This is a genomic window from Pseudomonas sp. NPDC078416, from assembly GCF_050268485.1.
In the GTDB taxonomy this organism is placed as follows: Bacteria; Pseudomonadota; Gammaproteobacteria; order Pseudomonadales; family Pseudomonadaceae; genus Aquipseudomonas.
In genome coordinates this window covers 57,672-113,491 of sequence record NZ_JBNNGV010000016.1, presented here as the reverse complement: position 1 = coordinate 113,491, position 55,820 = coordinate 57,672, and the positions used below count along the sequence as shown (strand labels likewise).

At 62.9% G+C, this 55,820-nt stretch carries 51 protein-coding genes (1 of these 51 only partly in view); 28 read left to right on the top strand and 23 right to left on the bottom strand.

Annotated elements, in window-relative coordinates:
• A protein-coding gene (locus ACQKEN_RS15660; RefSeq protein ID WP_427686792.1) for an alpha/beta hydrolase crosses the window boundary here: on the top strand, positions 1 to 717 show its 3' portion. 312 nt of this gene lie to the left of the window's left edge; the window shows 717 of its 1,029 coding nt (coding positions 313-1,029); its start codon lies off the left edge, out of view; it ends in the stop codon at positions 715 to 717.
• 204 nt (positions 718 to 921) lie between these two features.
• Here the strand turns inward: ACQKEN_RS15660 and ACQKEN_RS15655 are convergent, their stop codons facing one another.
• Positions 922 to 1,791: an isocitrate lyase/PEP mutase family protein gene (locus tag ACQKEN_RS15655; RefSeq protein ID WP_265389386.1), complete on the bottom strand. Its 870-nt coding sequence runs from the start codon at positions 1,789 to 1,791 to the stop codon at positions 922 to 924.
• Positions 1,792 to 2,457: 666 nt separating this feature from the next.
• Here ACQKEN_RS15655 and ACQKEN_RS15650 point away from each other — a divergent pair.
• The 5 genes from ACQKEN_RS15650 to xylB all read left to right on the top strand — a co-directional run bounded on the left by ACQKEN_RS15650 (position 2,458) and on the right by xylB (position 8,704).
• Complete coding sequence (locus tag ACQKEN_RS15650; protein WP_427686790.1) at positions 2,458 to 4,008, top strand: sugar ABC transporter ATP-binding protein; 1,551 nt, start codon at positions 2,458 to 2,460, stop codon at positions 4,006 to 4,008.
• A 160-nt stretch (positions 4,009 to 4,168) separates the two neighbouring features.
• Positions 4,169 to 5,161: an ABC transporter permease subunit gene (locus tag ACQKEN_RS15645; protein WP_369307668.1), complete on the top strand. Its 993-nt coding sequence runs from the start codon at positions 4,169 to 4,171 to the stop codon at positions 5,159 to 5,161.
• Between the two features lie 64 nt (positions 5,162 to 5,225).
• The gene (locus tag ACQKEN_RS15640) at positions 5,226 to 6,167 is read left to right on the top strand and encodes an ABC transporter substrate-binding protein (RefSeq protein ID WP_427686787.1); all 942 of its coding nucleotides are present in this window, start codon (positions 5,226 to 5,228) and stop codon (positions 6,165 to 6,167) included.
• A 26-nt stretch (positions 6,168 to 6,193) separates the two neighbouring features.
• On the top strand, positions 6,194 to 7,192 hold the full coding sequence (locus ACQKEN_RS15635; protein ID WP_427686785.1) for a LacI family DNA-binding transcriptional regulator: 999 nt from the start codon (positions 6,194 to 6,196) through the stop codon (positions 7,190 to 7,192).
• A 27-nt stretch (positions 7,193 to 7,219) separates the two neighbouring features.
• Entirely contained in the window at positions 7,220 to 8,704 is a 1,485-nt protein-coding gene (gene xylB / locus ACQKEN_RS15630; protein WP_427686783.1) for a xylulokinase, read from the top strand.
• 290 nt (positions 8,705 to 8,994) lie between these two features.
• On the opposite strand, the gene ACQKEN_RS15625 is transcribed toward xylB, so the two are convergent.
• From ACQKEN_RS15625 to ACQKEN_RS15610, 4 genes are all read right to left on the bottom strand, one after another.
• A complete protein-coding gene (locus ACQKEN_RS15625) occupies positions 8,995 to 11,226 on the bottom strand; it encodes a xanthine dehydrogenase family protein molybdopterin-binding subunit (protein WP_427686781.1) in 2,232 nt (743 codons plus the stop codon).
• A gap of 14 nt (positions 11,227 to 11,240) precedes the next feature.
• Positions 11,241 to 12,224, bottom strand: a complete 984-nt coding sequence (locus ACQKEN_RS15620) for an FAD binding domain-containing protein (RefSeq protein ID WP_427686779.1) — start codon at positions 12,222 to 12,224, stop codon at positions 11,241 to 11,243.
• Complete coding sequence (locus ACQKEN_RS15615) at positions 12,224 to 12,895, bottom strand: 2Fe-2S iron-sulfur cluster-binding protein (protein WP_427686777.1); 672 nt, start codon at positions 12,893 to 12,895, stop codon at positions 12,224 to 12,226. The genes ACQKEN_RS15620 and ACQKEN_RS15615 overlap by 1 nt, the downstream gene beginning before the upstream one ends.
• 377 nt (positions 12,896 to 13,272) lie before the next feature.
• A complete protein-coding gene (locus ACQKEN_RS15610; RefSeq protein ID WP_133771504.1) occupies positions 13,273 to 14,337 on the bottom strand; it encodes an NAD(P)-dependent alcohol dehydrogenase in 1,065 nt (354 codons plus the stop codon).
• Between the two features lie 309 nt (positions 14,338 to 14,646).
• On the opposite strand from ACQKEN_RS15610, the gene ACQKEN_RS15605 reads away from it, so the two are divergent.
• On the top strand, positions 14,647 to 17,532 hold the full coding sequence (locus ACQKEN_RS15605; protein WP_427686775.1) for a sensor domain-containing phosphodiesterase: 2,886 nt from the start codon (positions 14,647 to 14,649) through the stop codon (positions 17,530 to 17,532).
• Between the two features lie 21 nt (positions 17,533 to 17,553).
• On the opposite strand, the gene ACQKEN_RS15600 is transcribed toward ACQKEN_RS15605, so the two are convergent.
• From ACQKEN_RS15600 to ACQKEN_RS15580, 5 genes are all read right to left on the bottom strand, one after another.
• Positions 17,554 to 18,498 carry an alpha/beta hydrolase gene (locus ACQKEN_RS15600; protein WP_427686772.1) on the bottom strand — a complete coding sequence of 315 codons (945 nt, stop codon included), beginning with the start codon at positions 18,496 to 18,498 and terminating at the stop codon, positions 17,554 to 17,556.
• A 55-nt stretch (positions 18,499 to 18,553) separates the two neighbouring features.
• Entirely contained in the window at positions 18,554 to 19,561 is a 1,008-nt protein-coding gene (locus ACQKEN_RS15595; RefSeq protein ID WP_074884811.1) for a transketolase family protein, read from the bottom strand.
• Positions 19,558 to 20,406: a transketolase gene (locus ACQKEN_RS15590; protein WP_427686770.1), complete on the bottom strand. Its 849-nt coding sequence runs from the start codon at positions 20,404 to 20,406 to the stop codon at positions 19,558 to 19,560. The genes ACQKEN_RS15595 and ACQKEN_RS15590 overlap by 4 nt, the downstream gene beginning before the upstream one ends.
• Before the next feature lie 17 nt (positions 20,407 to 20,423).
• Positions 20,424 to 21,722: an MFS transporter gene (locus tag ACQKEN_RS15585; RefSeq protein ID WP_178086367.1), complete on the bottom strand. Its 1,299-nt coding sequence runs from the start codon at positions 21,720 to 21,722 to the stop codon at positions 20,424 to 20,426.
• 88 nt (positions 21,723 to 21,810) lie between these two features.
• A complete protein-coding gene (locus ACQKEN_RS15580; RefSeq protein WP_108121780.1) occupies positions 21,811 to 22,560 on the bottom strand; it encodes an SDR family oxidoreductase in 750 nt (249 codons plus the stop codon).
• Positions 22,561 to 22,781: 221 nt separating this feature from the next.
• Between ACQKEN_RS15580 and ACQKEN_RS15575 the strand changes: the two genes are divergently transcribed.
• From ACQKEN_RS15575 to ACQKEN_RS15560, 4 genes are all read left to right on the top strand, one after another.
• Positions 22,782 to 23,699 (top strand): LysR substrate-binding domain-containing protein, encoded by a 918-nt coding sequence (locus ACQKEN_RS15575; protein ID WP_427686767.1) that lies wholly within the window; start codon positions 22,782 to 22,784, stop codon positions 23,697 to 23,699.
• A gap of 122 nt (positions 23,700 to 23,821) precedes the next feature.
• Positions 23,822 to 25,006: a DUF2252 domain-containing protein gene (locus ACQKEN_RS15570; protein WP_427686766.1), complete on the top strand. Its 1,185-nt coding sequence runs from the start codon at positions 23,822 to 23,824 to the stop codon at positions 25,004 to 25,006.
• Between the two features lie 95 nt (positions 25,007 to 25,101).
• A complete protein-coding gene (locus ACQKEN_RS15565; RefSeq protein WP_427686765.1) occupies positions 25,102 to 25,533 on the top strand; it encodes a RidA family protein in 432 nt (143 codons plus the stop codon).
• Positions 25,534 to 26,143: 610 nt separating this feature from the next.
• Positions 26,144 to 26,620 (top strand): hypothetical protein, encoded by a 477-nt coding sequence (locus ACQKEN_RS15560; protein ID WP_427686763.1) that lies wholly within the window; start codon positions 26,144 to 26,146, stop codon positions 26,618 to 26,620.
• Here ACQKEN_RS15560 and ACQKEN_RS15555 read toward each other — a convergent pair.
• The gene (locus tag ACQKEN_RS15555; RefSeq protein ID WP_427686761.1) at positions 26,610 to 27,539 is read right to left on the bottom strand and encodes a polyprenyl synthetase family protein; all 930 of its coding nucleotides are present in this window, start codon (positions 27,537 to 27,539) and stop codon (positions 26,610 to 26,612) included. The two genes, ACQKEN_RS15560 and ACQKEN_RS15555, sit on opposite strands and share 11 nt — an antisense overlap.
• A 199-nt stretch (positions 27,540 to 27,738) precedes the next feature.
• Between ACQKEN_RS15555 and fni the strand changes: the two genes are divergently transcribed.
• From fni to crtB, 5 genes are read left to right on the top strand one after another with little or no spacing between them, the layout of a single operon-like run.
• Positions 27,739 to 28,794: a type 2 isopentenyl-diphosphate Delta-isomerase gene (gene fni / locus ACQKEN_RS15550; RefSeq protein WP_427686759.1), complete on the top strand. Its 1,056-nt coding sequence runs from the start codon at positions 27,739 to 27,741 to the stop codon at positions 28,792 to 28,794.
• Entirely contained in the window at positions 28,791 to 30,065 is a 1,275-nt protein-coding gene (locus ACQKEN_RS15545; protein WP_427686757.1) for a glycosyltransferase, read from the top strand. The genes fni and ACQKEN_RS15545 overlap by 4 nt, the downstream gene beginning before the upstream one ends.
• A complete protein-coding gene (crtY, locus tag ACQKEN_RS15540) occupies positions 30,062 to 31,252 on the top strand; it encodes a lycopene beta-cyclase CrtY (RefSeq protein WP_427686755.1) in 1,191 nt (396 codons plus the stop codon). The genes ACQKEN_RS15545 and crtY overlap by 4 nt, the downstream gene beginning before the upstream one ends.
• Before the next feature lies 1 nt (position 31,253).
• Positions 31,254 to 32,744: a phytoene desaturase gene (locus tag ACQKEN_RS15535; RefSeq protein WP_427686753.1), complete on the top strand. Its 1,491-nt coding sequence runs from the start codon at positions 31,254 to 31,256 to the stop codon at positions 32,742 to 32,744.
• Positions 32,741 to 33,730 (top strand): 15-cis-phytoene synthase CrtB, encoded by a 990-nt coding sequence (gene crtB / locus ACQKEN_RS15530; RefSeq protein ID WP_427686752.1) that lies wholly within the window; start codon positions 32,741 to 32,743, stop codon positions 33,728 to 33,730. The genes ACQKEN_RS15535 and crtB overlap by 4 nt, the downstream gene beginning before the upstream one ends.
• Here crtB and ACQKEN_RS15525 read toward each other — a convergent pair.
• Positions 33,612 to 34,157, bottom strand: a complete 546-nt coding sequence (locus tag ACQKEN_RS15525; RefSeq protein ID WP_427686751.1) for a sterol desaturase family protein — start codon at positions 34,155 to 34,157, stop codon at positions 33,612 to 33,614. The genes crtB and ACQKEN_RS15525 overlap by 119 nt on opposite strands.
• 393 nt (positions 34,158 to 34,550) lie before the next feature.
• Here ACQKEN_RS15525 and ACQKEN_RS15520 point away from each other — a divergent pair, with 393 nt between their 5' ends.
• Both ACQKEN_RS15520 and ACQKEN_RS15515 read left to right on the top strand, forming a co-directional pair.
• Positions 34,551 to 35,372, top strand: a complete 822-nt coding sequence (locus ACQKEN_RS15520; protein ID WP_427686749.1) for a hypothetical protein — start codon at positions 34,551 to 34,553, stop codon at positions 35,370 to 35,372.
• Positions 35,373 to 35,475: 103 nt separating this feature from the next.
• Entirely contained in the window at positions 35,476 to 35,724 is a 249-nt protein-coding gene (locus ACQKEN_RS15515) for a hypothetical protein (RefSeq protein ID WP_427686747.1), read from the top strand.
• Positions 35,725 to 35,894: 170 nt separating this feature from the next.
• Here the strand turns inward: ACQKEN_RS15515 and ACQKEN_RS15510 are convergent, their stop codons facing one another.
• Both ACQKEN_RS15510 and ACQKEN_RS15505 read right to left on the bottom strand, forming a co-directional pair.
• Complete coding sequence (locus ACQKEN_RS15510; RefSeq protein ID WP_427686806.1) at positions 35,895 to 36,656, bottom strand: SDR family NAD(P)-dependent oxidoreductase; 762 nt, start codon at positions 36,654 to 36,656, stop codon at positions 35,895 to 35,897.
• A gap of 123 nt (positions 36,657 to 36,779) precedes the next feature.
• On the bottom strand, positions 36,780 to 39,182 hold the full coding sequence (locus tag ACQKEN_RS15505; RefSeq protein WP_427686746.1) for a glucose/quinate/shikimate family membrane-bound PQQ-dependent dehydrogenase: 2,403 nt from the start codon (positions 39,180 to 39,182) through the stop codon (positions 36,780 to 36,782).
• A 548-nt stretch (positions 39,183 to 39,730) separates the two neighbouring features.
• On the opposite strand from ACQKEN_RS15505, the gene ACQKEN_RS15500 reads away from it, so the two are divergent.
• The gene (locus tag ACQKEN_RS15500) at positions 39,731 to 40,078 is read left to right on the top strand and encodes a hypothetical protein (protein WP_427686744.1); all 348 of its coding nucleotides are present in this window, start codon (positions 39,731 to 39,733) and stop codon (positions 40,076 to 40,078) included.
• Between the two features lie 82 nt (positions 40,079 to 40,160).
• On the top strand, positions 40,161 to 40,892 hold the full coding sequence (locus tag ACQKEN_RS15495) for a GNAT family N-acetyltransferase (RefSeq protein ID WP_427686743.1): 732 nt from the start codon (positions 40,161 to 40,163) through the stop codon (positions 40,890 to 40,892).
• Between the two features lie 8 nt (positions 40,893 to 40,900).
• Here the strand turns inward: ACQKEN_RS15495 and ACQKEN_RS15490 are convergent, their stop codons facing one another.
• The 3 genes from ACQKEN_RS15490 to ACQKEN_RS15480 are packed head-to-tail and all read right to left on the bottom strand — an operon-like array spanning position 40,901 to position 43,301.
• Positions 40,901 to 41,500 (bottom strand): methyltransferase domain-containing protein, encoded by a 600-nt coding sequence (locus tag ACQKEN_RS15490; RefSeq protein ID WP_427686742.1) that lies wholly within the window; start codon positions 41,498 to 41,500, stop codon positions 40,901 to 40,903.
• A complete protein-coding gene (locus ACQKEN_RS15485) occupies positions 41,497 to 42,258 on the bottom strand; it encodes a PIG-L deacetylase family protein (RefSeq protein ID WP_427686740.1) in 762 nt (253 codons plus the stop codon). The genes ACQKEN_RS15490 and ACQKEN_RS15485 overlap by 4 nt, the downstream gene beginning before the upstream one ends.
• Positions 42,255 to 43,301 (bottom strand): acyl-CoA dehydrogenase family protein, encoded by a 1,047-nt coding sequence (locus tag ACQKEN_RS15480; protein ID WP_427686739.1) that lies wholly within the window; start codon positions 43,299 to 43,301, stop codon positions 42,255 to 42,257. Before ACQKEN_RS15480 ends, ACQKEN_RS15485 begins: the two co-directional genes overlap by 4 nt.
• A 440-nt stretch (positions 43,302 to 43,741) precedes the next feature.
• Between ACQKEN_RS15480 and ACQKEN_RS15475 the strand changes: the two genes are divergently transcribed.
• Both ACQKEN_RS15475 and ACQKEN_RS15470 read left to right on the top strand, forming a co-directional pair.
• The gene (locus ACQKEN_RS15475) at positions 43,742 to 44,350 is read left to right on the top strand and encodes an SCO family protein (protein ID WP_427686737.1); all 609 of its coding nucleotides are present in this window, start codon (positions 43,742 to 43,744) and stop codon (positions 44,348 to 44,350) included.
• Entirely contained in the window at positions 44,350 to 44,841 is a 492-nt protein-coding gene (locus ACQKEN_RS15470; RefSeq protein WP_427686735.1) for a copper chaperone PCu(A)C, read from the top strand. Before ACQKEN_RS15475 ends, ACQKEN_RS15470 begins: the two co-directional genes overlap by 1 nt.
• A gap of 431 nt (positions 44,842 to 45,272) precedes the next feature.
• On the opposite strand, the gene ACQKEN_RS15465 is transcribed toward ACQKEN_RS15470, so the two are convergent.
• The 4 genes from ACQKEN_RS15465 to ACQKEN_RS15450 all read right to left on the bottom strand — a co-directional run bounded on the left by ACQKEN_RS15465 (position 45,273) and on the right by ACQKEN_RS15450 (position 48,685).
• Positions 45,273 to 46,547: an Nramp family divalent metal transporter gene (locus ACQKEN_RS15465; protein WP_427686805.1), complete on the bottom strand. Its 1,275-nt coding sequence runs from the start codon at positions 46,545 to 46,547 to the stop codon at positions 45,273 to 45,275.
• A gap of 150 nt (positions 46,548 to 46,697) precedes the next feature.
• The gene (locus ACQKEN_RS15460; protein ID WP_427686733.1) at positions 46,698 to 47,363 is read right to left on the bottom strand and encodes a glycosyltransferase; all 666 of its coding nucleotides are present in this window, start codon (positions 47,361 to 47,363) and stop codon (positions 46,698 to 46,700) included.
• 197 nt (positions 47,364 to 47,560) lie between these two features.
• Positions 47,561 to 48,124, bottom strand: coding sequence for a type 1 glutamine amidotransferase domain-containing protein (locus tag ACQKEN_RS15455; protein WP_427686731.1), 564 nt, complete (start codon positions 48,122 to 48,124; stop codon positions 47,561 to 47,563).
• 213 nt (positions 48,125 to 48,337) lie between these two features.
• Positions 48,338 to 48,685 (bottom strand): hypothetical protein, encoded by a 348-nt coding sequence (locus ACQKEN_RS15450; RefSeq protein WP_427686729.1) that lies wholly within the window; start codon positions 48,683 to 48,685, stop codon positions 48,338 to 48,340.
• A gap of 299 nt (positions 48,686 to 48,984) precedes the next feature.
• Between ACQKEN_RS15450 and ACQKEN_RS15445 the strand changes: the two genes are divergently transcribed.
• The 6 genes from ACQKEN_RS15445 (at position 48,985) to adhP (ending at position 53,941) form a co-directional block, all read left to right on the top strand.
• Positions 48,985 to 50,070 (top strand): glycoside hydrolase family 3 N-terminal domain-containing protein, encoded by a 1,086-nt coding sequence (locus ACQKEN_RS15445; RefSeq protein ID WP_427686727.1) that lies wholly within the window; start codon positions 48,985 to 48,987, stop codon positions 50,068 to 50,070.
• A 109-nt stretch (positions 50,071 to 50,179) separates the two neighbouring features.
• Positions 50,180 to 50,944: a trans-aconitate 2-methyltransferase gene (gene tam / locus ACQKEN_RS15440; protein WP_427686725.1), complete on the top strand. Its 765-nt coding sequence runs from the start codon at positions 50,180 to 50,182 to the stop codon at positions 50,942 to 50,944.
• 82 nt (positions 50,945 to 51,026) lie between these two features.
• Positions 51,027 to 51,530 (top strand): cupin domain-containing protein, encoded by a 504-nt coding sequence (locus tag ACQKEN_RS15435; protein WP_427686723.1) that lies wholly within the window; start codon positions 51,027 to 51,029, stop codon positions 51,528 to 51,530.
• 146 nt (positions 51,531 to 51,676) lie between these two features.
• Positions 51,677 to 52,462, top strand: a complete 786-nt coding sequence (locus ACQKEN_RS15430; protein ID WP_427686721.1) for a sulfite exporter TauE/SafE family protein — start codon at positions 51,677 to 51,679, stop codon at positions 52,460 to 52,462.
• Positions 52,463 to 52,730: 268 nt separating this feature from the next.
• Positions 52,731 to 52,913: a hypothetical protein gene (locus tag ACQKEN_RS15425; RefSeq protein ID WP_427686720.1), complete on the top strand. Its 183-nt coding sequence runs from the start codon at positions 52,731 to 52,733 to the stop codon at positions 52,911 to 52,913.
• Positions 52,910 to 53,941, top strand: coding sequence for an alcohol dehydrogenase AdhP (gene adhP / locus ACQKEN_RS15420; protein ID WP_427686718.1), 1,032 nt, complete (start codon positions 52,910 to 52,912; stop codon positions 53,939 to 53,941). Before ACQKEN_RS15425 ends, adhP begins: the two co-directional genes overlap by 4 nt.
• A gap of 449 nt (positions 53,942 to 54,390) precedes the next feature.
• Here the strand turns inward: adhP and ACQKEN_RS15415 are convergent, their stop codons facing one another.
• Entirely contained in the window at positions 54,391 to 54,696 is a 306-nt protein-coding gene (locus ACQKEN_RS15415; RefSeq protein WP_427686716.1) for a DUF6482 family protein, read from the bottom strand.
• 255 nt (positions 54,697 to 54,951) lie between these two features.
• Positions 54,952 to 55,281, bottom strand: coding sequence for a hypothetical protein (locus ACQKEN_RS15410; protein ID WP_074885710.1), 330 nt, complete (start codon positions 55,279 to 55,281; stop codon positions 54,952 to 54,954).
• Positions 55,282 to 55,820: the final 539 nt, after the last annotated feature.

Below are 55,820 nucleotides of genomic sequence, written 5' to 3'. Positions count from 1 at the left end.
TGGGGGGAAAGCGAAGGTCGGCCGCGCAATCTGGTGTCCCCTGAGATCTACGCCGAAGACTTCAGCGCCGCCGTCGACTACCTCGGCAGCCAAGGCTTCGTCGATCGCGACCGCATCGGTGTTCTGGGTATCTGCGGCAGCGGCAGTTTCGCCATCAGCGCTGCGAAGATAGACCCACGCATGAAGGCCGTCGCGACCGTGAGCATGTATGACATGGGCGGCGTCAATCGCAACGGCCTGCAGCATTCGGTCAGTGTCGAGCAACGCAAAGAAGCCATGGCGGCCGCCGCTGTACAACGTGATGTCGAGTTTGCCGGCGGCAAAACCCAGTACACCAGCGGCACCGTGGACAGACTCACCGAACACTCCAACCCGATCGAGCGTGAGTTTTACGACTTCTACCGGACCCCACGGGGCGAGTTCACGCCGAAGGGCCAGTCGCCTGAATTGACCACGCACCCCACACTGAGCAGCAACGTGAAGTTCATGAACTTCTACCCGTTCGCTGACATCGAGACGATTTCACCGCGGCCGATGCTATTCATCGCCGGCGAGAACGCCCATTCCCGCGAGTTCAGCGAGGAGGCTTATCGCCTGGCCGGTGAGCCCAAAGAGCTGGTGATCATTCCGGGTGCCGGGCACGTGGACCTGTATGACCGGGTGGATCTGATCCCTTTCGGCAGGCTGACATCGTTCTTTCAGACCCATCTGAAGTAAGCCCCAAGAGGCTCGATCCGGTCACGCGCCGGATCCTGCCGGAACGGTCCTTTTTGCTGCACGTTCCGTTTTGCGCGACGTTTATCGCGAGCGGTGTGTTTTTGCTCGCCGCCGCGCTGGTGGCGTGGAAGATGTCGCAGACCGCAGCGGTCGCTGGATGAAGCAGGTAACGGGCGTGACGCACAAAGGCGCCACGCCGCAGGCTTACTCCTTCACGTCCATGAAGTCCTTGGCCCAGGCCACGTAATTTTCCGGGAACGTGTAGGTGTGGGTCAGTTCGGTGGCGCTGTGGTTCGAGGTGCTGTGGGTGACCTGACGCTGGGCGCGGAGGCTGTCGTAGGTGGCCTTGATCGCGGCGAAGTACGCCGCGTGGCCCGCGACCACCACCCGCACGCCCAGATCGGCCAGGCGCTGACGGTCATTGAGTTCCGGGTTGCCGTAGGTCACCAGCATCAACGGCACGCTGAGCTTTTCCGAAATCTGCTCCAGGTGCTCGAAGTCCTTGATCCCGACGATGCAGATGCCGTCGGCGCCGGCCTTTTCGTAGGCCAGGGTGCGTTCGATGATGTCCTGGACCGGCAGCACGCCGGCATTGGTCCGGGCGACGATCGTCAGTTCCGGGTCGACTCGGGCTTCAAGCGCCGCCTTGACCTTGCCGATGCCTTCTTCGATGGACACCAGATCCGTGGATTTGCGCCCGAATTGCGCAGGCAGCAAGGTGTCTTCGATGGTCAGCGCCGCCACACCGGCGCGCTCCAGTTCTTCAACGGTGCGCATGACGTTTAATGCGTTGCCATAGCCATGGTCAGCGTCGGCAATGAACGGCAGCTGCGCGACGCGACCGATCCGGGTCGCCTGCTCGACGAACTCGCTCAAGGTAATCAACGCAAAATCCGGTGCTGCCAGCACCTGCAGCGACGCCACCGACCCCCCCAGAATGCCGACCTCGAAGCCCAGATCCGCCGCAATGCGCGCCGACATGGGATCGAACACTGAAGCCGTCTCGACGCAGTGCTGCGAAGCCAGCTGCTCACGGAATTTGCGACGCAAAGCGGAGTGGGAAATTCTGGACATAAGGCTTCCTGATTCAGGCCGTCATCGAAATGCCAGCAATGCTACCGCAAATTCAGGCTGAAACGTCTCACCTCGACGAGCGACGTGCATTGATGTGGGTTTGTGGCCGCGCAGGGCTGACCTCCGCAGCACTTGGCAGGACCCGCTTCAGCAGGGAAGGCGTCAACATCACACCGCAGAATTGAGGGTGACCTCGCCGGCCTCTTCCCGGCTGAAGCCGGTCCCACTGAAACACCGCCGATCGTTCCCACGCTCTGCGTGGTAACGCCGCCCCGGACGCTCCGCGTCCACAAGAGGACCCGCATTGGAGAGCGGGAGTTGACGCGGAGCGTCACAGGATGCATCCCCACGCGCAGCGAGGGGAAGCCAATACCAATGAAACACCGCGCGCGTTTGGTAGGACCGGCTTCAGCCGGGAAGACGCCAAACCTCGCGCCGCATAACTCAAACCGTAAAAAAAGAAGCAAGCGCTTGCGTGAATCGATTCAGCTGTTCTAGGATCAAGCAGTTCCGAAATATTTCAAGGCAATACCCGAGCGCCACCCGCAAAGAGGTGGCCCAGGCATAAAAACAAGAAACCTCGGAGATTCACATGATCAGCTCGTTTGCTCGATTGCCGCGTGTGCTGTCCGCGCTCGTCACCTCTGCTTCATCGGCCGCTCGGTTATGAGCGCCGCCGTCCTCTCCGTTTCTCCTCAGCCCGTGCTGGAAATGACCGCCATTTCCAAGACCTTTAACGGCCTGCGCGTGCTGAAAAATGTCGCTCTCAAGGTCTACGCCGGTGAAGTTCATGCCCTGATGGGCGAGAACGGCGCGGGCAAGTCGACGCTGATGAAGATTCTGTCCGGCGCCTATCAGGCCGATGCCGGTGGCGAAATCCGCATCGACGGCCAGACCCTGAACGCGTTCGACCCGTTGTCTGCCAAAGCGCGCGGCATCGCCGTGATCTATCAGGAACTGAGCCTCTGCCCGAACCTCAGCGTCGCCGAGAACATTTACCTGGGCCGCGAATTGCGCCGTGGCTGGAGCATCGACCGCAAGGCGATGGAAGCCGGTTGCGTTGAGGTACTGGTGCGACTGGGCGCCGATTTCAAACCCTCCACCAAGGTCAGTGTGCTGTCCATTGCCGAGCGGCAACTGGTGGAAATCGCCCGGGCGCTGCACGCTAACGCGAAAATCCTGGTAATGGACGAGCCGACCACGCCGCTGTCGTCCCGGGAAACCGACCGCCTGTTTGCGCTGATCAAACAGCTGCGTGACCAGGGCCTGGCGATCATCTACATCAGCCATCGCATGGCAGAAATCTACGAGCTGTCCGACCGGGTGTCGGTGCTGCGCGACGGCGAATACGTCGGCATGCTGGAGCGCGATGCGCTGTCGGCCGAGGCGCTGGTGAAGATGATGGTCGGCCGCGATCTGTCCGGTTTCTACAAGAAAGAACACGCCGCCTACGACCCCGGCGCGGTGGTCATGCGCGTGCGCGACATGGCCGACGGCAAGCGCGTCAAGCCGTGCAGTTTCGACCTGCACGCCGGCGAAGTGCTGGGCATCGCCGGGCTGGTCGGGGCAGGGCGCACGGAACTGGCGCGACTGATCTTCGCCGCCGATTCACGTATCTCCGGCAGCCTTGAAGTGGCCGGCAAAGCGATCACCGAGCTGCGCAGCCCCACCGATGCGATTCGTGCGGGGGTGGTTTACCTGACTGAAGACCGCAAGGCCCAGGGGCTGTTTCTGGACATGAGCGTGCGCGACAACATCAACGTCTGCGCCTGCGTCCCCGACGCCCACACCGGCGGCGTGCTGGATCGCGGCCGTGGCGCGAAACGGGCGATCGAGGCGATTCGTTCGCTGTCGATTCGCGTGGCGTCGGGCAAGGTCAACGTCGGCGCGCTGTCCGGCGGCAATCAACAGAAGGTTCTGTTGGCGCGGCTGCTGGAGGTCAAACCCCATGTGTTGATTCTCGACGAGCCCACCCGCGGCGTGGACATCGGCTCCAAGTCCGAGATCTACCGAATCATCAACGAACTGGCCAAGGCCGGCGTCGGCATTGTGGTGATCTCCAGCGAGCTGCCGGAAATCATCGGCACCTGCGACCGCGTGCTGATCATGCGCGAAGGGGAGCTGGTGGCCGAAGTGGGTGGCCACTCCGGGCAGGAGATCTCCCAGGAGCGGATCATCGATCTGGCAACGGGGAGTGCGCAGGTGGCCCATGTCTAGACCCACCTCTCAGGCGCGACCCTTACCCTGTAGGAGCGCGCTTGCCCGCGAATGCGTTGTATCAGTCAGCGCATTTGGCGCTGACAGATCCCGTTCGCGGGCAAGCGCGCTCCTACAGAAACGTGTCTCCCACCCACAACAATAAAAAGGAAACCAGGCCATGAGTCTGCCCCTGGAAAACTCGCCCACCGTTGCCGCCATCAGCAAGCGTGAACGTGTGCGCGAACTGATGCGTACCGTTGGCATGCTGCCGGTGCTGATTCTGTTGCTGATCGGCTTCTCGCTGATGACCGACACCTTCATGAGCTGGCAGAACCTGTCGATCATTACCCAGCAAGCCTCGGTCAACGTGGTGTTGGCGGCGGGCATGACCTTCGTGATTCTGACCGCCGGCATCGACCTTTCGGTGGGCGCGATTCTCGCGGCTTCGGCTGTGGTCGCCCTGCAAGCCTCGATGTCACCGCAGTTCGGCATGCTCGGCATCGCCGCCGGTGTCGGTTTCGGGCTGTTGCTGGGGCTGGTCAACGGTGGCCTGATTGCTTTTATGCGTCTGCCGCCGTTCATCGTCACCCTCGGTGCGCTCACCGCCATGCGCGGCCTGGCGCGTTTGCTGGCCGACGACAAAACCGTCTTCAACCCCGACCTGCCGTTCGCCTTCATCGGCAATGATTCAGTGCTCGGCGTGCCGTGGCTGGTGATCATCGCCGTGGCGGTCATCGTGGTTTCCTGGTTCATCCTGCGCCGCACAGTCATGGGCGTGCAGATCTACTCGGTGGGCGGCAATCCCGAAGCGGCGCGCCTGTCCGGGATCAAGGTGTGGAAGGTGTTGCTGTTCGTCTATGCGGTCTCCGGCGCGCTGGCCGGGCTCGGCGCAGTGATGAGCGCTTCGCGCCTGTTCGCCGCCAACGGCCTGCAGTTGGGACAGTCCTACGAGCTGGACGCCATCGCGGCGGTGATCCTCGGCGGCACCAGTTTCACCGGCGGCGTCGGCACCATCGGCGGCACCCTGATCGGCGCGCTGATCATTGCGGTGTTGACCAACGGCCTGGTGCTGTTGGGCGTCTCCGACATCTGGCAATACATCATCAAAGGCATCGTCATCATTGGTGCGGTGGCGCTGGATCGCTATCGCCAGTCCGGTGCGCGAACCTGATCAACTGCTGTTTGGCTCCACGCGTTTCAACGAAGACTCCGACAATAATCACAAGAGAGAACCCATGAACTTCAAACGCAAATTCCCCGCTGTCATGTCCCTGTGCCTGGCCGCGTTGCTGTCCCAGGGCGTCGAAGCCCGTGAGCTGAAATCCGTCGGCATCACCCTGGGTTCCCTGGGCAACCCATATTTCGTCACCCTGGCCGACGGCGCCAAGGCCAAGGCCATGGAGCTCAACCCCAACGTCAAAGTCACCTCCGTCTCCGCCGATTACGACCTCAGCAAGCAGTTCTCGCAGATCGACAACTTCATCGCGTCGGGCGTCGACCTGATCCTGATCAATGCCGTGGACCCGAAGGCCATTGCTTCGGCAATCAAGAAGGCCCAGGCCGCCGGCATCAAGGTCGTGGCCGTCGACGTCAGCGCCGCCGGCGTCGACGCCACCGTGCAGACCGATAACGTTGAAGCGGGCAAGCTGGCCTGTCAGTTCATCGTCGACAAGCTGTCCGGCAAGGGCAATGTGATCATTCAGAACGGCCCGCAGGTGACCGCCGTGACCGACCGCGTTGCGGGGTGTAAGTCGGCCTTCGCCGCTGCGCCGGACATCAAGATTCTCTCCGACGATCAGGACGCCAAAGGCTCCCGTGAAGGCGGCCTGAATGCGATGCAGGGTTACCTGACCCGCTTCCCGAAAATCGACGGCCTGTTCGCGATCAACGACCCTCAAGCCATCGGCAGTGACCTGGCCGCCAAGCAGTTGAAACGCAGCGGCATCATCATCACCTCGGTGGACGGTGCGCCGGACATCGAGCAAGCCCTCAAGTCCGATACCTCGATTCAGGCCTCGGCCAGCCAGGACCCGTGGGCCATGGCGCAGCAGGCGGTGGTCATCGGTAATGACCTGCTCAACGACAAGAAGCCCGCTGAAGCGGTCACTCAACTCACGCCGAAACTGATCACCCGCGACAACATCGGCTCCTACAGCGGCTGGTCCAGCAAGCACTGAGACGCAGGCCTGAAGGAGTCGTTGCCGTGATCAAAATGGAAGACGTGGCGAAGCGGGCGCGGGTATCGACGTCGACCGTTTCCCACGTGCTCAACGGCACGCGCAAAGTCAGCGCCAGGACGGTGGAAGCGGTGCAGCGGGCGGTTCAGGAGTTGGGCTACATCCCCAACACCCTGGCCCGCTCGCTGGCCCGTTCGCGCACCAACACCATCGGCGTGGCGATTTCGGCGCTGTCGAACCACTATTTCAGCGAGACCGTGCACGCCATCGAAACCGAATGCGCGCGCCACGGCATCATGATGTTGTTCGTTGATACCCACGACGATCCCGCCCAGGAACTGCGCGTGGTTCAGGCGCTGCACCACCGACGTGTGGACGGCATTCTGCTCGCGCCGTCCAGCGATCCGCAGCAGGCAGCGCTGGCGTACTTGCGCAGCAACGCCATTCCCAGCGTGCTGGTGGACCGGATGGCGGTCGAGGGTTTCGATCAGGTCGGCGTCGAGAATCGTCTGTCCACCGCTGAGTTGGTGACGCACCTGATCGGCCACGGTCACCGGCGCATTGCCATGATCGCCGGTCATCGCGGCCTGAGCACGACGGAGGAGCGGATCGAGGGCTACCGGCAGGCGCTGGTCGACGCTGATCTGCCGTGGGATCCGCAGTTGCTGATCGACGGCGAGTCGAACAGCGAATCGGCACGGGTCGCCACGGCAGCGCTGTTGCGCCTGAACCCGCCGCCCACGGCGATTCTGGCGGCGAATAACCTGATGACCATCGGCGCCATGCATGCGCTGCGCGACGCCAGCATTGAGGTGCCGGAGCAGATGGCGCTGGTGGGTTTCGATGATTTTGACTGGGCAGATTTTTTCCTGCCGCGCTTGAGCGTGATTGCTCAGCCGGTGCAGGCCCTGGGCGCGCGCGCGGTGCAGTTGCTGTTGCAGCGCATCGACGATCCCGAGGGCAAACGACTGTCGGAGCGACTGGCGCCGACGTTACGCATTCGTAATTCGTGTGGGTGCCTTTAGGCGTCCTCTTACAGGAATGACACCTTCATGAATCAGCTTGTTTCCCTGGGCATCGACCTCGGCACGTCCGAGCTCAAGGCCATTCTGCTGGACGCCGACGGCGAGGTGCTGGCCCAGGCCGGTGCCCGGGTGGAGGTCAGCCGTCGGCAGTCGGGCTGGTCGGAGCAGAACCCGGATGCCTGGTGGCAGGCGTGCCTTGGAGCGCTGGGGCGGTTGCGGGCAATCAATCCCCAGGCGTGGGCGCGGGTCGGCTGCATCGGCTTGTCGGGGCAGATGCACGGCGCGGTTCTGCTGGATGCGGCAGAGCAGGTGCTGTACCCGGCCATTCTCTGGGACGACTCCCGCGCCGTGCTTCAGGCCTCGCAGCTGAATGAAGATTTCCCGGATTACCCGGACGTCACCGGCAGCCTGGCCATGGCCGGCCTCACCGCGCCGAAGCTTGTGTGGATGCAGCAGCACGAGCCGCAGGTGTTCGCGCGCATTGCCAGCGTGCTGTCGCCGAAGGATTACCTGCGTTTGCTGCTGACCGGCGAGCAGGTGAGTGACATGTCCGACGCCGCCGGCACCTTGTGGCTGGATGTGGCAAAGCGCGAATGGTACGCGCCGATGCTCCACGCCACCGGGCTGACCCTCGGGCAGATGCCCCGTTTGCTGGAAGCGGATCAACTGTCTGCCGGGCTGAGCGCCGAGGCGGCAGAGGCACTGGGTTTGCCGTCAGGTCTGCCCGTAGCCGCAGGTGGCGGTGACAACCCGGTTTCCGCGGTGGGCATCGGCGCGATCAACGCCGGTGATGCGTTTGTCACCCTCGGCACCAGCGCGGCGATCGTCGCGATCACCGATCATCCGGCGGGCAATCCGGCCAGCGCCGTGCACAGCTTTTGTCACGCCCTGCCGCAGCGCTGGTACACCATGGGCGCGATGCTGGCGGGGGCGAGCTGCCTGCGTTGGGTGACCCGATTATTGGGTCAGCCCAGCGAACTGGCCTTGCTGGATCTGGTTGACGCGCAATTGCCGGTGGATAAGCCTGTGGCGGTCTCCAGTCCGCTGTTTCTGCCGTACCTCGCAGGCGAGCGCACGCCCCACAACGACCCGCTGTTGCGCGGCGGATTCATGAACCTTGGGCACGACAGCACGCCAGCCATGTTGGGTTACGCGGTGCTTGAAGGCGTTGGTTTCGGGCTGCTGGATGCGATGAATGCCACGCTGTCCGCCGGGGCCACGGTCAACGCCTGCGCCCTGGTGGGCGGCGGCGCCCGCAGCGAATACTGGGCGCAGTTGCTGGCCAACATCCTGGATCGCGAGGTGTACACCCTGCACGGCAGCGAACTCAGCGCGTGCATTGGCGCGGCGAAGCTGGGATTTCTGTCGATCGGGGAGGGGGCTGAGTTGCTGGGGCGGGGGATGGCGGTGAAGGACCGGTATCAGCCGATGCCGCTGGTGCAGGAAGCTTTGAGCGCACGTTATGGGAAATTCAAAGGACTGCTGAGCGCCGCGCAGGGATTGCGTGCCTGAGAACATGATGATCGATGATCATCAAATCAAAGGCTTCCCGGCTAAAGCCGGTCCCACTGACTGCATGCAGTGAGTAATGATCGTTCCCACGCTCCGCGTGGGAATTCATACCATGACGCTCCGCGTCAGCTTTGGGACGCGGAGCGTCCAGTGCGGCATTCCCACGCAGAGCGTGGGAACGATCAAATCAAAAGCTTCCCGGCTAAAGCCGGTCCCACTGACGGCATGCGGTGCTTTAGTGGGACCGGCTTTAGCCGGGAAGAGGGCAGTCAGAACGCTGGAATTCCGGCTCAGACCTTCATCGTCGGCGGCAACTCCATCAGCTTGTCCAGCGTAATCGGCAAGTCCCGAATGCGTTTGCCCGTGGCGTGTGAGACGGCGTTGGCCACCGCTGCAGCCAGTCCGGTGATGCCGATCTCGCCAATCCCCCGAGCACCGAACTCGTTGAGCTCCAGGTCCGGGTAGTCCAGCAGGATCACGTCGATCTGCGGCTGGTCGGCATGCACCGGCACCACGTATTCGGCGTAGTTGTTGTTCACCGGCATGCCGTTGCGTTCGTCGAAGTCCGTGGCTTCAAACAGCGCCATGCCGACGCCCATGACGATCGCGCCCTCGACCTGATTGAGCGCGGTTTTCTGGTTGATCACCTTGCCCACGTCAATCGCACTCACCACCCGCGAAACCCGCAGGCGCGAAATGCCCGGGTCCCAGCGCACTTCGACAAAATGCACGCCGAAGGAGCGGAACGAATGCTTGCTGGTGTCGTTCATGCCGGTCTTCGCTTCACCGAAGGCGCTGCCCTGCTTCTGCGCCTTGAGCACATCGGCGATGGCGAACGTCTTGTCGCCGCTCTTCAGCTGGCCCTGCTCGAAACTCACCTGATCGGCCTTGGCTCCGGCAAACACGCCCTTGGGTGCGGTCGCAAAGGCCTTCAACTGTTCAACGGCCTGGCGGGTGGCCTCGGCGATGGCCGGCAGCACGCTCGCGGTCGCCCACGATCCGCCCGACACCGGCGCCGGCGGGAACGACGAATTGCCCAGCTCGACGTCGATCTTGTCCAGCGGGATGCCGGTGATGCTGCTGACCACTTGAGCCACGATGGTGTACGTGCCGGTGCCGATGTCCTGCACCCCGCATATGGCCCACGCCGTGCCGTCGGCCCGCAGCGAAACTTGCGCTTCCGCGGGGGTGCGATAGGCGTCCCAATTACAGGCGGCCATGCCATAACCGATGATCTCGGTGCCGTCCTTCATCGACCCCGGCGTCGGGTTGCGCTTGCTCCAGCCGAAGCGCTCGGCGGCCTTGTCGATGCATTCCTGCAGATGATTACTCGACCACGGCAGGTTCTGGCTCTCGTCGCGCTCGGAGACGTTGAGCTTGCGGAATGCCAGCGGGTCCATGCCCACTTTATCGGCCATCTCGTCCATGGCCGATTCCAGGGCGAACAGCCCCGGCGCTGCACCCGGCGCGCGCATCGACGTCGGCGTGCCGCGATTGACCTCGATGATTTTGTGGGTCACCAGCACGTTCGCGCAGCTGTAGAGGCTCTTGGTCGACGTGCCGCAGTTTTCCTTGTACGGGTCGGTGAAAGACGTGGTGTTGATCGACTCGTGGCGCACCGACAGCAACTTGCCCTTGTCGTCAGTTGCGAGGCGCAGGCGCTGACGGGTTTCCGGACGATGGCCGGTGGTGGTGAACATCTGCTGGCGCGGCACCACCAATTGAACCGGGCGCTTGAGCACCTTGGCGGCGGCGCAGGCGGCGACCGAATGGGGCCAGATCCACAGTTTGCTGCCAAAGCCCGAGCCAATGAACGGCGCACGGACCTCGACCTTCTCCGGGATCATGCCAAAGATTTTCGCCAGGGAATTGCGGTGGGCAACCACACCCTGGGTCGCTTCGTACACGATCAGGCGCCCGTCCTCCCAACTGGCGACGGTGGCGTGCATTTCCATCGGGTTATGGGTTTCGACGGGGGTCGAGTAAGTGGCGTCGATGCTGTGGACGGCGCCGTCGAACGCAGCGGCAGCGTCACCCCGGGTGTGGTTCGGGCTGCCGTCCTGCAACGCCCCGGCTTTCAGGCCCTGTTCGAGATTGGCCACCGCGTCGGTCTTGCTGTAGCTGACTTTGATCTTGTAGGCCGCGGCCCGCGCGTGCTCGAAGGTATCGGCCACCACCAGGGCGACGAACTGACCGGCGTAATGCACGGTGTCGTCTTCGAACGGCAGGCGGCTTTCATCGGACTTGGCGGCCTTGAGGATCTGCGCAAACGACATCGGCAGCGTCGAGTTGTGATAAAGCGACGGGAAGTTGCCGTGGTGCAGAATCTCCAGCACGCCCGGCGATTGGCGCGCGGCGTCCAGTTCCAGGCCGGTGATCTTGCCGCTGGCGACGGTGCTGAACACGCCGTAGCCGTAGGCCATATTTCTCAGGTGATGGTCGGACGCGTACATCGCGCTGCCGGTGACCTTACGCTGGCCATCGATGCGGCGGGGTGCCGAGCCAATCATTGCATCAGTCATGGTGAATCCTCCGGTCAGGCGTTCAGGGTGCCGAGGTTGCGCACGATGGCCTGTTGCCCCAACGCGATCTTGTAGGCGTTGTGGCGATAGGCTTTGGCGCCCTTGAGGGCGATGGCGGCGACTTTTTCGAGGGTCTGCGGCGTCAGGGTCTGGCCCTTCAACGCCTGCTCGGCTTCCACCGAACGCCAGGGTTTGGTGCCGACGCCGCCGAGGGCCACTCGCGCGTCACGCACGGTGTTGCCGTCCATGACGACGATCACCGCGCTGGACGCGAGGGCGAACTGGTAAGAGGCGCGGTCACGCAGCTTCAGATAAGCGGACTTATTGCCGGCCAGCGGCGCGGCGAGCACCACATGGGTGATCAACTCATCGTCCAGCAGCGCGTGTTCTTTCCACGGCGTCGCTCCGGGCAGCAGGTGGAAGTCGGCGAAGTCCACGCTGCGCTTGCCCTTGGGGCCCTGCACCTCGACCGTCGCACCAATGGCGACCATAGCCACGCACATGTCCGAAGGGTGGCTGGCGATGCACTGGTCGCTGGTGCCGAGCACCGCGTGGACGCTGCGATTGTGGCCATCGATGGCGGCGCACCCCGAGCCCGGTTCGCGCTTGTTGCAGGGCGAATAGCCGTCGCGGAAATAGTTGCAGCGCACCCGTTGCATCACGTTGCCGGCCGTCGTGGCCTTGTTGCGCAACTGAGTGGTGGCGCCGGACAGCAACGCCTGGGACAGCACGGCGTAGTGCTCGACGATGTGCGGGTGATGAGCCAGTTCGGTATTGCTGACCAGCGCACCAATGCGCACGCTGCCGTCCTTCTGCACCTCGATCTGCTTGAGCGACAGGTGATTGACGTCGATCACCTGATCGGCCGGCATGATGTCCAGCTTGACCAGATCCAGCAACGTCGTGCCGCCGGCGAGGAAGAACGCAGTCGGGCTTTTTGCGTGGGTCGCCACCGCCTGTTCCACGCTATTGGCGCGCACGTACTCAAAGGCTCTCATCAGCTCACCTCCTGGACGTTGATGCGCGCCGACTGGATCGCCGCGAGGATGTTCTTGTACGCGCCGCAACGGCAGATGTTGCCGCTCATGGCTTCGCGCACGCTGTGATCGTCGGTGCCGATGTTTTTGTCCTTCAGCAACGCCGCCGCGCTCATGATCTGCCCGGAGGTGCAATAACCGCACTGGTAGGCGTCGTGTTCCCAGAAGGCTTCCTGCACCGGGTGCAGCTTGCCGTTCTGCGCCAGGCCTTCAATGGTGGTGATGGCGTCGCCTTCGTGCATCGCCGCGAGGGACAGGCACGAATTGATCGCCACGCCATTCACGTGAACCGTACAGGCGCCGCACTGGCCGTGGTCGCAGCCTTTCTTGGTGCCGGTGAGTTGCAGGCGATCGCGCAGCACATCCAGCAGCGCGGCGTTGGCCGGCAGGTTCAGGGTGTGGGCCTGGCCGTTGACCTTCAGGGTCATGCGTCGTTCGTCGGCCGCAGGTGGGTCGAGGTCATCGGCGACAGCGGCCTGGGCTTCCAGCGCCTGGGTCCAGATCGGCGCCGTCGCGGCAGCGAGGCTGGACACGCCGATGGATTTCAGAAAGTTACGGCGGGAGGGGACGGTGAAGGCCTTGAGGTCACAAGACACTTCTGGTTTGTTGGGGCGATCAGGCTGATCGGTCATGAACGGGTTCCTCGTCAGCGTTGGGTCAACCTGGCGGCCGACGGTGGGCGGACGCACGGGCAGGGACGGCAGGTGGAGCGGCTGGAGCGATGGCGATTTTCAAAGCGACGGCAGTCTTCAACGATAACCAATGCACAGGCACTGCATTGCGTTGAATCCGGGCATGCACTTGTGAGTCGTTTTCTCTAATCCATGGCGCTTGTGTCAGCGGCGAGGGCTGGCGTCTTGTCGGGATCAGTAAAAGCAGGCAGTGCTGGCCATGGCTCAAGGGTTGTGACCGGGGCACCGTGGGATGGTTGCCAATATTTCTCAGGCGGGAAACAGACAGAATGTTACGAGTGCCCGGGGCGGGGAAACCGCACCCGGGAACCCAGCCATCAGGCGGCTGACGCTTCTTCTTTCAGGGTCGCCATGTCGATGACAAAGCGGTATTTCACGTCGCCCTTGATCATGCGCTCGTAGGCTTCGTTGATGTCCTTCATGTGGATCATCTCGATGTCGGAGACGATGCCGTGCTTGGCGCAGAAATCCAGCATGTCCTGGGTTTCCTGAATGCCGCCGATGAGCGAGCCGGCGATGCTGCGGCGTTTGAAGATCAGGTTGAACACGCCTGGCGACGGGTGCGGCTGATCCGGCGCGCCCACCAAGGTCATGGTGCCGTCGCGCTTGAGCAGGTTCAGGAACGGATCAAGGTTGTGCGGCGCCGCCACGGTGTTGAGGATGAAGTCGAGCTGATTGGTCTGGGTCGCCATTTCATCGGCGTTTTTCGACACGATGACTTCATCGGCGCCCAGGCGCAGGCCGTCTTCACGCTTGTTCGGCGAGGTGGTGAACAGCACCACGTGGGCGCCCATGGCGTGGGCGATCTTCACCGCCATGTGGCCGAGACCGCCCAGCCCGACGACGCCGACCTTCTTGCCTGGACCGACTTTCCAGTGGTGCAGCGGCGAGTAGGTGGTGATGCCGGCGCAGAGCAATGGCGCGACGGCGGCGAGGTTGTCGCTGTGGGAAATCTTCAGGACGAACTTTTCTTTCACCACGATCTTGTCGGAGTAGCCACCGAAGGTGTTCTCGCCGCCAAACACCGGGCCGTTGTACGTGCCGGTGAAGCCGTTCTCGCAGTATTGCTCTTCGCCTTCCGCGCAGGACGCGCAGTGCTGGCAGCTGTCGACCATGCAGCCGACACCGGCCAGGTCGCCGACCTTGAAGTGGGTGACATTGGCGCCGACTGCGGTGACCTTGCCGACGATCTCGTGGCCCGGCACCGACGGATACAGGGTGTTGTTCCACTCGTTGCGCGCGGTGTGCAGGTCCGAGTGGCAGACGCCGCAGAACAGGATGTCGATCTGCACGTCATCGGCGCCCGGCTCGCGGCGCTCGATCTGCAGCGGGGCGAGTTTGTCAGTGGGTTTTTGCGCGGCGTAGCTGTAAGTCTTGATCATTGGGTGATCATCTCCAGTGGGGCAAAAAGACAGGTAACAGCAATCAGTGACAGGCGAGGGCGCTCAAAGGTCAATGCCGAAACATGAAACCGTCGCTGCCGGGCTGTTTGACGCGCTGTATGAATAGAGTGCCGGGTTAAATCTTTCAGTTTGCAGGCCGCTATAGGGCTGTGCGGCGTGTGATTTCAATAAATGTCGTGGAATAGGGTTTTTTCGTCGCGAATAGACCGCAAATGCGAATATGCCGCTTGCAACCTTCTGTCACACCCCATGAAGATAGCTCAGTCCGACGCTGGCAATGGAGCGCCTATGAATTCCCCACTTTCGACCCTCTCCGGGTGTACGCCGATTGCCGACGAGCGGATCTCCGCACCCGGCGATAATGGCCTGTCGGCCGTGGGGGGATTGACCGAGGAGAATTCGCTGGACGCCTTGCTGCGCGCCGCCCGCCAGGCTGCACCCGAGTTGAGCTGGGCCGCTTACCGTGCCGGCCAGCAAATGCATCTGTTGGGGCAGGGCAGTTCGGCCACGCACTGGCCGACCTTGATACCCCGCGAGGACTTCGACGGCTACTGCCGCAAGCACCATTTGCAGCGTTGGGTGACCGGGCATGGCGAGTCCGCCCTGGGCTGGCTGTTGATGCCGGACGCGCATTCCGACGATCCGTTTTTCGCCGAGTTGGCCGGACGTCTGGGCCTGCGCCTGCAGACCGATGCGCTGGCCCGGGCCCAGGCCACCCAGCGCGTGCTCTATGAAATCACCTACCTGGCCAGCTCGACCCGTGACCGTTCGGCGTTTCTGCAAGGCGTGCACAAGCAGCTCTCGACCCTGATCGACGCGGAAAACTTCTATCTGGCGCTGTACGAAAGCCACAGCGGCAAGATCACTTACCCGTATTACATCGACATCACCGACCTCGACGCTCTCGAAGCGGAAACCTACGAGTTTCTCGACCCCGAGCGGCTGTCCATGACCGGTTATGTGCTGACCACCGAGCAGGCCCTGTTCGTCGATGCTGCCGCCATCGAGCGGGCGCGGGCGCTGGATCGGTTCCATTGCGTGGGCCATCGCCCGGAATTCTGGATGGGCGCGCCGCTGAAAAACGCCTCCGACGACGTGTTCGGCATGCTGGCGATGCAGGTCTACGACGTCGCCCGGGTCTACAGCGTCGAGGATCAGGAGCTGTTTTTGGTGGTGGCCCGCCACGTGGCCATGGCCCTGGACCGGATTCTGCACCGCGCGCAGCTCGAAGAAACCGTCGCCCGCCGCACCCTTGAGTTGTCCCGCCTGAACGATGCCCTGCGCAACGAAGTGGCCGACCGCGAACGCGCCGAGCATTTGCAGAGCGCGCTGTTCCAGATCACCGAGTTGTCCAGTCAACCCGGTGACATGACCGACCTGTTCAAAAGTCTGCACGGCATCGTCGGCGAACTGCTGTTTGCCCTTAACTTCTACATCGCGCTGTTTGACGACGCCACCGGCGAGGTGACCTTCCCGTACTACGTGGACGAACGCCTCACCCGCCGACCCGATCCGCGCCGTGGCGAGCGTGGCTTTACCGAATACGTCATCCGCCAGCGCCGGCCATGCCTGATCGACGGCCCGGAGGCGCGCTGGCTGGAAAGCATCGGCGAGATCACCCTGCAGAACGAGGTCAACCGTTCCAGTTCGTGGCTGGGCATTCCGTTGTTCGACGGCGACGTGGTGCGGGGCGTGCTGGCAGTGCAGAGCTACACCTCCCATGTCAGCTACTCGTTGCGCGATCAGGAGCTGCTGACCTTCGTGTCACGCCACATCGACACGGCACTGTCCCGGCGCAGCGCTGCCGAGGCCATCCACACCGCCAATCTGCGCCTGGAAGCGCGGGTTCAGGACCGCACCCGGGAGCTGGACTACGCCAACGCCAAGCTGCAGCACGAAAACGCCCACGACGCGCTGACCGGGCTGCCCAACCGCAGCTATCTGCAGCAGCGGCTCAAAGGCGCATGGCAGGATTTCTGCGACAAGGGCGAGGAGCTGGCGGTGATGTTCATCGACCTCGACCGCTTCAAGATGGTCAACGACAGCCTCGGCCATCACTCGGGCGATCTGTTGCTGATCCAGGCCGCCGATCGGCTGCGCCACTGCATGCGCGACGGCGACTTGCTGGCGCGATTGGGCGGCGATGAATTCGCGGTGCTGGCCTACGCGGCGCCGCCGGACGTCACCGTGGCCATCGCCGAGCGCATTCTGCTGGCTTTCGACGTGCCGTTCTTCATCGACGGCCACGCGGTGTTTTCGTCCTGCAGCATCGGCGTGGTCGGCGCCGACCTGCAGTTTCACAGCGAGCCGGCGGATTTGCTTCGCGACGCCGACACGGCGATGTACCGGGTCAAGAATGCCGGGCGCGACAGCTACGCGGTGTTCAACCAAGAAGTGCGCCGCGAGGTGTCCGATCAGATGGAGCAGGAGACCGCGCTGCGCAATGCCCTCAAACGCACCGACGAACTGCTGCCGTATTTCCAGCCGATCATCGATGTGGCCAGCGGCCGGATACTGGCCCTCGAAGCCCTTATTCGCTGGCGTCAGGCCGACGGTCGAATCGTCGCGCCGGGTGAATTTCTGCCGGCGCTGGAAGGCCTGCGCCTGATCGGCCGGCTGGACCTCTACATGCTGCAGCAGGTGGTGGTGATCCTCGCCCATCCCGACCACGCGCACTGGCCGACGGTGCACGTCAACTGCTCCAGCTACAGCATCACCCGCCCGGAATTTTCCAGCGAAGTCCTTGGTTTGCTCAGCCAGCATGGCGTGGCGCCGTCGCGCATCTGTCTGGAGCTCACCGAAGGCGCGCTGGTAGCCGAGCCGGAGCTGGCGCGTCAGGCCATGAAACACCTGGCTGACAACGGCGTGTCGGTGGTCCTCGATGATTTCGGCGCCGGGTTCTCGTCCCTCAGCTACGTGCACCAGTACCACTTCAGCGGGCTGAAAATCGACAAGTCCTTCACCCTTGAACTGACCACCAGCTCCCGCAGCCGCGCCATCGTCCGTGCCATTGTGCGCATGGCCGAATCCCTTGGGCTGACGGTGGTGGCAGAGGGCGTGGAAGATGCCGCGACCCTGGAGCTGCTGCGGGAAATGGGCGCGGGGCAGGCCCAGGGTTATTACTTCTCGATGCCGGTGCCCCAGGACAGGCTGGATTTGAGCGCGTTGCTTTAGAAAGCTGCCCCGCAGGACGGATCATAGCCCCAGCATTTTCCTCAGCGCGCGGACGATATCCGTCTTGCACTGCTCTGTCACGCCGCCCGGGTGCAGATCGAACATGTGCGGCACGCCGGGATAAACGTGCAGCTCGACGGGCACGCCGCTGCGAGAGAGATGGCCCGCGTAGGCCATGTCTTCATCCACGAACAGATCCAACGCACCGACAGCGATGAAGCTCGGCGGCAGGTGGCTGAGGTCAGTGGCCAGCGCGGGAGAAAACAGCGCCGCCTGCTCATCGTTGCAGAGGTACTCGCCGCGGTAGCACTGCCAGCAGAATTGGTTGGCCTCCCGTGACCAGCTGAACGTACCGGTGCCGGGGTTTTGCACGGGTGCATCGGCGGTGCCGGTGCGAGGGTCGAGCATGGGATAAATGAGCACCGAGCCGGCGACGGAAATCTCGCCACGGTTCCGGGCAAGCAGTGTCAACGCCGCAGCAAGTCCGCCGCCCGCGCTGTGCCCCATGATTGCGATGCGGCCAGGATCGACGCTCAGCGCAGCATGCTCTCGGTGAAGCCATTCAAGTCCGCGATAGCAGTCCTCCAGCGGCGCGGGAAACGGATGCTCCGGCGCGAGCCGATAATCGACGGCAACGATCACGGCGCCCAACTCAATCGCCAGATCCGCCAGGTAGTCGTCGGCCATTTCCGGGCGACCCAGCACGTACCCGCCGCCATGCACGTAGAGAATCGCGGGGAGGTCGTGGGCATCAGCGCTTTTCCCAGGTCGGTAGAGGCACAGCCGCAGTGTGTGGGCGGCTGCGGGCTGACTGACCCAGTGCTGTTCACCGCGCGCAAGTCCGGCGGGTTTGAAGGTGGCGTGGATACGTGTGCGAATGTCGGCGAGCTGGCTCAGCGTCCATTCGCTGGACACTTCGTCGCGAAAGAAGGGGTACTCGGGATCCAGCAGTTGGTCGGGGTCCACGAATAATCTCCTGGGCGAAGAGGGGGGACTCGAAGAGCCCCCCGATGTTCTGCGCTTACAACCACGCCTTGATACGCGCGCACACCGCCGGGGTGGAAATCCCGTAGCGATCATGCAGTGTCGGCAGGGCGCCGGCGTCGAGGAAGGCGTCGGGCAGGGCGATCTGCCGGAACGTCGGCGTCACGCCGTTGCGCAAGAGCACCGTCGCCACCGCTTCACCCAGCCCGCCGATGATGGAATGGTTTTCCGCCGTCACCACCAACCGTCCGGGTTTGCGCGCTTCGGCGAGAAGGGTCTGCTCGTCCAGCGGCTTGATGGTCGGCACGTGCAGCACTGCCACATCGACGCCGTCGGCTTGCAGTGCCTTCGCCGCTTCCAGCGCGCGCATGGTCATCAGCCCCGTGGAGATGATCAGCACATCGTTGCCGGTGCGCAGGGTCTTGGCCTTGCCGATCTCGAAGGTGTAGCCGTATTCGTCGAGCACCAGCGGGACATTACCGCGCAACAGGCGCATGTACACCGGACCTTGATGGGCGGCGATGGCTGGCACTGCCTGTTCGATTTCCAGCGCGTCGCAAGGGTCGACGATCATCAGGTTGGGCATGGCGCGGAAGATCGCCAGATCGTCGGTCGCCTGATGGCTCGGGCCATATCCAGTGGTCAGGCCGGGCAATCCGCAGACGATCTTGACGTTGAGGTTTTCTTCGGCGATGGCCATGCAGATAAAGTCATAGGCCCGACGGGACGCGAACACCGCGTAGGTAGTGGCGAAGGGGACGAAGCCTTCTCGGGCCATGCCGGCCGCTGCGCTCATCAGCAACTGCTCGGCCATACCCATCTGGTAGAACCGCTCCGGGTGGGCCTTGGCGAAAATGTGCAGATCAGTGTATTTCGACAGGTCGGCGGAGAGTCCGACGATGTCCGCGCGTTGCTCGGCGAGGGCCGCCAGCGCGTGGCCGAATGGCGCCGGGCGTGTGGCCTGGCCTTCGGACGCAATCGAAGCAATCATCGCCGACGTCGTCAGGCGTTTCTTGCCGGGCTCGTTGTGGGTCAGTGCGCTCATGCCGTTCTCCCGAGTTGCAAATTTTCCAGTGCCAGATCCCACTCGTTTTCATCGACGCGAATGAAGTGGGTTTTCTCGCGGGTCTCCAGAAAGTCCACGCCTTTGCCCATTTTGGTGTCGCAGATGATCACCCGAGGTTGCGCACCGGCGTGGTTGCGCGCGGCGTCAAAGGCGCTGACCAGGGCGTCGATGTTATTGCCGTCGACACGCTGGGTGAACCAGCCGAAGGCCTGCCAGCGGTCAACGATGGGTTTGAACGCCAGCACTTCGCTGGAATGGCCGTCGGCCTGCTGGTTGTTCACGTCGATGATCGCGATGAGGTTGTCCAGCTTCCAGTGGGAGGCCGACATCGCCGCTTCCCAGGTCGAGCCTTCGTTCAACTCGCCGTCCGAGAGCAGGTTGTAAACGAACGAGGTGGAGTGCTTGCGCTTGAGGCCCAGGCACGCGCCGACGGCAATGCCCAGTCCGTGTCCCAGCGAGCCGCCGGTGATTTCCATGCCTGGTGTGTAAGCGGCCATGCCCGACATGGGCAGGCGGCTGTCATCGGAGCCGTAGGTTTCCAGCTCATCGAGCGGAATGATCTCGGCTTCGATCAACGCGGCGTAAAGCGCGATGGCGTAGTGACCGATGGACAGGTAAAAACGGTCGCGATCTTCCCATTCGGGGTCTTGCGGCTGATAGCGCAAGGCATGGAAGTAGGACACCGCGAGCAGATCGGCCGCGCCCAACGCCTGACCGACATACCCCTGGCCCTGAACCTGCCCCATGCGCAGGGCGTGGCGACGAATATTGAAGGCGCGCTGGGCCAGCGACAAAGCGGCGTGACCCGATGGACTGATGTTCATGTGAGTGGCTCCTTTTATTAGCGATTGACGGACGCGGCGGGGATGCGCAGCACCAGCAGGGCGCCGATGCACAACACGCCGGTGATCAGGTACATGCCGATGGCGCTTGAGCCAGTTGTGGTGGTGATCCAGCCGATCAGGTATGGCGAGCAGAAGCCGGCGAGGTTGGCGAAGCTGTTGATGCCGGCGATCCCTGCGGCGGCGGAAACCCCGCCCAGCAGCGTGGTCGGAAGCATCCAGAACAGTGACGATGCCGAGAGCACACCGGAGGCGGCGAGGCACAGGCTGAGCACCGACAGCAGCAGATTGCCCCCCAGCAACGCCGCCAGCGACAGGCCAATGGCGCCGGCGATCATCGGGGCCACCAGGTGCCAGCGCCGCTCGCGGTGCTTGTCGCCACTGCGGCCCATCAACAGCATGGCCGCGATGGCGCACATGTACGGCAGGCTGGTCAACAGGCCGATGTGCAGTGGGTCGGCGACGCCGGCGTTGCGGATCAGCGTCGGCAGCCAGAAGGTGATCGCGTACTGACCCATGACCACGCAGAAATAGATGCACGCCAGCAGCCACAGGCGCCGATCACGAATGAACTCCCCGACTGACGCGTGGGTGACTTTCTGGCTGTTGTCCTCGGCAAGCTCCTTGTTGACCAGCTCCTTTTCCTCGTCGTTGAGCCAGGTGGCCTGGTGCACGCCGTCCTTGAGGTAACTCAGCACCAGCAGCCCGACGATCAGGGTGGGAATGGCTTCGATGACAAACATCCACTGCCAGCCGGCCCAGCCGTGCACGCCGGCGAACTGGGTCATGATCAGCCCGGACAGCGGCCCGCCGATCATTCCCGACAGCGGAATGGCGATGAACCACAGCACAGTCATTCGCGCCCGGCGGTAAGACGGAAACCAGTAGGTCAGATAGAGCAGCAGGCCCGGTGCGAGACCGGCTTCGGCGATGCCCAGCAGAAAGCGCAGGCCATAGAACTGCCAGGCGGTTTCAACGAAAGCGAAGAGGGCGGAGATGATGCCCCAGGAAATCATGATGCGGGCGATCCAGCGGCGAGCACCGACCCGATGCAGGATCAGGTTGCTCGGCACCTCGCAGAGGAAATAGCCGAGGAAGAACATGCCGGCGCCGAGCCCGTACACCGCTTCGCTCAGGGCCAGGTCGTTCATCATCTGCAGCTTGGCGAAGCCGACATTCACCCGGTCCAGGTAGGCGCACAGGTAGCACAGCATCAGAAACGGCATCAGCCGCCACGCGGTTTTGCGGTAGGCATTGGTGCGGACGGAAACGACCGCATCCAGGGAGAGGGTAGTCATGATGGTCTGATCTCTTGTTTTTATGGTCAGCTGCGGCTGAAACGTCGATTCAGAACAGCGCCGGCGGCCTCGGCCGGCGCAGAAGGCATCAATGTATGAGCATGCCGCCGTTCACGTCCAGGGTGATGCCGGTCAGGTAGGACGACAGGTCGCTGGCCAGAAACAACGCAGCGTTGGCGACATCCTGTGCCGCGCCCAGGCGACCCAGAGGAATGCCGTCGATAATTGCGTGGCGGCGCTCGTCCTGCATCAGGCCGCCGGTGATGTCGGTGTGAATCAGGCCCGGCGCGATGGAGTTCACGCGCACGTTGTCCGGCCCCAGCTCCCGCGCCATCGCTTTGGCCAGGCCCAGTACGCCGGCTTTTGCTGCGCTGTAGTGTGGCCCGCCGAAAATGCCGCCGCCACGTTGCGCCGACACTGATGACATGCAGACGATGCTCCCGGCCTTTTGCTCGCGCATCAGCGGAATCACCGCCTGGGACATCTGCAAGGTGCCGCGCAGGCTGACGTCGAGCACTTTGTCGTAGTCGCCGGGGCGAATGTCGAGGGTCTTGAGGGGTTGGGTGATGCCGGCGTTGTTGATCAACACGTCGATGCGGCCGAAGTGTTCGATGACCCGCGCGACGGCTTGTTTGACCTGCGCTTCGTCGGCGACGTTGGCGGCGAGGCCCAGGTGACCTTCGCCCAGGGAAGCGGCGGCGTCGCGGGCGGCGGATTCGTCGAGGTCGAGGATGACCACGCGGGCGCCCTGTTGAGCGAAGGTGGCAGCGGTGGCGCGACCGATACCGCGAGCGGAGGCGGCGCCGGTGATGATTGCGATTTTGCCTTGAAGGAGCATGGGCGTGATCTCGTGTGATTATTGTTATGGGCTGGATCAGCGGGAAGCGAGCCTTTTCGCTGTCCGAAATATCTGGCCGGATCAGCTTGTGCTCCGTGCAAGGGTCGAGCAATGACGCAAAAGTCATTGGATGCTGAAAAAAATTCAGCACTCGTCACGCCTCGTTCGGGGTGATTGAATGTCGGCTCCCGACATAACAAGAACTCACCCGGAGCCGGCCCATGAGGCGTATCGACGAAGCACCTGCCAGCGTGCCACCGCTGAAAGCCATTCAGGCCTTCGAGCAGACCGCGCGCTTTGGAAACGTCGCGCGGGCGGCGGAAGTGCTGGACCTGACGCCCTCGGCAGTCAGCCATCAACTCGCCAGGCTGGAAGTGATGATTGGCCGCCAGCTGTTTGTGCGTGCGGCGCGCGGGGTCACGCTGACGCCGGTGGGCGAGCAGTACCTGAAGGATATTTCCGGGTTGCTGCACAGCCTGGCCATCGCCACGGAGCGGGCGGGCAGCGACGTCAGCCTCGACTGCCTGCGGCTGCATTCCTCGCCCAGCTTCGGGCTGCTCTGGTTGATGCCGCGACTGGAGGCCTTCCGCCTGAGCCACCCCGACATTCAGATCAATCTGTCGTGCTCCTATGAGTCGCTGCATTTCAGTCGCGACAAAATCGACGTCGACATTCGCCACGGCGAGCCGAACTGGCCGAGCTTCGAAGTGCGCACGGTGCGCAACGAAACCTTCGCCGTACTGGCTTCACCCAAGCTCGTCGGCCAGCGTGCGGTCGCTCAGGCCTCCGACTTGCTGGACCGGGATTTGATTCTCTCGGAAGCCACGCTGCTGCGCTGGCCTGCCTGGTTTGCCCAGCATGGTCTGGCGCGCCCGGAAAAGCCTTACGCGTTGAGTTTTGACCGCTCGTACATGACGCTCGAGGCCGCCAGCCACGGCCTGGGTTTTGCACTCGAAAGCACGTTGCTGGCGCAGAAATACCTGGCAAGCGGAGCGCTGGTCGAGGTCGCGCCCGAAGCGCTGTCAGCCCCGGTCGCGGCTCATCATCTGGTATTCCCGAAAGCGCACTCCGGATTTCCCAGGGTGCGGCGCTTTCTCGAATGGATGGAGGGCGAGTTGGGGCATGGGTTTGTGTTCTAAGGGGCAGTCGGCGGAGGTGGATCATTTCTGACATCACAACTCGTCATCCCAAATCGTGAAACATTCCGCAACATTTCTCTTCGGGGCGAGTCAACGCTACATCTCCCTGCAAAGAATTGTTCATGAAAACCCCTCGACCCTCCGCACGTCTCAAGCCGCTCAACGAATTGCGTAATCTGAAAATGGCCCGTTCCGCCCACGCCTATGTGCGCGGCAGCACGGTGCAGTTTTACGAATGGCTTCACAGCCAGTCCGGCCGACGTCTGCCCAGCGGCCCGCCGGTGTGGATCTGCGGCGACTGTCACGCCGGTAATCTCGGTCCCACCGGCGATTCGAAAGGGCGCATCGACATTCACATCCGCGATCTGGATCAGACCGTGATCGGTAACCCGGCCCACGACCTGGTGCGTCTGGCCCTGTCCCTGGCCACCGCTGCCCGGGGCTCTGATCTGCCCGGCGTCGCCACCGCGAGAATGCTCGAAGAGATGATGCAGGGCTACGAGCTGGCGTTCGAAGACGGCGACGATCAAGAGCCTGCGCGCCCGGCTCAGGTGAAAGCGGGGATGCGCAGTGCCGTTCAAAGGACCTGGAAGCACCTGGCCCAGGAGCGTATCGAGGACACGCGGCCGACCATTCCGCTGGGCAAGCATTTCTGGTCGTTGTCCCGCGATGAGCGTCACGGCCTGAAAGAGCTGTGCTCGACGCCGGAGATTCATGCGCTGGTGACGTCGCTCAAAGGCCGATCCAGGGATGACCACGTCGAGATGCTTGATTGCGCCTACTGGGTGAAAGGGTGCAGTTCCCTGGGCCTGCTGCGCTACGCGGTTCTGTTAAGCGTGGGCGACGATGAAGATCAGGAGTATTGCCTGCTCGACATCAAGGAAGCCGTCGCTGCCGCCGCGCCGCGCACCCCGCGGGCAGGCATGCCCCGGGACAACGGCAAGCGTGTGGTGGAAGGGGCCCGGCATCTGTCGCCAGGTCTGGGCAACCGGATGATCGCGACGCGGATGCTGGATCACGGCTTCTTCGTCCGCGAGCTGCTGCCCCAGGACATGAAGCTTGAGCTCGATCAGTTGAGCGAGCGCGAAGCCATGAAAGCCGCCGGTTACCTGGCCCGTGTCGTCGGCCTGGCCCACGCCCGGCAGATGGACCTGGCCACGCGCTCGTCGTGGATGCGCGAACTGCAACTCAACCGCTCGCAGACCCTGGATGCGCCGTCGTGGCTGTGGAGCAACGTCGTGCATCTGGTGGGCAGCCACGAGCAAGGCTATCTGGAGCATTGCCGCCGGTATGCGCTGGAGAATTGATACGCGATGGGGATTGATTCAAACGTCGGCGCCTGCTTGACCTCCACTTAGGTGGAGGTCAGAAACTGGGCGCTCTCACGTTCAGGATCGCCGTCATGACGCAAACCCCCGCTGCTGCTCCGTTCATCTTGTACAACCCGGAAGGCTTGTACGATCCGGCCCCCAACGCCTATTCCCACCTCGCCGCCGTTGCCCCGGGCGCCGAGTGGCTGTTTGTTGCCGGGCAGGGCGGGGAGGATGTCCAAGGCCAGCTTTCCCCGGTCTTTGCCGACCAGGCAGCCCAGGCGATCGCCAACCTGCGCACCGCGCTGCAATCCCGCGGGGCCGACCTTCACCATATCTTCAAACTGACGCTGCTGATGGTTGATCACTCGGAAGAACGGTTGCGTCTGTGGGTCGAGCAGGCGGATCTCGCATGGGGATGCACTATGAAGCCGGTATGCACACTCATCCCCGTCCCACGCCTGGCGCTGGACGGGATGCTGATCGAGATCGAAGCGGTGGCGGCGCTTAGGCCTAGAGACTGATTGGTTTTCAGTGGGACCGGCTTCAGCCGGGAAGAGGCCAATGTGGACACCATCAATTCTGCAGCGCGACTGCCGACGCCTTCCCGGCTAAAGCCGGTCCCACAGTCGAGGTTTGCCAATCCCACTGGGGGTACGCGGTCGATTCGTGGGACCGGCTTCAGCCGGGAAGAGGCCAGTGTGAACACCATCAATTCTGCAGTGTGACTGCCGACGCCTTCCCGGCTAAAGCCGGTCCCACAGTCGAGGTTTGCCAATCCCACTGGGGGTACGCGGTCGATTCGTAGGACCGGCTTCAGCCGGGAAGAGGCCAATGTGGACACCATCAATTCTGCAGCGCGACTGCCGACGCCTTCCCGGCTAAAGCCGGTCCCACAGTCGAGGTTTGCCAATCCCACTGGGGGTACGCGGTCGATTCATGGGACCGGCTTCAGCCGGGAAATCGCCTGCACAACCCATAACAGGCAAACCGGCCTGACCGCTTGCTGGTAAATTGGCGCACGCCTCGTCAGTTGAGCCATCATTGGCTCCAGAAAGGCGATTGACGCGGGCACATCCCGCACCGCCGAGGCATTACCCTTGTTCAATCTTTCCTGCTAAAGGGATTTAAACCATGCGGCAATTTGCGGCCCTTGCTCTGTTCCTCAGTCTCAATGCATTCGCCCAGGACGCGCCCCAACCGATCGCCAAATGGACGCTGCTCGACCAGTTCGACAAGGCCTACACGCTGGACGATCAGGCCCAGGTGCTGTTGATCGCCCGCAGCATGGCGGCGGCGAAGATGGTCAACGCCGCACTGGAAAACAATCCTGAGGGTTACCTGGAGCAGCGCCACGTTGTGTACGTGGCAGACATCGAGAAGATGCCGTCCCTGATAAAGATGGTCGCAGTGCCTGCCATGCGTTCGGCCAAGTTTCGCATCTTGCTTGACCGTGACGCCCGGGTCGCCTCGGCGTATGACGGCGACCGCGAAACCGTGCAGTGGCTGACGCTGAAAAACGGCGCCGTCGTCCGCCAGGAGCGCTTCTCCAACGGCGAACAACTCAAGCAGGCCATCGCAAAACTGGGTTCGCAGTCGGCTAGCCGGTGAGCATGGCCTTCTCGAAGATCTGCCGCAGGTAGCCTGCGATGGTCGAGGCGTCGCCGTAGACCTCACGCAGCGCCTGCTCGGCGCTGGACAGGTGCAGCGCCAGTTGCCGCTTGACCTTGTCCTCGCCGTACAGCGAAACGAACGTGGATTTGCCGTCGTCCTTGCCTTGATCCTTGTCGCTGTCGGCACAGCGGTCGCGCAGATCGTCGTACATCTGGAAGGCCTGGCCCAGCTCCATGGCGAAGTTCTGCAGCAGCGGCCGCTGTTCTTCCCGCGCGCCACTGATCAGCCACGCCATGTCCATGATTGCGCCGAACAGCACGCCGGTTTTCAGGTTGTTGGTCAGGGCGATCTCGTCTGCGTCACGGCTGCGCTGACCGTCGCGCAAATCCTGAAACTGCCCGCGCACCAGACCTTGCATGCCGACGGTATTGGCCAGCACTTCGACCAGTTCCGTGCGCGTGGTGGCGGCCAGGTCGCCGATGCTGGCCACGACACCGAACGCACGGCTGAGCAGGGCGATGGCGGTCAGAATCGCCACGTCCTCACCGAACTTCAGGTGGACCGTGGGCAGACCCCGCCGCAGCGACGCGTTGTCCATGCAGGGCATGTCGTCGAGGACCAGCGATGCGGCGTGGATCATCTCGACGGCGCAGCCCAGGTCCACGGCCTGACGCCTGATCGTGCGGCTGTTTTCACGGCCTTCCTCCACCAGCCCTTCAGCGGCGAGCACCAACAGCACCGGGCGCATGCGCTTGCCCGGTGCCAACGTCGATTCACGCATGGCCAGCGCCACCAGATCGCGCTCGTTGCCGGATTCGGGCAGAAGCTCCGAGAGCCGCGTTTCGATGGCCGCCCGGACGTCTCCCAGTCGCCCGGCAAAGCCCGATTTGATTGTTGTGTCGACGTTACCTGCCATCGGTCTTTCCCTATGCTTTAGCGGTAATACTGTTCGTCGCGGACCGGTGAGGGGGTGCGGGGCCGGTCGTCACGGAACAACTGCTGTTTCTAAATGCCTCAAGATACGGCAAAGTTGTACAGGAAAATCGGTTTTGTACAAGATTGCGTCTGCAGAAGACCGTATAGCCGGTTCAATAATTCAGCTGCATGGAGCGAGTATGACTCACAGCGATATGGGTCGTCGAAAAGACGATCACCTCGATATCGTGCTGGACAGGCGCGCCAGCGTGCGTTCCTCCTTCTCCGGACTGGACGACATCCGCTTCGAACACTGCGCGCTGCCGGAGTTGAATCTGGACGACGTTGACGTGAGCAGCTCGCTCTTGGGCATTGCATTGCGGGCGCCGCTGCTCATCAGTTCCATGACCGGCGGCGCCGACCGGGCCACCGCGATCAACCGTCATCTGGCCGAAGCCGCCCAGGAGCTGGGCATCGCCATGGGCGTAGGCTCCCAGCGGGTGGCCTTGCAAAGCGGCGGTGATCAGGGCCTGACCCGCGAACTGCGGCGTCTGGCGCCGGACATCGCGCTGCTGAGCAATATCGGCGCCGCGCAGTTAATCGAGCCTGACGGCCTGGACATGGCCAGGCGGGCCGTCGACATGCTGCAGGCCAACGCGTTGATCATTCATCTGAACCCCTTGCAGGAAGCGGTTCAAGCGGGTGGGGACCGACGCTGGCAGGGCATTCTCGACGCCATCCACCGCGTGGTGCTCAGTGTCGGCGTGCCGGTGGTGGTCAAGGAAGTGGGCGCCGGGCTGTCTGCCGATGTGGCGCTGGCGCTGGTGGAAGCCGGGGTGCAGGTGCTGGACATCGCCGGACTGGGCGGCACCAGTTGGGCCGCCGTCGAGGCCGAGCGCGCAGAGAGCCCGGCCGATCGCGAAGTCGCCATGGCGTTTGCGCAGTGGGGCATCCCCACCGCCGTCAGCCTGGCCATGGTTCGCCAGGCGCTCCCGGACACGCCGTTGATTGCTTCCGGCGGCATTCACAATGGCATCGACGTGGCCAAGGCCATTCGGCTGGGCGCGGATGTTGTGGGTCAGGCCGCGGGCGTGCTGCGCAATGCGACGCTGTCCACCGCTGCCGTCATCGAACACTTCGACATCGTCATCCGCCAGTTGCGCATCGCCTGTTTCTGCACCGGTTCAGAGAATCTTCGCGCGTTGCGCAACGCCCGTTTGCTGGCGCCCAACACCCTGCAGTCGTTACTGTCATGACGCATTTTGCCGTTGTGGCGCCGGCGTTCTACAGCCACTTTCAGGCGTTTCAGGCGTTGGCCGGGACGTTGATCGACCGGGGCCATCAGGTCACCTTTTTCCAGCAGGCCGATGCCCGTCGCTGGCTGACCGATCCGCGCATCGGTTTTCATGCCCTTGGCGCCCTCACTCATCCGCCGGGAAGTCTTGAAGCGGCGCTGCGCCGTGCCGCCTGTTCGAACAATCCATTGCGCCTGCGCCGTGTGATCCGCGACCTGTGCGGCACCACGCGTATGCTGTGTGCCGAGCTGCCTTCCGCGCTGGCGGTGCGGCAGATCGATGCCCTGCTGTGCGACCAGATGGAAGCGGCGGGCGGGATGGTCGCCGAAGGGCTGGGCTTGCCGTATGTCTCGGTGGCCTGCGCCTTGCCGGTCAACCGCGAACCCCAGCTGCCGCTGCCGGTGATGCCTTTTGCCTACGCCACCGATGAACGCAGTCAGCATATGTTCGAAGGCAGCCGCAAGGTGTACGACTGGCTGATGGGGCCGTTGAGCAAGGTGCTCCGTGATGCGTCACGCCGCCTGGCCATCGAGCCCCGCGACGGATTGCATGAATGCCTCTCGCCCTATGCGCAAATCAGCCAGACCATCCCGGGCTTTGATTTCCCCCGTCAGCATCCACCGGCGAATTTTCACGCGGTGGGGCCGCTGCGGCCGCCTCAAACGGAGCAATCGGGTGACTGGCCGATTGACCCCGCCCGGCCGTTCATCTTCGCCAGCCTCGGCACGCTGCAGGGCAGTCGGTACGACATGTTCAAACGCATCGCCACGGCCAGCCGGCAATTGAATGCGCAGTTGCTGGTCGCCCATTGCGGCGGGCTCGATGCCCGGCAAGAGCAGCGGCTGATCAAGGCCGGCGCGACCTGGGTGACGGATTTCGCGCCGCAACAATGGGCGCTGCAACACGCCGATGCGGTGGTGACCCACGGCGGGCTGAACACGGTCATGGACGCCATCGTGGCGCGCACGCCGATGCTGGTCATGCCCATCGCGTTTGATCAGCCGGGCGTTGCGTCGCGCGTCACCCACGCCGGGATTGGCCTGCAACTGCGGCGCGGCGCCGGGGCAGGGAAGATTCGCGAGCGACTCACCCAACTGCGCGGGCTGTCCACCGAACCTTTTGATCAACTGGCGACCGAGCTGGCGAACGCTGGCGGCACGTCTCGCGCCGCCGACATTGTCGAAGCCGTGGTGCGCACGGGCGAGCCGGTGCTGGCGAGGCAGTTGCCATGACGTATGACTTGATTCTCGCCGGTGGCGGACTGGCGAACGGGCTGATCGCCTGGCGCCTCAAACAGCGGCGGCCGGAGCTGCGGGTGCTGTGCATCGAAGAGCAGACGCATCTGGGCGGCAACCACACATGGTCCTACCACGAAGGCGACCTCACGGCGGAGCAGCATCAGTGGCTGCAGCCCTTGGTGGTGCAGCGCTGGTCGGCCTATGACGTGCACTTCCCGCAACGCTCGCGACGGTTGAACAGTGGCTACGCCAGCATGACCTCGGAACGCTTTGCCGAGGTCATCGAGCCCGGCTTGGGCGATGCACTGCTCACCGGCCGGCGCATCACCGAGCTCACGCCGAACGCCGTGGTGCTGGACGGCGGCGAGCGGCTTCAGGCCCGCGCGGTGATCGACGGCCGCGGTGTGCAGGCCACGGCGCACATGGTGTTGGGGCAGCAGGCCTTCCTGGGACAGTTGCTGCGCTTGCAGGCGCCCCATGGCCTGACCGCGCCGATCATCATGGACGCCCGCGTTACGCAGAGTGAGGGCTACCGCTTCGTCTACGTGCTGCCTTTTTCAGCCGACACGTTGCTGATCGAAGACACCCATTACGTCGACCAGCATTCGTTTTCCGCTGACCAGCTTCGTCAGCATATTGCCGATTACGCCGCCGAACAGGGTTGGGCGATTGCCGAGTGCCTGCGCGAAGAGCAGGGCGTGTTGCCAATCACCCTGGCCGGAGATTTCGCGGGCTTCTGGCGCGAGGCGGCGGGGCAGCCACGTTCCGGTTTGCGCGCCGGGCTTTTTCATTGCACCACCGGCTATTCGCTGCCCCATGCGGTGCGGCTGGCGGAGTGGATTGCCGCTGAACCCACTATTGATTCCACATCACTGGACGCAGGCATCCGCGCCATCGCGCAGCAAGCCTGGCGATCCCAGCGTTTCTACCGGCTGCTCAACCGCATGCTGTTTCTGGCCGGACGTCCTTCGAACCGCTGGCAGGTGATGCAGCGTTTCTATGGCCTGTCCGAAGGCTTGATCAGCCGTTTCTATGCAGGGCGCAGTACCTTGGCCGACAAGCTGCGCGTGCTCACCGGCAAACCGCCCGTACCGATCAACGAGGCGGTCAAAGCCGCTGTCCGTTACCTGCCCAGGCACTACCAGGCCAGGCATCACCTGCCTAAGCACAACGAGAATTGAAATGACTCAAGCAAAAAGCGCAATTGTGATTGGTGCCGGTTTCGGCGGCCTGGCCCTGGCCATCCGGCTTCAGGCGGCGGGCGTGCAGACGACGTTGCTGGAAAAACGCGACAAGCCCGGCGGCCGCGCCTACGTCTACGAAGATCAGGGTTTCACCTTCGACGCGGGACCGACGGTGATCACCGACCCGACAGCCATCGAAGAGCTGTTCACCGCCGCCGGCAAATCCATCAAGGATTACGTCGAGTTGCTGCCCGTGTCGCCGTTCTACCGCCTGTGCTGGGAAGACGGGACGAAGTTCGATTACGCCAACGACCAGCAGTCTCTGGACACCCAGATCGCGGCACTGAACCCCAAGGACGTCGCCGGTTATCAGCGCTTCCTGGCGTACTCCAAGGCGGTCTTTCAGGAAGGTTATCTGAAGCTCGGTGCAGTGCCGTTTCTGTCCTTCCGCGACATGGTTCAGGCCGGCCCGCAGCTGGCGAAGTTGCAGGCATGGCGCAGCGTGTATTCGATGGTGTCGCAGTTCATCGAGGACGACAAACTGCGCCAGGCGTTTTCCTTTCACTCGCTGCTGGTCGGCGGCAATCCGTTTGCCACGTCTTCCATCTACACGCTGATTCATGCCCTGGAACGCCAGTGGGGCGTGTGGTTTCCCAAGGGCGGGACCGGTGCGCTGGTGCAGGGCATGGTCAAGCTGTTCGAGGACATCGGCGGGCGCGTCGAGCTGAACGCGGATGTTGCCAGCATTGAAACCAGTGCCCAGAGAGTGACGGGCGTGCGCCTCAAGGATGGCCGGCAGATCAACGCCGATTGCGTGGCCTCCAACGCCGATGTCATGCACACCTACGCCGAGCTGCTGGGCGGCCATCCGCGCGGGGTCAAGGAAGGGGCGCGATTGAAGGGCAAGCGCTTCAGCAATTCGCTGTTCGTCATCCACTTCGGGCTCAAGCGCCCGCAGCCCCAGTTGCAGCACCACACCGTGTGCTTCGGCCCGCGGTACAAGGCGCTGATTCAGGAAATTTTCAAGGGCGCGGCGCTGGCCGAAGATTTCTCGCTGTACCTGCACGCGCCGTGCATCACCGACCCGAGCCTCGCGCCACCGGGCTGTTCGAGCCATTACGTGCTGTCGCCGGTGCCGCACCTGGGCAATGCCGATATCGACTGGGAAGTGGAGGGGCCGCGCTACCGCGATCGCATCTTCGCGTATCTGGAGAAGTACTACATGCCGGGTCTGCGTGAGGACCTGGTCACCAGCCGCATCTTCACGCCGCAGGATTTCAAGGGCGAGCTCAACGCACACCTCGGTTCGGCATTTTCCCTTGAGCCGATCCTGCGCCAGAGCGCGTGGTTCCGCCCCCACAACCGCGACGCGAGCCTGAGCAATCTGTACCTGGTTGGCGCCGGCACGCACCCGGGCGCGGGTGTGCCGGGCGTCATCGGTTCGGCCAAAGCCACGGCCGGGCTGATGCTGGAGGACCTGCACGCATGAGCGTCGCCGATCAGGCGCTGCTCGACCACGCCACCCAAAGCATCGAAGTCGGCTCGAAAAGCTTCGCCGCCGCATCACGCCTGTTTGACCCGGTCACGCGTCGCAGCGCCGTGATGCTCTACGCGTGGTGCCGGCATTGCGACGACGTCATTGACGGTCAGGAAGCGGGACACTCGGCGTCGGTGGTCAGTCAGCAGGAAGTCACCGAGCGCCTGCAACGGCTGATCGCCCAGACCCACGCCGTCTACGCCGGCACGCCGACCCACAGTCCGGCGTTCGAGGCGTTCCGGGAGGTTGTTCTGCGCCATGGCATCGAGCAGCGTTACGCCCTGCAGCATCTGGACGGCTTCGCGATGGACGTCAGCCAGCGCGAGTACCGGTGCATCGAGGACACGCTAGAGTACTGCTATCACGTGGCCGGCGTTGTTGGCTTGATGATGGCGCAGATCATGGGCGTGAGTGAGGAGGCGACCCTCGACCGCGCCTGCGATCTGGGTCTGGCCTTTCAACTGACCAACATCGCCCGGGACATCGTTGAAGACGCCTCGGTGGGCCGCTGCTATCTGCCGAGTGAGTGGCTGGATGAGCTGGGCATTCCCCACGATCGCCTTGCAGCGCCGGAGTTTCGCCCGGCAGTGGCGGTGCTGGCGAAGCGCTTGGTGAACATGGCCGAGCCGTACTACGAGAGCGCCAACGCCGGCCTGACCGCGCTGCCGTGGCGCTCGGCCTGGGCGGTGGCGACGGCGGGGTGCGTCTACCGCGAGATCGGTGTGAAGGTCAGGCAGCGCGGCGCTCGGGCGTGGGATGCGCGGGTGTCGACCAGCAAGCTGGACAAGCTGCGTCTGGTGTTAGTGGGGGCGTGGAAGGCTAGCGCGTCTCGAGGTCGGCACTGGCCGGCGCGGCCTGCGAACCTGTGGCAACGTCCGGGTCGGATTTGTGCAACGGGCCGTCATGCAAGCGTCGAAGCTGGGCGCGTAAACGAGTGACGCTCGGCGCGTAGAGAAAGCCGAACGACACGCAACGCTCCTTGCCCGACACCGCGTGGTGCATCAGATGCGCCTGGTACAGGCGCTTGAGATAGCCATTGCGCGGCACGTATTTGAACGGCCAGCGCTTGTGCACCAGCCCGTCGTGGGCAACGAAATACAGAAAGCCGTAAGCGGTCATGCCCGCGCCGATCCATTCCAGCGGGTGCGCTCCCGCAGTGCCCAGCGCGATCAGCACGATGGCGAACCCGGCGAACACCACGGCATACAGATCGTTCTTCTCGAACCAGCCGGTTCTCGGCTCATGGTGCGACTTGTGCCAGCCCCAGCCCCAACCGTGCATGATGTACTTGTGCGCAAACACGGCAAAGCCCTCCATGCCGATCACGGTTGCGAAAAATACGAGGGCATTGATCATCGGGTTCATCCGCGCAAAAGTCTCTGCATCAGACCGTCATAGGACCGACGGTGTTCGGTGCGTGATTGTCGCATGCCGTTGGCCGAAGGCGGAGGTCGGTTGTCGGTTGTTGATTTATGGCGTAAACGCTGATGCCTTCCCGGCCAAGCCCATCTCACCCATGAAGACACACAACCCCACTCTGTAGGAGCCGGCTTGCTGGCGAACGCGGTGGGTCAGCCGTGAATATGTTGACTGACACTACGCATTCGCCGGCAAGCCGGCTCCTACGGTCTATACCCGACGTGATTACTGAGGTGTCGCATAGTGTGTGTCATCCAGTTCGCGGTGTGCCCCGTAGACGCACTGCGCTGGGCAACTGTATCTTCGCGCGCTTTATTCTGTGTCGTTCAAGGATGATCAATGTTTCCTGCTCTGCTTGTGTCCCGCCTGTCATTACTTCGCCCCAAATCCCCCTCGCTCCGCTTGACCGCGATCGCCAGCATGGCCTGTGCCCTGACGGCCTGTGAGTCCCGTCAGGTGGGGTCTCCTGCCGCCGCCTCCGCCCCAGCCGTCCCGAGCCCGGAAGAAATCAAGAAGCAGCAATTCCATACCTTCGTCACGCGTTTCCAGTCCATTCTCGGAAATAGAGCGCTAGAGGCCAACAGCGAAGGCCTGACGGGTGAGGTCCGCCTGCTCATCAAGCTCAATCGCAACAACGAGGTCTTCAGTTGCGAAACCCAGGCCACGGGCCTTGCCACGGCAAATGCACCGGTGGCCGAGCTTTCAAAAAAGGTGTGCTGGAGCGCAGTGTTCCCGATCGTACCCGGGGACCGGTTGAACAAGGACGGCAACGTGGAAGTCGTCGCCCCCTTGATCTACGTGCCAATGACCGATATCCAGCGCTTGTCCATGCAGCCCCGGTATCAGCAATACGCGCAGGGCCGGTATTTCGCCGAGCGGACACTGATGAAATCACCGCCCGGCAGCATTGGCGTGGTCACCTTCGAGTATCTGGCGAACAAGCAGGGCAGGGTTCAGGAATGCGTCGTCAACCTCGAACGCCACCGCGAACGGCCGGAGGCCTTCACCTACGACAATGTTCTGCAAAGCCGACTGACCGAGCAGTGCAAGCATCTCGACATTGCGCAGATGCCGGGTTTCTCCGTGGATGAAACCGGCGTGTCCAGAGGCGCGGTAGCGTTCGAATACAGCCCATGGATGGCCGGGCCCCGCGCGCGCTAAAAACTGGGTTGATCATGGCGCTGAGCACCGCGGGTCATAACCGAGTGAACTGTGCGCGCCGCCTGCGGCCTCAGACTTACACCCGCTAAAGGAGGCCAAGGCCATGAACAACGACGAATTCAATCAATACGACGCAGAGCGCTTCCACGGTCAGGTCGCCGAGCAACTGGGCATCAGCGTGGAAGAGCTGAAAACCTGGATGATCAACGACATCGAGCGCGTCACCGAAGGCGGCGAGGAGGTGGGGCACATGGTGGTGTTCCGCGAGTCCACGCCGGACGAGGTGCTCGACAAGCTCAAGAACCCGCAGAGTCGTTATACGGCGATGACGGGTGTGATCGAGACTGACTAAGGTCCAGGCGCCCGCCATTACTTACACCGGCGGGCCACGCGATTTTCCCGTCCTGATGAGGCCAAGTCGTGGTGTCCACTTCAATGTCAGTGGGTATCGTGCCTTGGCTTTTTCAATAAGGGTAGGCCCCGCAGCCGCTTCTCGCGCCGCCCCTGCGCAGAGCGCGGATCCTAGGTCAGATTCAATCCGCCGTCTGACAGCAATATCTCACCGGTCAAGTAGTCTGAATCAACCAACATGACAACAGCGTTTGCAATGTCGTCCGGGCTGGCTGCCCTGCGCATTGGCGCGCGATCTCGCCACAACGCCTGGGCAGTTGTCCACTCTGCGGTGAGAGGCGTATCGACCAGGCCAGGCGCCACAGCATTTACGCGAATGTCTGGCCCAAGTGACACCGCCAGCAGGCGGGTCATGTGATTGAGCGCCGCTTTGCTCACCGCGTAGGGAATGGATGCGCCCTTGGGCCGGACACCCGCATGGGAACTGATGTTTACAACGCTACCTGCGCGACGGAAGCGAGCGGCATCGCGTAATGCGGATTCGGCCAATGCGACCAGGTGGAACGGCGCCACCACATTGATCTCGTTAAGTTCGTGCCACACCGCCGACGTGGCCGAGGCAAGATCGCTGTGCGGAATAACTCTGCTGATGCCGGCGTTATTGACCAGTACATCGAGCTGACCCCACGCGGCGATCGCCTCCTTAACGAGCCTGACCCTGTCAGCTTCAACGGCAAGGTCAGCTTGCACGTAGACCGCCTGTTTCATTTCGGCAGCCATAGCGCGACCTGTATCCGCAGAGTTTCGCGAATGGAGGACCACCGCATAACCCGCCCGGCTCAGGGTACGTGCAATGGCCGCGCCGATACCGGAGGTCGATCCTGTGACCAGCGCGACGCGCAGTGCGTTATCGATTGGCGGATTGGGATTCATATTGAGATCTCGAAAGGGTTGCCAAGAATTACCACTCACACAGTCGTCGTGCCAGCGCGGCAAAAAACGAGCAAAAAAGAGCCCGATCACTCGGGCTCTTTTTACTTGCCGCTCAGCGGTCGATTATTTCGACGGCAGGGCGTAGGCGATCAACGAGTCGCCCATCTTGGTACCAAACGAGCCATGCCCGCCGGCCATGATGACAATGTATTGCTTGCCGTTGCTTTCATACGTCATCGGCGTTGCCTGACCGCCTGCCGGCAAGCGCGCTTCCCAGAGCAGATCGCCATTGGTGACGTTGTAGGCGCGCAGGTAGTTGTCCTGCGTACCGGCGATGAACATCAGGTTCCCGGCCGTGGAAATCGGCCCGCCCAGCATCGGCACACCGATTTTCAGCGGCGGCAGTTGAATGCCTTTCAGGCTGTCGCGGATGGTGCCGATGCGCTTGCGCCAGACCACATCGTGGGTCTTCATGTCGACGCCGGCAACATAGCCCCACGCCGGCTCTTTGCACGGCAGGCCCAGGGGCGACAGGAAGGCGTTGATTTCGACGCCGTAAGGCACGCCGTACTGAGGCTGAATGCCCATTTCGGTACCGCTGCCGGTGGCACCTTCTTTAGGCCACAGTGGGTTGTTCGGGCCACGGGGGATCAGCTTGGACACGAACGGCAGGGCCATCGGGTTCATCAACGCAACCTGACGGTCGGCGTTCACCGAGATGCCACCCCATTCGAAAACGCCCAGGTTGCCCGGGAACACCAGCGTGCCTTGCTCGGACGGCGGCGTGTACTGGCCGTTGTAGGACAGCTGCTTGAAGATCACGCGGCAGACCAGTTGGTCGAACATGGTCGCGCCCCACATTTCCTTGTCGGTCAGCGTTTGAATCGACGTCAGGTTAAGGTCCGAGCGCGGCTGAGTCGGGCTGACCCGATCGCCAGGCGCGGCTTCACCGGCGGGCACCTGCATTTCATGGACCGGCACGATTGGCTTGCCATCGCGACGGTCCAGCACGAACAGGTTGCCGGCCTTGGTCGGCACGTACACCGCAGGGACGGCTTCGCCGCTGCCGGTTTTGACGTCGGCCAGGGTTGGCTGAGCCGGTACGTCCATGTCCCACAAGTCGTGGTGGGTGGTCTGGAAGCTCCACACCAGTTTGCCGGTGGAACCGTTCATCGCAACGATCGAGCTTGCATAACGTTCCATCACCGGGGTGCGATTGCCGCCCCAGATGTCCGGCGTCGGGTTGCCGGTTGGCACATAGACCACGTCGGTTTTCGCGTCGTACGCCAGCGGTGCCCAGGCGTTTGGCGAGTTGTTGACCAGGGTCTTGCCGTCGCCCGGAATCGCGTTCGGGTCTTCAGCGCCGGTGTCGAAGATCCACTTCAGCGCGCCGGTGTTGACGTCGTAGCCACGGATCGCGCCGGAAGGCTCGTGCACCGACAGGTTGTCGGTCACCGAACCGCCGATGATCACGGTGGTGCCGGTCACGACAGGCGGGGAGGTGGGTTCGAGGCCGCCCGGATACGGGTAGGGCTGCAGGTGCAGCAGGTCCAGTTCGCCGTTTTTGGCGAAGTCGGCGCACGGTGCGCCGGTGTCAGCGTTGATGGCGAACAAGCGACCGTCGTTGACCGGCAGGAACACTTTGCGCGGGCAACTGGTGGCGACCGGTTGGGTGCCTTCGAGGCTTTTCGCAAACTGAGTGGTGTCAGCCTGATCGAAGTAGGCGACGCCACGGCAGGTCAAGTGCTGGAAGGACGGATCGGATTTGAGCTTGGGATCGAATCTCCACTTCTCCTTGCCAGTGGCCGGGTCCAGCGCCACCAGGATCTGGTGGGTGGTGCAGATGTACATGTTGTCGCCAACCTTGATCGGCGTCAGTTCGTTGGTGGTTTCACCGGAGTCGTTGGCGGTTTTCGATTCTCCGCTGTTGAAGGTCCAGGCCACCTGAAGGTCTTTGACGTTGCCTTCGTTGATCTGGGTGAGCGGCGAATAGCGCGTGCCCGACTGGGTGCGGCCATAAGCAGGCCAGTCGCCGTTGGCGATGCCTTCGACAGGCTGGTGCTGCGCCGGTTGCGCCGTCGCCATGCTGCCGTTGATTTCCTGCGGGTCGTTGAAGATGGCATACACCATCACCACGATCGCCAGCGCCAATGTCGCGGATAAAAAGGTTTTGCCCGGCTTCAGACGCTCCGGAATATCACGGGTGACGCCCGGGATCAGCAGCCACAGACCCAACACCCCGAGAATGTCGAAACGCGGCACCAGCGCCCAGAAATCCGTGCCGGCTTCCCACAGGCCCCAGACCACGGTGATCAGCATCAGCGCGCCATACAGCCAGAGCGATGCAGCTGAACGTCGCCACAACAGAACGGCGAACACCAGCAGCGCGACGCCCATAAACAGATAATAAAAAGAGCCGCCCAATGTGAGCAGCCAGATGCCGCCTACCATCAGAAACAGGGCAAAGATGCCTGCAATGATGGAAGTAAAACGCCTCAGCCCTGAAGCTTTTGATAAGTCATTCATCGATGTTCCCCCTTGGGATGTAGTGCATGGACTGTGCGCCGTATATGGGGTTCAACTCCCGGACCTGCGGTTTAGATGAAATTTTTCGGCATCACTGACCACCCGCTCTTCCAAGCATAGGCCCTGTTTACGATCTGATCCCGGGTGAAAAGCATTCAGATGGCGAACGGCGTGGCTTCGCGCGAGTTCAGGCGTTGATCAGGGCGGGTGAAAGGGCACGTAAAGTGCGCTTGAAAGGGACACGGCCATGCGCGCAGCGGCTGCATTCCATTGCTCAGAGTTGCGAGGGCTGTGGGTGCGTACTAGAGTCATTTACAGCCCATTCAGACTAAGAGCAGGTTTATAAGCGAGGGAAGTCCTCGGAACTCCATCAAGCCTGCGAGTCAATAACGTGCTGGAAGTCGAAGTTCACTATGGATAAACGGTTTAGCAGGACGCGAGCCACACTGACGCTGTTATGGGCGGCGTTCGTGTTGTGCGCGTCGGGCTGTACTGGCACCGGCAGCAACACCAGGACATCTGGACTGTCGTTAGTGGATTACACCTCAGTGAGCGCATCGTCTCCGCCCCAACACCTCACCGGCCTTTGGACCGGCCCCCATGCCGGCGGCACCTTCTACGTGGAAATTTTCGAGGACGGCGACCTGCGCACGTGCTTGAGCGCTCCACCTTATTACCAGGCGATGGATGGAAAGTTCGCCGATGAGGCGTTGTACCTGGAGGACGGCACCCGCATCGAGTTTCTGCCAGCGGGAGAACGGCGCATCACGCTCTATTCGCCTCCCGGCAGGCCGGTCACCACGCTGGAGCGGAGCGTGCCGGGTGACTCCGCCAGCGAATGCCTGGGAGGTGCCGCTGACGTCCAGCGCCGACTTTCCCACTGGGCTGCGCATTAGCGGCAGGGTTCGATAACGGAGTCAATGCGCGGGTATCATGCACGGCTCGAACCCACCGCCCGACCCCGAATTCAGGATCACAATGCCCAGCCCCACGTTTACTGTCATGCGCCTCGACGCCACGCCACCGGAATCGATCAAGAGCCAGATCATGCAGATGGTGATTGATTACGTCACCGAGCTCAGCATGGTCGCCATTGCCCCGAGCAATCCGTTGTACCCGCTGTATCAATACGGCGTCGGCCATGAGGTGCATCAGTACGTGCAGGCGATGGACGGCTCGCGGGGGATTGCGGTGGAATTGATCGTGGCGCTGGACGCCGAGGATCCCTCCGTCGTTATCGGCTTTTTGCTCTATCTGCCGGTTCAACAGGACCCGCAGGCGTGCGCCGTGGCGTACATGGCGGTGCAGACGGCGCGCCGTCGTCAGGGCGTGGCGCGGGCCATGCTGACGAAGATGACCGAACGCTACCCCCACGCCGAGCTGGCCTGCTTCGTCGCGAAGGTGCCGGTGTTCGAGGCCCTGGGCTTTCAGGTATTGGGCGCGCGCGGGCCGCAGGTGCTGATGAACACCCGCGAGCAGCAAACCGACGGCCTGTTGGCGGTGCTGGACATCGCGCCGATCTACAACTCGCTGGAAGTGCGGCAGATCCACAGCTATCTGTTGAAACAGCACGGCAAACGCGCAATGACCGATGCGGAGAAACAGCGCGATCGGCACATCGACCAGTTGACCCGGCAGGCGCGCCTGTTCGTCAACGGACTGCTGGGCGAGTCAGGCGCGCAGGCGTTTATCGGCCCGCAGATCGTCTAACCCAGAGATCAGCGAACGGCCTCGTTGAGGTCGATGCCGCGCGGGTCCTTGATCCACATTTCCAGCAGAAAATCCCGCTCGGCGTGATGCAGCGTGCGTTCCATGGCCAGGTGGCGGGCGAGGACCTGATGCACTTCGCGGCCCTCCATCGGGCAGCCTTCAATCGGGTGCAGCCAGTGGCACGCCAGCACCGCGCCGTCCGGCGTCAGGCTTTCGCGAATGCGCTCGATGATCTCGCCAAAGGCATCGGGCGTCAGGTAGTAGGCCCATTCGCTGATCACCACCAGCTCGAATTCCCCCGCCGGCCAGTCCTGGGGCAGACAACCTTCCAGCACCTGAACATGGGCGTGCGCACTCAGGCGATCGCGGGCCAGGGTGACGGCCCGGGGGCTGAGGTCCATGCACAACAGCGCGTCGCACCGTTCGGCCAGGCGCAGGCTCAGTTCGCCATTGGCGCATCCCGGCTCGAAGATCCGCCCATAGCGCTGGCGGGGCAGGGCGGCTAGGGTCAGGTCGCGTTTGCGATGCTCGTACCAACGCGTGCGGAAGGACCAGGGATCGTCGCTGCCGGCGAACAGTTCGTCGAAATACTCACCTGTCATGCTCACAGAAACACCAGTTCGAAGGGTTGCAGCAGACGCTCCAGCGTCTGCGGGTTCAGCACCGCCGGCGCACCGGTGCTCGGGTCGTTTTCCAGCTGACTCAAGTGGGCACCGATGGCCTCGCGCTTGCGCCGCAGTTGCTCCTCGCTGAGCCAGAATTTGCGAGCCTGCTCCCAGGGGATGCGTGGATCGTTCGGTTCAGCCCAGTGCCAGGCCCACACCGGGATTTCAACCAGCGTCGCGCCGGTGTTGGCGACCGCCTGGGCCGCGCAATGGCCGACGGCTTCGTGGTCGCAATGGCCGTCGTGGCGCCAGGTGGTCAGCAACACGTCCGAGGGACGCAGGTCTTCGGTGAGCAGCGCAATCAATGAGTCGGCATGCTCGGCCACTTGGCCGTCGCCCATACCGAGCCGTTGCCAAGACAACCTCGACACGTCCAGGCCCAGATGAGCGACGGCCTGCTCGCTTTCCCGACGCCGCTCCGTGCGCAGGCGTTGCACGGGCCACAGCGGTGATTGCGGATGGCTGCCTTCGCCGTCGGTGACGGCAACCAGCTGCACATCGTTCTGACGCTGGGCCATCGCCGCGAGCAGGCCGCCGCAGGTCAGCACCTCGTCGTCGGGGTGCGGCGCGAGGACGATCAGGCGCGCGCCGGGTGGGACCAGTTCTTCCAGGGTGATCGGGCGCACGCCGCGCAACGCCACGCTGTTCTGCCAGGCGCTTAACGGGGTGCCGGTTACGCCGAAAGGGTGTGCTTCGTTCATAGTGACCAATCCTCGGTTTCGCCCGTGGCAACTCGCTGGCCCAGATGCGCCAGGTCGCGTTCGGCGTGGCTTTGTCGGATAAACACCTGCAGGTCGGCGGCCAGACGCGCAAAGTGCGGGTCGCGGCAGAAAGGCGTCGCGCCCAGCGCCCGACTGACATGCCGGCACACCTGTTCAACCGCCATTTCGACCTGCGCCCGCAGGCGCTGTACCCGCAGGCTCGCGTCGTCCTTCGGATGCGCGTCGATCCATGCAGCGCATTCGCGCAAGGCCGCCGCCGCGCCACACAGCGCGGCATCGGCGCTGCCCAGGTGAGCGTCGGCGTGGGGTTCCGGCCGTCCGTGATGCCGGTGCGCGCGCAAGCTTTTCGCCAGCGCCACTGCCGCGCCGTACCAGGCCGCGGCGATGCCGGCGCCGCCTTGCCAGAATCCGGGTCGGGTGAGGTACTCGCCGCTGTTGCCCACGCAAATACCGACCGCGCCGTCGAAGTGCACGTCGCCGCTGGCGGTGCCGGCCATGCCCACGGCCTGCCAGGTCTCGCTGCTGAAGCGCACGCCGGGCTGCTTCAGATCGACGGCCACCAGTTGCGGCGCCTCATCGCTGGCCCAGGCGGTGAGCAGGGCGTAATCCAGTTGTTGTGCGCCGGAGCACCAGGCCTTGCGGCCGTTGAGGCGAACCTTGTCGCCGTGGCGTTGGCTGAGCCCGACTTTGGCGTCGGGCGGTTCAGCGGCCCACACGCCCCAGATGCCGGGTGCTTCGAAAGGCGCGGTATTAAGCTCGTTAGCTCTCAATTCATGAAGCATGGCGAGGGCGTCGGTATGGCCTTCGTAGAGTTTGAGCAGCGCCAGATCGATTCCGGCCACCGTTGCCAGCTGGCGCCAGCGTTCAAGGGTGCGACCGCTGCCGGGTAACGGCAGTTGATCGAGTCCGCTGTCGAGGCAGCGCTGCATGGCGTGACGCAGGGGAGCGTCAGGCACGCGGGGATTGTCACGGTGGGCGAAATCCGCCAGCAGTGATTCAAGTCCTTGTGCATCGTCCCGCATGGCTGACTGTCTCCGACCCGTTGACGCCGACGCGAGGTGCGCGGGCTTTTGCCTGGCCCGCTTGCGCGGCCTGCTGATGAAATTCGGCAGCGCGAGCGGGTCGGGGTTCAAACATTTCTTCTGCCGGAACGGTTGAATGATCCCGGCAGGGAGGGTCCGCGAGGCCGCTAATCAACGCGACGTGGCCAGGTGCGCGGTTTTGTCGCAGTAAGCGTTTCCCGGCCCATGGGGGTCAAGGCGTGCAGCGTCGTCGAATGGCCTCCGTAAAGTTCGCTCGTAACCTATTCAAGCCGGTTATGCGCGACACTGTCTGGCACCTGTTTTTTTCGCTTCGTCCCTCCTGGCTAGCAGTGCGGCTGCCAATAACGCCTGCGGTGCCGTGAGGTGGACGAAAAAAGGGTTGGCGTTGGCGCCAGCCGCTGCTTTCGAGAGTTCGCCAGATGAATGAGTTTCTGACCCGCCGTCAGGTGGTCACCGGCATGGGCCTGTTGGGGCTGGGCCTGCTGGCCGGCTGTGACGGTTCGACCACTGCGCTGGATTTCAAGTACGGCAAAGATCTGAGCAACAAGATCATGGGCCGCACCTTCAAGCTGACCGACACCGACGGTGAGGTGAAAACCCTGTCGAGTTATCGCGGGCTGATGCCGATGGTGTTTTTCGGCTTCACCCAGTGCCCGGCCGTGTGCCCGACGGCGCTGGCTCGCGCTGCGCAGATCAAGAAGATGATGGGCGAAGACGGCAAGACGCTGCAGGTGATCTTCATCACCGTCGACCCCGAGCGCGACACGCCGCAGATCCTCGACGCCTACATCAAACAGTTTGACCCGACCTTCGTCGCCCTGCGCGGCACGCTGGAAGAAACCGCTCACGTCGCCAAAGAATTCGGCGTGTTCTACGAAAAGGTCCCGGCGGGGAACACCTACACCATGTCCCACACCGCCACCAGCTTCGTTTTCGACTCCCGGGGCAACCTGCGCCTGGGACTGTCGCCTTCGCTTTCCGCCAAGCAATGCGCGGAAGATTTGCTCACTGTCATGGAAGTCTGCTGATGAATGCCTTGTTGAATGCTGTTTCGCGCTCGTTCGTTTCGCGCACGTTGATGGTCTCCCTGTTGGCCGGCCTCAGCCTGAATGCGGTTGCGCAAACGCGGGTCGAGGATCCGTGGGTGCGTGCAACGGTGGCCGGGCAGCCTTCATCGGGGGCCTTCATGCGCATCACTGCCGACACCGACAGCACGCTGCTCAGCGTCACCTCGCCGGTGGCCAAAGATGTGCAGATCCACGAGATGAGCATGACCAACGACGTCATGCGCATGGGCCCGGTCGACGCCGTGCCGCTGCCGGCAGGCAAGACCGTGGCGCTGGACCCCGATGGTTACCACGTCATGCTCATGGGCCTGAACGGCCAGATCAAGGAGGGCGATCAGGTGCCACTGACCCTGACCGTCAAGACTGCCAAGGGCGAGACCGAAGTGGTGAACGTCACCGCCCCGGCCCGCGCCGCGATGGACATGAGCCATGACCACGGGATGACCCATTAAGCAGGATCGCGTATCCAGTGTAGGACCGGCTTCAGCCGGGAATGCGTCTGAAGCCACGCTGCAGATTGATGGTGTTCGAGCCGACGTCTTCCCGGCTAAAGCCGGTCCCACAAAGGCACCGCGTATCCAGTGTGGGACCGGCTTTAGCCGGGAAAGCGTCAGGCGCCACGCCGCAGAATTGATGGTGTTCAGACCTACGTCTTCCCGGCTAAAGCCGGTCCCACAAAATTGGGGCGCTGGCCTGACCGAATATCTGCATGAAATACAAAACCTGTAGGAGCCGGCTTGCTGGCGAAGACGGCAGCTCAGGTAGGGTGATGTCGGCTGAACAGACGCGTTCGCCAGCAAGCCGGCTCCTACGGATTGAGTTCGCCAGCAAGCCGTTATCTACGGGTGGAGTTTCTCAGCGAAATCGCAGACATCCCGGGACTTCAATCCCCAAACGCCCCCAGCAGCAACACCACGTTCAGCACGATGATCAGCAGCGCGATGCCCCAGGCCAGGCTCGTCAGAATGGGGCCGGTCACGAAATCGCCCATCAGCTTGCGGTCCGACACGAAGCGCACCAGCGGCACGATGGCGAAGGGCAGTTGCATCGACAGGATGACCTGACTCAGCACCAACAACTTGGCGGTGCCCTGGGCGCCGTAAATGCTGGTCACCACAATCACCGGAATGATCGCCAGCCCCCGCGTCAGCAGGCGGCGGATCCAGCCCGGCAGGCGCAGGCGCAGAAATCCTTCCATGACGATCTGACCGGCCAGGGTCGCGGTGACCGTGGAGTTGATCCCCGACGCCAGCAGCGCCACGCCGAACAGCATCGACGCCATGCCCACGCCCAGCATTGGCGAGAGCAAATGGTAGGCCTGCTCGATTTCCACCACGTCGGTCTTGCCAGCCTTGTGAAACACCGTCGCTGCTGTAATGAGGATCGCCGCATTGACGAACAGCGCGAGCGTCAGCGCGATCGTGCTGTCGGTCACCGCCCAGCGCAGGCCGATGCGTCGGCCTTCGTCCGTGCGCGGATAGGCGCGGGTCTGCACGATGGACGAGTGCAGGTACAGGTTGTGCGGCATCACCGTGGCGCCAATGATGCCGATCGCCAGATACAGCGCCTCGGGATTGGTCACCACCTCGGCCTTGGGGATGAAGCCGGCAAACAGCTCCGCGAGATCAGGCTGTGCCAGCACCATCTGGATCGCGAAGCAGCCGAAGATGACCAGCAGCAGCGCGATGACAAACGCCTCAAGCGCGCGGAACCCGCGGCCCATGAGCAGAAAAATCAGAAAAACGTCGACCGCCGAGATCACCGCGCCCCAGATCAGCGGAATGCCGAACAACAGGTTCAGCGCAATGGCAGTGCCGATCACCTCGGCCAGGTCGCAGGCAATGATCGCGATCTCGCAAGCAATCCACAGGGCGATGCACACCGGTCGGCTGCAACGCTCGCGGCAGGCCCGCGCCAGGTCCCATCCCGTGACGATGCCCAGCCGCGCCGACAACGCTTGCAGGACGATAGCCATGAGATTCGATAGCAGAATGACTGACAGCAGCAGGTAGCCAAACTTCGAACCACCGGCGATGTCGGTGGCCCAGTTGCCCGGGTCCATGTAACCCACGGCGACCATATAGCCGGGGCCGGTAAACGCGAGCAGCCGCTTGAACCAGTTGCCGGTCTTGGGCATGGCGACACTGGCGCTGGGCATGCCCCCGCCGAGTGTGTCGTCGCGGGGACTGGCAGGGTGATCGATGGGCGGCATTGAAGATTCCGGCGTCGGATAGGGAGTGATCATAAGTGGCAAGGGCAGGGCACTTTGGCCCTGCCGTGCGGTTTTAGCGAGTGCGCCTGGCCAACATCAGCTGGACAGCGAGGTCGCTGCCAGTGAGTTTAGATAATCCCCAAAGCCTTCTTTGCACCGGTAGTCTTTTCGTGCGCTGGTGGTGACGCTGTTCGCGGAAATCCACGCGATGGACGCGCCGATGCGCTGCAGGTCGGCGACCAGGTGCACGTCTTCATGGGCGGCCAACGCCTTGAAACCGCCGGCCCGCTGGTAGGCATTCGCGCTCACGCCCAGGTTGGCGCCGTGGATGTGCCGATGGTCATCGACCGGGCGGTACAGCGAGTCGTAGCGTTGGCGCACATGCTCGGGATGCCCGGACCAGTCATCGACTTCGACGATGCCGCACACCGCGTCCACCTTCAGGCTGACCTGATGCGCCAGCCAGGCATAGGGCACAACGCTGTCGGCGTCGGTGAACGCCAGCCAGCGGGCGCCTCGTTCAAGCATCAGTCGCGCGCCTTCTGCGCGGGTCATGCCGACGTTGCGGTAGGCGCAAACGTGGGTGGTAATGCCGTGGGCGGCCGCTACCCGGGCCGAGGCATCGGAGCAGTCATCCAGCATGATCAGGATTTCAACGGGCTCGCCGTGGAGGTCTTCGTGGACAGAAGCGGCGATCAGGGACTTGATGCAGTCGTCCAGGAAGTCTTCTTCGTTGTGTGCGGGGACAATAATTCCAATCATCGAAGTGTCTCGTCTCGGCACCTGCGCTGATCGCGGCGTCCTTCGATGTCGACCGAAGCGAGGGAAATTTGGTTTCAAGTATTTTCGTTTGCGAAGACCATCGCCTCGCGACTCAGGCGTAGGGGCATGTCCCAAACGCAGCGACGCCGCTGATCAGCGGCGTCGATGGCTTTACGTGATGGCGTGCGGATCAGGTTTCAGCCCGCCAGCAGCGCCTTGGCGATGGCCTCGTTGAACGCCGGCAGATCGTCCGGCGTGCGTGAGGTGATCAGGGTCCAGCCATTGGCCGGGCATTCCTTGACCTCGGCGTCCACCCAGTTGGCCGCGCCGGCATTGACCAGGTCAGTGCGCACGCTTGGGTAGGAAGTCAGGGTTTTGCCTTTGATCACGCCCGCATCGATCAGCAGCCACGGGCCATGGCAGATCGACGCCACGGTCTTGCCGGCGTCGGCGAAGGCTTTGACCAGCTTCTGGGCGTCGCTGTCCTGGCGCAGGGTGTCGGCGTTGACCGTGCCGCCGGGAATCACCAGTGCATCGAAATCATTGGCAGACAGGCCGGCCAGCTTAGTGTCAGACGTGACGACGGCGTCTTTGTCGGTGTCGTTCAGGAACAGTTGCGCACTGCCGCCCTCGATGGAAGCGTGAGTGACCGAAGCACCCTGACCTTTCAACGCTTCCAGCGGCTTGAGCAGCTCGTCGCGCTCGATGCCGGTGTTGGACGTGATGATCAAAACCTTCTTGCCGTTCAGTTGATTGCTCATGCTTTTTGCTTTCCTCTGAAATAAAAAGTGCTGAACCTGGCCCGCTATCAGCGGGCGGTGTCACTTTCAGAGGAAGCCGGAAAAGCAAAAGTTCAGCCCGATTGCGTGGCCGGGTGTCGGGGCGGTGGCTCTTGGGTGGGGCAGTGCACCCGGATTTCGGGCGCGATGAGCAATGCCGTGCGACGAAACGGCGCACCGCGATTCACACGGTGGTCACAGGCACTCGCGGACCGCTTTTTCCAGGGCATTGCGGCCAAAGGCCGACGACAGCGGGGCGCGCTGATACAGGAAAACCCGGGTGTTGGGGTTGCCTTTGTAGACCTCGAGAATTTCATCGGAGGCAATCTTGCCGGAGATCAGCAGTTTGTAGTGACCCTTGCTCTCGGTCATGGTCGTGCCGGGCTTGATCTGCTGCCACTTGGGGTAGATGCACTTGGCGTAGTCAGACGGCGTCTTGGCGGTATCAAAATTGAACGACGGGTTGTTCGGCGTAGAGCTGCAACCGGCCAGCACCACGGCCATGGCGCAGCCCAGTAACGAATACGGAAATAAACGGCGCATCAATTCATCCTGAATAAGGAAACGAAAACAATTCGACTGGGTCGATGGGCGCCTATGTTGACCAGCAACCGTGCAAATGAAAAGCGCACGCTTTGAAATTTTTCACTGCCCGTTGATGCCTCGCTGGCGCAGCCGCTACTGAGCCACTGGACCCTTCATCCTGAAGAATGACTTCGCTCATTAAATCGCTCATTGTTGCTCGATATGTTGCATAACGCTCGATCTATGAATAAAGTGAGCAAAATCGAGCAGGTTAGCGAGTCATCCTTGCTCGTCATTGCCTGATCGACGGAGAGCACATGCCACACGATGAACTGCAACGGGCTGCACGGTCAGTCTTGATGCCGGCGATTGCCGGCCTGGCGCTGGACGAGCCCGTGCGCCGGCATCTGCAAGGCGGCGGCGTGTCGGTACTGCTGGGCGAGACCCGCGGCGAATACCTGGCGCGGCGCATGAGTTTCGAGCGTCGCCGAGAAGAAACCGACGCGCAATTTTCCGCGATCGCCAGGGAGGCGGCGCTGTGTGCGGAGGCGCCGGTGCTGATCGCTGTGGATCAGGAGCTAGGCGGCATCCAGCGCCTGCACGGTCTGGTGCCCGGTATGCCGGCGTCGGCCGAATTGACCCACATGAGCACCGAGGACATCGAGTCGCGCTGTTATGAAATGGCCAGCTCGGCCCGGGTCATGGGCGTCAACCTGTTCCTGGCGCCGATTGTTGACGTGGTCACCGGTGCGAATCCCTGGCTGCACCAGCGCAACCTCGGGTCCGATCCCGCCGAAGTGGCGCGCATTGCCTGCGCATTCATCCGCGGTGTGCAACGGGCGGGCGTGATCGCCACGGCCAAGCACTTTCCCGGTCATCCCCAGCTTGAGCATGATCCGGCGGTGGAGCGAGCTACCGTCGCCGACAACGCCGCTGCCCTCAGCGACGGGCTGGAGGTGTTTCGGCAGGTCATTGCCGCAGGCGTCGGCGCGATCATGCCCGGGCCGGCGGTGTTCCCGGCGCTGGACCCGCAGCGGTCGGCCAGCACCTCGGCGGCGGTCATCGGTCTGCTGCGTGACGCGTTGGGGTTTGAAGGACTGATCGTGTCCGATGACCTCGATGCCGTTTCCATCCTGCGCGGCAACAGCATCGCCGACACCGCCGTCGCCGCCCTGAACGCCGCCGCGCACTTGTTGCTGGTTTCAGCCGAAGCGGGCCTGGACGACATCGCCCAGGCGATTCTCGCTGCAGTGACAGACGGACGACTCGAGGCGCAACGCCTGCTGGCGGCGGCACACAAAGTCCGCGCCCAAGCTCAGGCATCCCGAGCCCAAGTGGATTCAGGCCTGTACGTGTCCTACCCGGTCTCGGGCGGCCACCTCACCCGACGCGTCATGATGTGAACGCCCGCTGCTCGCTGCCAACCACTTGCAGCTTGCAGCTCACCCCATTTGTGCTCGCGGCCCGCGCGTTCTACTCTCGGCCACTCCCTGCAGCCAAGAGGAAGGCCCGATGAGCTGGTCCGCCACGCAGTACTCCCTGTTCGAGCAGCAACGCACCCGACCGGTACGCGACCTCGTCGCCGCCATTCCTCTGGCCTCGGCCCACAGCGCTATCGACCTCGGCTGCGGTCCCGGCAATTCAACGCAAGTGCTGGCCGAGCGCTTCCCGGAAGCCACGGTAACCGGGCTGGACAGCTCCGATGACATGCTGCGCGACGCCCGTCAGCGGTTGCCGAACATTGCATTCGAACTCGCCGACATCGGCAGTTGGAACCCGGCACAGACTTACGATGTGATTCTCGCTAACGCCTCGCTGCAATGGGTGCCTGACCACGCGGCGCTTTACCCGCGGCTGGTCAGCCTGCTAAATCCGGGTGGCGTGCTGGCGGTGCAGACGCCTGACAACCTGGAGGAGCCGGCCCATCGTCTGGCGCGGGCCATCGCCGCGAGTGCCGAGTGGGCCGGCAGGATTGGCGGCGTCAAGCACCCCGACCGACACCCCGCCGCCTACTACTTCGAACGGCTAAGGCCCCATTGCGCCGAGGTCGATGTCTGGCGCACCACGTATCACCATCCTCTGCCTGGTGGTCACGGGGCGGTGGTGGAATGGTTCAAAGGCTCGGCGCTGCGGCCGTATCTGCAAAAGCTGGATGAGTCGGCGCAGCAGGCATTTCTCGATGCGTACCTGCAGGCGATCAGTCAGGCCTACCCGGCGCTGGACGACGGCACGGTGCTGCTGCCGTTCCCGCGCCTGTTCATCGTTGCAACCCGTTGACGCGTGCGTCTTGCATCAAACGCTCTGATGCGGATGTTTTGCGACCCGTGATCGATACCGCTGTTTTGTTAATGGAGTGAGCATGAGCAATGACCCCGGCGTACTGGCCGCGCGCCTGATTCGCAACTTCAATGACGTACCGCTGCAGCATGAACGCCGCGACCCGCTGTACGAGAGCCACGCCGCACGCCTGGGCACCGACACCGTCGCGCAGAAGCTGGGCGCATCGGTGGACATCGTCGCGCCGGGCAAGCGTTCCTGCCCTTATCACTTTCATTACGCTCAGGAGGAAATGTTCGTCATTCTGGACGGGCAGGGCACCCTGCGCGTGGCGGGTGAAATGCTGCCGATCCGCAGCGGCGATGTGATCTTCATTCCGCCCGGTCCGGAGTATCCCCATCAGATCATCAACACCTCTGACGCGCCGCTGAAGTACCTATCCATCAGCACCCGCGAGACGCCTGAGGTGTGCGAATACCCGGACTCCGGCAAGTATCAGGCGATGGTCACCATTAATGGGGCACGAGCGTTTGCGGCCGTGCAGCGCCCCGATGCGACACTGGATTACTGGGAAGGCGAGCCTTGATTCACGGCTCATGCATGCGCCCATGATCCGTTTGGTTATAACCATAGAACGTCTCGATCTAGCCTAGATATAAGAAAAGCAGCGGTCCTTAGAGCAAAAATCGCTATTCTGCCCGCCGGCTTTCAAATGTGCAGTCAGGCAGAGCAATGGATTTTGGCAACGCAGGTTTCGTCGTCGCAGGGCTGGTGGTCGGTTTCATCGTTGGCATGACGGGCGTTGGCGGTGGATCGCTGATGACCCCGATCCTGTTGTGGTTCGGGATCAACCCCGCCACCGCAGTGGGCACCGATCTGCTGTATGCCGCCATCACCAAGAGCGGCGGCGTACTGGTTCACAAGAAGAACGACAACATCGACTGGGGCATCACCGGCTGGCTGACCCTGGGCAGCGTGCCGGCCGCCGGGCTGACGCTGTGGTTTCTGAGCAGCCTGCACACTGCACCGGACGCGATGAACTCGGTGATCAAACAGGCACTGGGCGTGGTGCTGCTGCTAACCGCGCTGGCGATCTTTTTCAAGAAACGTCTGCTGGCGTTTGCCCAGCGCCACGCGGGTGATCGCTACCGCCTCAGCAGCCGAAGCCTGAACGGGCTGACGGTGCTGACCGGCGTTATCCTGGGCACCATGGTCGCCCTTACGTCCATCGGCGCCGGCGCCCTCGGCACCGTGGCGCTGTTCCTGCTGTATCCCTTCCTCGAAACCCGTCGGCTGGTCGGCACCGAGATCGCCCACGCCGTTCCCCTGACCCTCATCGCCGGCATCGGTCACGCCAGCATGGGCAACATGAACTGGTCAATGCTGGGCTACCTGCTGATGGGATCACTGCCGGGCATCTACATCGGCAGCCACCTGACCGGCCGGATCCCCGACGCCATCCTGCGCCCGTGTCTGGCGCTGATGTTGCTGGCGATCGGTTACAAGCTGGCGTTCTGAGCGCTGCGTAGATGGACCTGCTGCGCAGCCGTCCGAGGTCGAGGATTTCCACCGCTCGCCCGGACATGCTGACGATTCCCTGACAGCGCAGCGAGCCGGTTGCGAGGCAGATCATCCCCAGGCGCATGTCCGGATAACCGCTGATGCGGTTCTTTCTGATCCAGATCAATACGCGCCACCCCCAGGCGAGCACACTGGCCGTCGATTGATGCAGGTCAGACACCGCCAAGCATGGCCACGCGCCGAGGGGTCAGCGGATACCGGCACCTTGCTGAACCTGATGCAGTGGATCGGCCAGCATGCCGAAGCATTTATCTGTGCGGCAGCGTACCGGGTGGTTCACGGCGGCGATCGCACGCTGACAGGCGCCCGCGTGGATTCGACCCTGGTGCGCGAGCTGCAGGCGCTCGTCCCCGAACCAACGCCTCCCAGGCAAAGGAAAACTTCATGAAAGGCAAAATGAAAGCGGCAGTGGTCGAAGCATTCGGCAGCCCGCTGGTACTTCGCGAGTGGGACATTCCCACGCCGGGCCCCGGCCAGATCCTCATCAAGACCGAAGCGTGCGGGGTCTGTCATACCGACTTGCACGCGGCGAGGGGAGACTGGCCGGTCAAACCGGTGCTGCCGTTCATTCCGGGCCATGAAGGCATCGGCATCGTCGTCGCCTTGGGTGCCGGCGTGACCAGTGTGGGCGAGGGGGATCGGGTGGGCGTGCCGTGGCTGTATTCAGCGTGCGGTCACTGCGAATATTGCCTGAGCGCATGGGAAACCGTGTGCGCCAGCGCCGAGTTCGGTGGTTACACGCGCAATGGTGGATTCGCCGAGTACATCCTCGCTGACCCTGAATACGTCGCACGCATTCCCGCCGGGCTTGAGCCCCACGAAGCCGCGCCGATCATCTGCGCCGGAGTGACTACTTACAAGGGCATCAAGGAGGCCGATGTCAGACCGGGTCAGTGGATCGTGATCTCAGGGATTGGCGGTCTAGGGCACTTGGCCGTGCAGTACGCCAAAGCCATGGGCCTGCGCGTGTGTGCGGTGGACGTCGACGACGGCAAACTGGCCCATGCCACCCAGTTGGGCGCAGACGCGGTGGTAAACGCCCGCAAGGGTGATCCGGTGCAAGCGGTCAGGGACGTCACCGATGGCGGGGCGCACGGTGTACTGATCACCGCGCCCTCGCTGGCGGCATTCAAGCAAGGGGTGGGCATGACCCGCAAGCTCGGAACGTGTGTCCTGGTCGGCTTGCCGCCGGGCGAGTTTCCGCTGTCGCTGTTCGAGGTGGTCGCCAACTGCATTACCGTGCGCGGCTCGTTCGTCGGCACCCGTCAGGATATGGTCGAAGCGTTGGCGTTCGCCGCCGAAGGCAAGGTGAAAGCCGACATCGAGCTGCGGCCGTTGGCCGAGATCAATCAGGTGTTCAGGGAGCTTGAACAAGGCGAAGTGAAGTCGAGGATCGTCATCGATTTCCGCGGGTGATCCACGCCTGCTGCCGTATGCACCCAATAGGACTGGCTTTAGCCGGGAAGGCGCCAGTCGTCACGCCGCAGAATCGAGGGTGCTCACGCTGGCCTCTTCCCGGCTGAAGCCGGTCCCACTAAATGTCTTGCATGCATCCAGTGAGACCTGCTGCGACGCGAACTTGTGGGACCGGCTTTAGCCGGGAAGGCGTCGGTGGTCACGCTGCAAAATCGAGGGTGCTCACGCTGGCCTCTTCCCGGCTGAAGCCGGTCCCACTAAATGTTTTGTATGCATCCAGTGAGACCTGCTGCGACGCGAACTTGTGGGACCGGCTTTAGCCGGGAAAGCGCCGGTGGTCGCGCTGCAAAATCGAGGGTGTTCACGCGGGCCTCTACCCGGCTAAAGCCGGGCTAACTGAAACCTCGCATGCATCCAGGAAGAACCCGCACCCATCGCGCGTATTTGGATCAATTACCCGAGCGAAACGGGATTGGCTGGCGTGGTGCTTCGGGCGTGGTGTGCGGCTGGCCGACCATTTCGTCGTAGACCACCGGGTGGACGATGAACAGTTTCACCTCCTGGGTGGAGGACAGGCATTTGCGCGCTTCGTCGATGGAGGCGACGTGCAGGACTTTTCCATCCGGGCTGGTGACGGCATTGGACTTGCCATCCATGAGCGCATGTATGACGTAGGAGCCACCTTCGACCGAGACCAGATTGACCTCGGTGACTTCTCCGGCCTTGACGTGTTTGCTGAGCTTGTCCAGATCCATTACGGCACCTTAATGACGCCCGCGGGCGTTGTCTGTTCCATGGATTGATGCGAAACCGTCGACGCGGCTTGCCTGTATTTGAAGAGGATGACGGTGGCAAGTTCAACGCAAAAACAGGGGAGGCGGGCGAGGGGGCGTTGGCGGGGAATTTCAACAAGAGTGCCGGCACATCAAAAAAGGAGCCGGCACCTGAAAAACCCGCCGCCACCTGCGAAAACCATCAGCAGGCGGCAGCGGAAGTCAGGACAGCGGCGGTCAGCAGAGCTTGTCGATGACGCGCAGGCCAGGCGCTTGCTGCACGGCGCCCCATTCACTGCTCAGGGTTTCCAGCACTTGGCCAAGGAACTGCTTGTCCGCGGCGGCCTTCTTGCCGACATAGCCGTGGCCCTTGCGGTACATCTTCAGCCGGGCACGCATGTGCGGGTGCTGGCTCTCGAACTGTTCTTCCTCGGTGCAGGCACCCAGGCCGTCCATGTGCACGTTGCCTTCCTCGCACACCCAGAGAATGTGGCTATCAAGGGAATCCTTGCGTGCGGCGAACAGTCGAGCCAATTGATCAATGGTAGGTTGGTTGTTCAGGTTCATGGTTGTTACCCCTTTTTGACCACTGGTTAATCTATCGAGTGAGTTCAAACGCAATGTCGAATCGTCCGTCGATTCGCAGTCCTTCCAGATGCTGACAAGCAGGGTCCGTCGGTACACAGAGCCGGTGCCGGGCCACACGTGTGTGGGCATTGATGAGCGCAGAGGGGAAAGATCGGACCCGGGAGAGAAGAGGCGGACGCCTTGAGGACACGGGCGACTGAGTGGTCGACCACAAGTGTCATGAGGACGTGTCGCCAGCACTCGGCCTGGTGGGTCGATCTTGCCGGTTCGGCTTCATCAATCTGCCTTGTGGGCAGCACACATCCAGAGGTTGTTCGACGGCTGTGTCGAACGGGCCCGGAATACCTTTGCCAGCTCTCCCGATCGGGGAGACGCCTGCACTATGCAGTCGGCAAAAGGCCTCGTCAACGGTTTTGTAGTGATTATTTTATAGCACTACATAATTTGTAGTTTTAGAACATGCAGGTCGATTCGTGACTACAAGGTCAATGAAACCGGGAGGGTTAGCGGAGGGCCAG

What these genes read in the sequence shown, in the direction of transcription:
- ACQKEN_RS15620 (WP_427686779.1), bottom strand. Translation starts at nt 12,224, where the DNA reads ATGAGAGCCTTTGAGTACGTGCGCGCCAATAGCGTGGAACAGGCGGTG.
- ACQKEN_RS15535 (WP_427686753.1), top strand. Translation starts at nt 31,254, where the DNA reads ATGACTCAAGCAAAAAGCGCAATTGTGATTGGTGCCGGTTTCGGCGGC.
- xylB (WP_427686783.1), top strand. Translation starts at nt 7,220, where the DNA reads ATGAATCAGCTTGTTTCCCTGGGCATCGACCTCGGCACGTCCGAGCTC.
- ACQKEN_RS15455 (WP_427686731.1), bottom strand. Translation starts at nt 48,124, where the DNA reads ATGAGCAATCAACTGAACGGCAAGAAGGTTTTGATCATCACGTCCAAC.
- ACQKEN_RS15575 (WP_427686767.1), top strand. Translation starts at nt 22,782, where the DNA reads ATGAGGCGTATCGACGAAGCACCTGCCAGCGTGCCACCGCTGAAAGCC.
- ACQKEN_RS15625 (WP_427686781.1), bottom strand. Translation starts at nt 11,226, where the DNA reads ATGACTGATGCAATGATTGGCTCGGCACCCCGCCGCATCGATGGCCAG.
- ACQKEN_RS15475 (WP_427686737.1), top strand. Translation starts at nt 43,742, where the DNA reads ATGAATGAGTTTCTGACCCGCCGTCAGGTGGTCACCGGCATGGGCCTG.
- ACQKEN_RS15645 (WP_369307668.1), top strand. Translation starts at nt 4,169, where the DNA reads ATGAGTCTGCCCCTGGAAAACTCGCCCACCGTTGCCGCCATCAGCAAG.
- ACQKEN_RS15495 (WP_427686743.1), top strand. Translation starts at nt 40,161, where the DNA reads ATGCCCAGCCCCACGTTTACTGTCATGCGCCTCGACGCCACGCCACCG.
- ACQKEN_RS15510 (WP_427686806.1), bottom strand. Translation starts at nt 36,656, where the DNA reads ATGAATCCCAATCCGCCAATCGATAACGCACTGCGCGTCGCGCTGGTC.
- ACQKEN_RS15570 (WP_427686766.1), top strand. Translation starts at nt 23,822, where the DNA reads ATGAAAACCCCTCGACCCTCCGCACGTCTCAAGCCGCTCAACGAATTG.
- ACQKEN_RS15525 (WP_427686751.1), bottom strand. Translation starts at nt 34,157, where the DNA reads ATGAACCCGATGATCAATGCCCTCGTATTTTTCGCAACCGTGATCGGC.
- adhP (WP_427686718.1), top strand. Translation starts at nt 52,910, where the DNA reads ATGAAAGGCAAAATGAAAGCGGCAGTGGTCGAAGCATTCGGCAGCCCG.
- ACQKEN_RS15515 (WP_427686747.1), top strand. Translation starts at nt 35,476, where the DNA reads ATGAACAACGACGAATTCAATCAATACGACGCAGAGCGCTTCCACGGT.
- ACQKEN_RS15610 (WP_133771504.1), bottom strand. Translation starts at nt 14,337, where the DNA reads ATGATCAAGACTTACAGCTACGCCGCGCAAAAACCCACTGACAAACTC.
- crtY (WP_427686755.1), top strand. Translation starts at nt 30,062, where the DNA reads ATGACGTATGACTTGATTCTCGCCGGTGGCGGACTGGCGAACGGGCTG.
- crtB (WP_427686752.1), top strand. Translation starts at nt 32,741, where the DNA reads ATGAGCGTCGCCGATCAGGCGCTGCTCGACCACGCCACCCAAAGCATC.
- ACQKEN_RS15615 (WP_427686777.1), bottom strand. Translation starts at nt 12,895, where the DNA reads ATGACCGATCAGCCTGATCGCCCCAACAAACCAGAAGTGTCTTGTGAC.
- ACQKEN_RS15560 (WP_427686763.1), top strand. Translation starts at nt 26,144, where the DNA reads ATGCGGCAATTTGCGGCCCTTGCTCTGTTCCTCAGTCTCAATGCATTC.
- ACQKEN_RS15580 (WP_108121780.1), bottom strand. Translation starts at nt 22,560, where the DNA reads ATGCTCCTTCAAGGCAAAATCGCAATCATCACCGGCGCCGCCTCCGCT.
- ACQKEN_RS15520 (WP_427686749.1), top strand. Translation starts at nt 34,551, where the DNA reads ATGTTTCCTGCTCTGCTTGTGTCCCGCCTGTCATTACTTCGCCCCAAA.
- ACQKEN_RS15435 (WP_427686723.1), top strand. Translation starts at nt 51,027, where the DNA reads ATGAGCAATGACCCCGGCGTACTGGCCGCGCGCCTGATTCGCAACTTC.
- ACQKEN_RS15640 (WP_427686787.1), top strand. Translation starts at nt 5,226, where the DNA reads ATGAACTTCAAACGCAAATTCCCCGCTGTCATGTCCCTGTGCCTGGCC.
- ACQKEN_RS15415 (WP_427686716.1), bottom strand. Translation starts at nt 54,696, where the DNA reads ATGGATCTGGACAAGCTCAGCAAACACGTCAAGGCCGGAGAAGTCACC.
- ACQKEN_RS15545 (WP_427686757.1), top strand. Translation starts at nt 28,791, where the DNA reads ATGACGCATTTTGCCGTTGTGGCGCCGGCGTTCTACAGCCACTTTCAG.
- ACQKEN_RS15430 (WP_427686721.1), top strand. Translation starts at nt 51,677, where the DNA reads ATGGATTTTGGCAACGCAGGTTTCGTCGTCGCAGGGCTGGTGGTCGGT.
- ACQKEN_RS15585 (WP_178086367.1), bottom strand. Translation starts at nt 21,722, where the DNA reads ATGACTACCCTCTCCCTGGATGCGGTCGTTTCCGTCCGCACCAATGCC.
- ACQKEN_RS15590 (WP_427686770.1), bottom strand. Translation starts at nt 20,406, where the DNA reads ATGAACATCAGTCCATCGGGTCACGCCGCTTTGTCGCTGGCCCAGCGC.
- ACQKEN_RS15655 (WP_265389386.1), bottom strand. Translation starts at nt 1,791, where the DNA reads ATGTCCAGAATTTCCCACTCCGCTTTGCGTCGCAAATTCCGTGAGCAG.
- ACQKEN_RS15465 (WP_427686805.1), bottom strand. Translation starts at nt 46,547, where the DNA reads ATGCCCAGCGCCAGTGTCGCCATGCCCAAGACCGGCAACTGGTTCAAG.
- ACQKEN_RS15470 (WP_427686735.1), top strand. Translation starts at nt 44,350, where the DNA reads ATGAATGCCTTGTTGAATGCTGTTTCGCGCTCGTTCGTTTCGCGCACG.
- ACQKEN_RS15485 (WP_427686740.1), bottom strand. Translation starts at nt 42,258, where the DNA reads ATGAACGAAGCACACCCTTTCGGCGTAACCGGCACCCCGTTAAGCGCC.
- ACQKEN_RS15450 (WP_427686729.1), bottom strand. Translation starts at nt 48,685, where the DNA reads ATGCGCCGTTTATTTCCGTATTCGTTACTGGGCTGCGCCATGGCCGTG.
- ACQKEN_RS15605 (WP_427686775.1), top strand. Translation starts at nt 14,647, where the DNA reads ATGAATTCCCCACTTTCGACCCTCTCCGGGTGTACGCCGATTGCCGAC.
- fni (WP_427686759.1), top strand. Translation starts at nt 27,739, where the DNA reads ATGACTCACAGCGATATGGGTCGTCGAAAAGACGATCACCTCGATATC.
- ACQKEN_RS15410 (WP_074885710.1), bottom strand. Translation starts at nt 55,281, where the DNA reads ATGAACCTGAACAACCAACCTACCATTGATCAATTGGCTCGACTGTTC.
- ACQKEN_RS15555 (WP_427686761.1), bottom strand. Translation starts at nt 27,539, where the DNA reads ATGGCAGGTAACGTCGACACAACAATCAAATCGGGCTTTGCCGGGCGA.
- ACQKEN_RS15650 (WP_427686790.1), top strand. Translation starts at nt 2,458, where the DNA reads ATGAGCGCCGCCGTCCTCTCCGTTTCTCCTCAGCCCGTGCTGGAAATG.
- ACQKEN_RS15445 (WP_427686727.1), top strand. Translation starts at nt 48,985, where the DNA reads ATGCCACACGATGAACTGCAACGGGCTGCACGGTCAGTCTTGATGCCG.
- tam (WP_427686725.1), top strand. Translation starts at nt 50,180, where the DNA reads ATGAGCTGGTCCGCCACGCAGTACTCCCTGTTCGAGCAGCAACGCACC.
- ACQKEN_RS15460 (WP_427686733.1), bottom strand. Translation starts at nt 47,363, where the DNA reads ATGATTGGAATTATTGTCCCCGCACACAACGAAGAAGACTTCCTGGAC.
- ACQKEN_RS15480 (WP_427686739.1), bottom strand. Translation starts at nt 43,301, where the DNA reads ATGCGGGACGATGCACAAGGACTTGAATCACTGCTGGCGGATTTCGCC.
- ACQKEN_RS15565 (WP_427686765.1), top strand. Translation starts at nt 25,102, where the DNA reads ATGACGCAAACCCCCGCTGCTGCTCCGTTCATCTTGTACAACCCGGAA.
- ACQKEN_RS15595 (WP_074884811.1), bottom strand. Translation starts at nt 19,561, where the DNA reads ATGAGCGCACTGACCCACAACGAGCCCGGCAAGAAACGCCTGACGACG.
- ACQKEN_RS15505 (WP_427686746.1), bottom strand. Translation starts at nt 39,182, where the DNA reads ATGAATGACTTATCAAAAGCTTCAGGGCTGAGGCGTTTTACTTCCATC.